Genomic DNA, 45281 nt, shown 5'->3' on the forward strand with positions numbered 1-45281 from the left:
CCGGGCACCTTGTCGGCGTTGTCCGTCAGGAACTTCTCGGTGGTGTAGACGAGCTGCTCGGCCTGGTTGCGGGTCTCGGCCGCCTCCCGGCGCCGGTGGTCCTCCTCCGCGTACTGCTCGGCCTCCCGCATCATCCGCTCGATGTCGTCCTTGGGCAGCGCCGAGCCGCCGGTGACGGTCATCCGCTGCTCCTTGCCGGTGCCCAGGTCCTTGGCCGACACGTGCATGATGCCGTTGGCGTCGATGTCGAAGGTGACCTCGATCTGCGGCACCCCGCGCGGCGCCGGCGGCAGCCCGGTCAGCTCGAACATGCCCAGCTTCTTGTTGTACGCGGCGATCTCCCGCTCGCCCTGGTACACCTGGATCTGCACGCTGGGCTGGTTGTCCTCGGCGGTGGTGAAGATCTCCGAGCGCTTGGTCGGGATCGTGGTGTTGCGCTCGATCAGCTTGGTCATGATGCCGCCCTTGGTCTCGATGCCCAGGGACAGCGGGGTGACGTCCAGCAGCAGGACGTCCTTGACCTCGCCCTTGAGGACACCGGCCTGCAGCGAGGCGCCGATGGCCACGACCTCGTCGGGGTTGACGCCCTTGTTCGCCTCCTTGCCGCCGGTCAGCTCCTTGACGAGCTCGGCGACGGCCGGCATACGGGTCGAGCCGCCGACGAGGACGACGTGGTCGATCTCGGAGAGCTGGATGCCCGCGTCCTTGATCACGTTGTGGAACGGGATCTTGCAGCGCTCCAGCAGGTCGGCGGTGAGCTGCTGGAACTGGGCCCGGGTGAGCTTCTCGTCCAGGTGCAGCGGGCCCTCGGCCGAGGCGGTGATGTAGGGCAGGTTGATGGTGGTCTCGGTCGAGCTGGAGAGCTCGATCTTCGCCTTCTCCGCCGCCTCGCGCAGCCGCTGGAGGGCCATCTTGTCCTTGGCCAGGTCCACGCCGTGGCCGGACTGGAACTGCTTGACCAGGTAGTCGACGATCCGCTGGTCCCAGTCGTCGCCGCCGAGCTGGTTGTCGCCGTTGGTGGCCTTCACCTCCACCACGCCGTCGCCGATCTCCAGCAGCGAGACGTCGAAGGTGCCGCCGCCGAGGTCGAAGACCAGGATCGTCTGGTCGTCCTTCTCCAGGCCGTAGGCCAGGGCGGCGGCCGTCGGCTCGTTGACGATGCGCAGGACGTTCAGGCCCGCGATCTCGCCGGCCTCCTTGGTGGCCTGGCGCTCGTGGTCGTTGAAGTAGGCGGGGACGGTGATCACCGCGTCGGTGACCTTCTCGCCCAGGTACGCCTCGGCGTCCCGCTTCAGCTTCTGCAGCACGAAGGCGCTGATCTGCTGGGGGTTGAAGTCCTTGCCGTCCAGGTTGATCTTCCAGTCGGTGCCCATGTGGCGCTTGACCGACCGGATCGTCCTGTCGACGTTGGTGACGGCCTGGCGCTTGGCGACCTCACCGACGAGGACCTCGCCGTTCTTGGCGAAGGCGACGACGGACGGCGTGGTCCTGGCGCCCTCGGCGTTGGTGATGACGGTGGGCTCACCGCCCTCGAGAACACTGACGACGGAGTTCGTCGTACCCAGGTCGATGCCGACCGCTCGTGCCATTTCGGGTTCCTCCAGCTCATGCCTTGAGTAGATCTGGCTCAAGAGTGCAGCAGGAGGGCGGGCAGCGTCAAGAGACATGAGTCGCGTCGACTCAAGTCTCCTCCGGCAACCGAGCTCATGGCCGGGGGTTCCCGCCTCAACTGCCCGCGGAAACTGCCCGCGGAACGCCGGTCGCAGGGGGAGCCGTCCGGAGAATCAGGACGCCCGCCGGGCCGCCATGACTCCCGGACGGGGCAGCCTTCCCCGTGCCGCCCGATCCATCCGGCCCTCACCGCCCCTCTTCCGCCCCCGTCTCCCCGGCCACCCCCGTGACCGCCTCCCCGACCGCCTCGCCGGCCGCCGAGAACTCGACGGCGACGACCGCCGCGTCGTCCCGCAGCCTCCCTCCGGTGTGCCGGGCGACCGCCGCCAGCAGCTCGTCCGGCAGCCGCTCGGTGGGCACCCCGCGCAGTTCCCGCAGCGTCTCGGCGAGCGGGAAGAAGCGCCCCCTGCCGTCGCGCGCCTCGTCGATGCCGTCGGTGTGGAGCAGCAGCCGGTCCCCGGGACGCCACCGGGTGTGGACGGTCAGACCGCGTTCGTCGTCCCACCCGGCCGTGAACCCGTGCACCAGCCCCAGCGGCGGCAGCGGATCGACCGCCAGCGGCTCGCAGCCCCCGGCGGTGAGCAGCAGCGGCGGGGGATGCCCCAGGTCGACGACGCGCAGCCGCCCGCCCTCGATCTCCACCAGCGCGGCGGTGACGAACAGCTCGTCCGCCTCCGCCTCCGCCTCCGCCTCCGCGTCCGGGCCGGCGCCGCCGGCCGCCTCCCGCGCGCACCGCTCCACCGCGCGCGAGCAGCGTCCGGCCACGGTCGTCAGAGCGGACTCGTACTGGGCCGCCTCCCGGAAGGCGCCCAGCACCGCGGCGGCCGTACGGATCGCGGGCAGACCCTTGCCGCGCACATCGCCGATGATCAGCCGGGTGCGGTCCGGGCGGACCACGACCTCGTACAGGTCACCGCCGATCAGCGTGTCGGACTCGGCGGCGCTGTACCTGGCCGCCAGGCGCAGCCCGTCCGTGCGGCGCGGCACCGGGGAGAGGAGGGCGAGCTGGGCCGCCTCGGCGACCTGCCGGATCCGGACGAGCTGACCCTCGCGCCGCCGCCGGACCGCCGCCGCCACCAGGCCGGCCGCACTCACCACCGCCAGTGAGACCAGTGCGGTCGTGGAGGTGTCCGTCTCGGCCGTGACCGGTTCGAAGGAGGTGGCCAGCCCGAGGGCCAGGGCGGCGGCGGAGACGGCGAGCACGTCGCGCGGGCGCCCGCGGACCGCGGCGAGCGCGGGTGCCGGGGTGAGCAGGGAGCCGGCGTGCGCGACGCGGCCGTGGAGCCCGTCGGTGACCTCGATGACGGCGACCGCGAGAACGAGCAGCCAGGGAAGGAGGAGCCAGACCCACAACCGCCCCCACAGGCTCTCCCAGAGCCTCGCGGAGACCCGCGCGAGCCCCGCGCGCGGAGTGCGCATAGGGACTTCCTTCCCGGCCACGGGAAACGAACGCATCCCTTTTTACCGCATTCGACACCGATTCGGAGGATGAGATACGGGAGGTCTATAGGATGGATCCACCCTTCCGTTCCCGGGCCCTCCCCGAGGCCCCGCGGCCACCTCCCGGGCAAGGGCCGCCTCAGCGACGCAGATCACCGTACGAGTGGCTACAGACGGCCTCTGTTCATGGGTAGTCTCGAACAGATCGGATAAGTTACCGCTTAGTAAGCTTGCAGCCGCAGGCACCGCCCCGCAGGTTCGAGGAGCCGCCATGCAACTCGCCGCGATCGTCGTCTCGCTGGTACTCACCGCGGTCGGCGTTGCGCTCTTGGCACGCGCCGTCGCGCAGATCTACCGCTTCGTGAGGCTCGGCCAGTCCGTACCGGCGGGCAGTCGGACCGACGACCCGAAGCAGCGCACGATCACCCTGGTCAAGGAGTTCCTCGGCCACACCCGGATGAACCGGTGGGGGATCGTCGGCTTCGCCCACTGGTTCGTCGCGATCGGCTTCCTGACCCTTCCGCCGACCCTGGCCCAGGCTTACGGGCAGCTCTTCCAGGCCGACTGGGTCCTCCCCGTCCTCGGCGGCTTCCTGCCGTTCGAGATGTACATCGAGTTCATCGGCCTGATGACGGTCGCCGGCATCCTGGTGCTGATCGCGATCCGGCTGCTGAACCTGCCCACCCGCCCCGGCCGCAAGTCCCGCTTCGCCGGTTCGACCGCCTGGCAGGCGTACTTCGTCGAGTACGTCATCCTCACCATCGGCCTGGCGATCCTGGTGCTGCGCGGCCTGGAGGGCGCGATCCACCACGTCGAGGGCTACGAGGCGGCGTACTTCGTCTCCTACCCGCTGGTCGAGGCCTTCGACGGGCTGGAGACCGGCACGCTGCAGAACCTGATCTACTTCACCGCGATGATCAAGATCAGCGTCTCGCTGATCTGGATGATCACGGTGTCGCTCAACATCACCATGGGCGTCGCCTGGCACCGCTTCCTGGCGTTCCCCAACATCTGGTTCAAGCGCGAGTCCAGCGGCGACGTGGCGCTCGGCGCCCTCCAGCCGATGACCTCGGGCGGCAAGCCGATCGACTTCGAGGACCCGGGCGAGGACGACACCTTCGGCGTCTCCCAGGTCGAGCAGTTCTCCTGGAAGGGCATCCTCGACTTCTCCACCTGCACCGAGTGCGGCCGCTGCCAGTCCCAGTGCCCCGCCTGGAACACCGGCAAGCCGCTGTCTCCCAAGCTGCTGATCATGTCGCTGCGCGACCACGCGCACGCCAAGGCCCCCTACCTGCTGGCCGGCGGCGGCAAGGACATGGAGGGCGAGGAGAAGGCCACCGAGGAGCAGCTGAAGGACGTTCCCGCCGCCGCCCTGGCCGAGGCCGAGCGCCCGCTGGTCGGGACGCTGGAGGAGAACGGCGTCATCGACCCGGACGTGCTGTGGTCCTGCACCACCTGCGGCGCCTGCGTCGAGCAGTGCCCCGTCGACATCGAGCACGTCGACCACATCGTCGACATGCGCCGCTACCAGGTGATGATCGAGTCCTCGTTCCCGTCCGAGGCGGGCACGATGCTCAAGAACCTGGAGAAGAAGGGCAACCCCTGGGGGCTGGCCAAGAAGCAGCGGCTGGAGTGGACCAAGGAGCTTCAGCGGGAGACAGGCTTCGAGGTCCCGGTCGTCGGCAAGGACATCGAGGACCTCACCGAGGTCGAGTACCTGTACTGGGTCGGCTGCGCCGGCGCCCTGGAGGACCGGGCCAAGAAGACCACCAAGGCCTTCGCCGAGCTGCTGCACATCGCGGGCGTGAAGTTCGCGATCATGGGCGGCGACGAGAAGTGCAGCGGTGACTCCCCCCGCCGCCTGGGCAACGAGTTCCTCTTCCAGCAGCTCGGCGCCGAGAACGTGGCCATGCTGAACATGGCCTTCGGCGAGGACGAGGACGAGGGCGTCACCGTCGAACGGTCCAAGAAGAAGATCGTCGCGACCTGCCCGCACTGCTTCAACACGATCGCCAACGAGTACCCGCAGCTCGGCGGGCACTACGAGGTCATCCACCACACCCAGCTGCTCCAGCACCTCATCGACGAGGGACGCCTGGTGCCGGTCACGCCGGTCGAGGGTCTGATCACCTACCACGACCCGTGCTACCTGGGCCGCCACAACAAGGTCTACACGCCGCCGCGCGAGATCATCGGCAAGGTGCCCGGCCTGCGCAACGAGGAGATGCACCGCCACAAGGAGCGGGGCTTCTGCTGCGGCGCCGGCGGCGCGCGGATGTGGATGGAGGAGCGCATCGGCAAGCGCATCAACACCGAGCGCGTGGACGAGGCGCTGTCGCTGAACCCGGACATCGTCTCCACCGCCTGCCCGTTCTGCCTGGTGATGCTGACCGACTCGGTCAACGGCAAGAAGAACGAGGGCAAGGCCAAGGAGAACGTCCAGGTCGTGGACGTCGCCCAGCTCCTGCTGGAGTCGGTCAAAACCCCGGCGGAGCCGGAGGGCCCGGCCGGCACGGAGCCGGCTCCCGAGCCCGAGCCCGCCTCCTAGCGGTCACGCTCCGGGCAGCACGCCGGGCAGTACGCAAGACGGCGGAGGCCGGTCCCGCGGGATGCGGGACCGGCCTCCGCCGTTCTGCGTCCTCCGGCCGTGCCGTCCCGGCCCGGCCCTTCTCCCGGCTCCTCAGTCCTCGCCGAACCACTCGTCCAGGACGGTGTCGAACTCCTCGTCCCACTCCTTCAGGACCTTCCGGGAGGGTGCGTCGACGTCGGCCTCGTACCAGCGGCGGGCGGTCGTGCAGACCGACACGGAGAACCGGCGCCCGAAGCGCGGAAGGTCCGTCTCGACCGCACCGATCTCGTCCCAGGGGAACCGGGCCTCCTCGCCGTCCAGCCGGAACACCACCCCGAAACGGCCGGCGGCTATCGAGCCGCGGCGGTCGGACGCCTCGAAGGCGGGTTCGCCGTCCTCGTCCCCGTCCTGCTCGCCGTCCCCCTCCTCCCGGTCGCCGGGCTCCTGCCCACCGGCGGGCTGCTGGTCACCGGCGGTCTCCTCGGCGGCCTCCTCCGAGGCGGCCTCCCCGGCAGGGGTCTCCTCCTGCTTCTGCTCCACCTCCTCGTCGGCGGCCTCCTCACCGGCCCGGTCGGGGCTCGGCGGAGCGAGGCCGGGGATGTAGGCCGGATCGGTGCCGGCTGCGGTTACGGGCGGGATGACCGGACCTCTGAGCTGTTCCACGGCGGGCAGTATGGCCGACGAACCCGTACCGGCGACAGACGGTCCCGTGCCCGGCCGGTGAAGAAACTTCCGCCTCCCGTACAACCCCGGCGCACCCCCGGAGGTCTCCTGTTGGCCACCTCCGCGTGAATTCCTGGCCAACGCCCGGCGAAGCGGGCGGATTTGGCCACATCAGTCCGGGATGCCTGGCGGCATCCTCCTCGTGCAGCAGGAGAGTTCCGAGTGCACAATCGTTTCCGTACGGCCCTCGCGGCCGCGACCGTTGCGGCCCTGACCGGCGGTCTGGTGGCCGCCACCGCCGGCACGGCCGCCGCCGAAGGCGACCGCCCGACCGCCGACTTCAACGGCGACGGCTACCGCGACCTCGCCGTCTCGGCCCCCCTCGCCACCGTCGACGGCCAGAAGAACGCGGGCCAGGTCGTGGTGCTCTACGGCTCCGCCGCGGGCATCACCACCACCTCCAAGCGCACCGTCATCAGCCAGGACAGCCCCGGGGTGCCCGGTGTCCCCGAGGCCGGCGACCGCTTCGGCCTCGACACCACCGCGGCCGACTTCAACAACGACGGCTTCACCGACCTCGCCGTCGGCGCCCCGTACGAGAAGGTCGGCGACGACGTCAACGGCGGCACGATCCAGATCATCTGGGGCTCCGCCTCGGGTCTGTACGGGGGCACCACCGTCCCCGACCCCTCGCCGAGCTCCCACGACCGCTTCGGCTACGTGCTGGACGCCGCCGACTACGACGGCGACGACAAGGCCGACCTGGCCGTCGGCACCAGCTCTTCCTACGTCCGCGTCTTCCGCGGCGGCTTCGGCAAGGGCAAGGGGGAGCACGGCGGCGCCTACGGTGTCCGTCCCGCCATCCTCAGCGGAGCCGACACCGGCCCGAAGAACCTCCACTCCGGCGACGTCAACGGCGACGACATCGCCGACCTGGTGGTGGACGGCTTCGAGCGGGACTCCAGTGACGGCGAGTACCACTGGAACGCCAACTACTACGTCCCCGGCTCCGCCTCCGGTCTGACCGCGAGCGGCCAGCAGAAGCTCCCCGCCGGCCTGATCACCGACATCGGCGACGTCAACAGCGACGGCTTCGGCGACATCGTCATCGGCATGCACTTCGACTCCGACTCCGGCGTCCCCGGCAGCCGCACCGGCGGTCTGGTCAACGTCCTCCACGGCTCCCCCTCCGGCCCCAACGGCAACCGCCAGTCCTTCACCCAGGACTCCCCCGGCATCCCCGGCGGCTCGGAGCGGTACGACAGCTTCGGCTCCGAACTGGACCTGGGCGACGTCAACGGCGACGGCCACCTCGACCTGGCCGTCGGCGCCCCCGGCGAGTCCCTGGGCGACGTGCAGTACACCGGTGCGGTCGTCGTCCTGTACGGCGCGGCGGACGGCTCCGGCCTCACCGGCTCCGGCTCGCAGTTCATCCACCAGGACACCCCCGGCATCCCCGGCGGCAACGAGACCGACGACCAGTTCGGCAGCGACGTCCACCTCGCCGACATGAACGGCGACGGCCTGGCGGACCTGACGGTCGGCGCCCTGGGCGAGAACAACGGCAACGGCGCTGTCACCGCGCTCCGTTCCGACGGGACGCAGATCGCCGGCGGCGGCTACTTCCTCTCCGTCAGCAGGGTGGGCGTCTCCACGGCCGGCACCCCGCTGTTCGGCGTCAACTTCGCCGGCTGACGCCCTCCGCGTCACCTCGGCCGCCACTCCGGCCGCCGCTTCGGCGGCGTTTCGGCGACACTTCGGCGGCCTTTCGGCGGCACTTCTGTGCACACGCGCCCCCGTGGGGCCCGGTCGACGGACCGGGCCCCACGGCCGTCCCCTACGGGCAACCCCACCCCCGCCCGGGGGCATCCCCCACGGGGTCCCCCTGGGGGATGTCACAGCTCGGCGGCAATGCGCGGCCCGCCGCCCGGCCCACGACACCCCGTACGGCCGGACACGGTACGTTCGAAGGCGTGGCTGGATTCAGGATGGGACACGGCCGGGATCCCCGGAACGCACGACAGCAAGGGCACCGCCCCCCGCAGCAGGCTCCCGGCACACCCGGGCAGCCGCCGTACGCGCCTCCCGCGCAGCCGGGGCAGCAACCCGTACAGCCCGGTCGGCCCGGGCACACCCTCTGGCGCCAGGGCGGCGGACGGCACGGCGAGCCGGAGTACTTCGGCGAGCCGGGCCACGGCGGCCACCACCCCGGACACGGCGGACAGGTGCGCCCGCCCGCGCACGACCCCGCCAACAACCCCGGGCACACCCAGATGTTCAGCTTCGGCGAGGCCCCCGACCACGGCCACCCCCCGCAGCCGGGCCACCCGGTCGGCGACGGCTACACCGACGGCGGCACCTACGCGGCGGGCCAGCCGCCCGTGGCGCCCTCCGGCCCGCGGCTGCACTGGAAGCAGCTGCTGAGCGGCATCGTGCTGCGCCCCGGCGCCACCTTCTGGCAGATGCGCGACCACTCGGTGTGGGGCCCGGCGCTCATCGTCACCTTCGTCTACGGCCTGCTCGCCGTCTTCGGCTTCGACCGGGCCCGCGAGGACGCGATCAACTCCACGCTCTCCAACGCGATCCCGTTCGTGCTGATCACCGGTGTGGCCGTCGTCGTCTCCGCCCTGCTGATGGGCGTGGTCACCCACACCCTGGCCCGCCAGCTCGGCGGTGAGGGACTGTGGGCGCCGACCGTCGGCCTGTCCATGCTGATCATGACGATCACGGACGCGCCGCGGCTGCTGCTGGCGATGTTCCTGGGCGGCAGCGCCACGGTGGTCCAGGTCGTCGGCTGGATCACCCTGCTCGCGGCGGGCGTGCTGCTCACCTCGATGGTCCGCCGCTCGCACGACCTGCCCTGGCCGAAGGCGCTGGGCGCCTGTGCGATCCAGCTGATCGCGCTGCTGGCGCTGTTCAAGCTCGGCACCCTGTAGGGCGCGGCGGGTACGGCCCGTACGCCCGCACACGCTGCCCGCACGTGAAGGGGGCCCGCGCACCGGCGCGGGCCCCCTTCACGTGTCAGGCATGTCAGGCATCTCAGGAGTCGAGAACCTGCCCCTCCCGCCGTACGACCGGCGGTTCCACACTCCACGGGAAGTCGATCCAGCGATCGGTGCGCTTCCACACGTACTCGCACTTCACCAGCGACCGCGGCTTCTCGTAGACCACCGCGGACCGCACCTCGGCCACATGCTCGGCGCAGAAGTCGTGCACCAGCTTGAGCGTCCTGCCGCTGTCGGCGACGTCGTCGGCGACCAGGACCCTCTTCTCGCTCAGGTCGACGACGTTGGGCACCGGCGGCAGCATGACGGGCATCTCCAGCGTCGTGCCGACGCCGGTGTAGAACTCCACGTTCATCACATGCAGGTTCTTCACGTCCAGCGCGTAGCCGAGCCCTCCGGCGACGAACAGCCCGCCGCGCGCGATGGACAGGATCATGTCCGGCTCGTAGCCGTCGTCCGCGACGGTCCGCGCCAGCTCCCGGATCGCCCGCCCGAACAGCTCGTAGGTCAGATTCTCCCGCTCGTCGCCCATGTGCCTCTCCTCGCTCCTCGCTCCTCGCTCCTGGCTCCTGGCTGCCCGCTGTCCGCTGTCCGCTCAGACCTGCGTGCGGTGGAAGTTCAGATAGGAGCGCGAGGGCGTCGGGCCGCGCTGCCCCTGGTAGCGGGAGCCGTAGCGGGCGGAGCCGTATGGGTGCTCGGCGGGCGAGGAGAGACGGAACATGCACAGCTGCCCGATCTTCATTCCGGGCCAGAGCTTGATCGGCAACGTCGCCACGTTCGACAGCTCCAGCGTCACATGTCCGGAGAAGCCGGGGTCGATGAAGCCGGCCGTGGAGTGCGTCAGCAGGCCCAGCCGCCCCAGCGAGCTCTTGCCCTCCAGCCGGGAGGCGATGTCGTCGGGCAGGGTGACGACCTCGTAGGTGGAGGCCAGCACGAACTCGCCCGGGTGGAGGATGAACGGCTCGTCCCCCTCCGGCTCGATCAGCCGCGTCAGGTCGGACTGCTCGACCGCGGGGTCGATGTGGGGGTAGCGGTGGTTCTCGAACACCCGGAAGAAGCGGTCCAGCCGCACGTCGATGCTGGACGGCTGCACCATCGCCGGGTCGTACGGATCGATCCTCACCCGCCCGGAGTCGACCTCGGCCCGGATGTCCTTGTCTGAGAGAAGCACGACGTCGAGCGTACAGACAGCGGGCCCGGCGCCTGCGCACCGGGCCCGCGTGCCCTCACCCGTCACGACCGCTCACCACGGCCGCCTCGACACCTCAGCGCCTCACGGCCTCCATGCCCGTCACGGCCTGCCGCGCCACCGGCACTGCCTGCCTCAGCCGCGCACACCGCGGACACCGCAGCAGTCGGCCCGGACCGATCCGGCCGCTTCCGAGGTTCTGCATCGGGAACGTCGAGGTGCTGAACACATGCCCATCGGCACACTGAACGACGGTGGACTCCATCGCCTACCTCTCCCCACTACGTGTACGACCAAAGCCACATTAGGGGATCAATCGGCCTGCCCCGCACCCGGCGCTCCGCACCCACCGTACGCCCCAACTCCCTTCCCCCGCTTCCCGGAAACCCGCCCGTCACACGCCCCGGGGACACGACGAAAAGGACCCCTCGGCTGTGCGCCGGGGGCCCGGTATGGGGTACAGTGTGCGTCGGTGAGCGACGTGATCGTCCGCTCCTCGCGGGTGTAGTTTAATGGTAGAACATGAGCTTCCCAAGCTCAGAGCGCGGGTTCGATTCCCGTCACCCGCTCCATGACGAAGGCCCAGGTCGGCGACCTGGGCCTTGCTCGTTGCACGGGCTCCTCAGCGCCGTTCCAGCGGTGCTGGGGGAGGGGGAGGACCGCGGTTCGGCGGCTGGAGTGCCTGCAGTAGCCTCTGCGAGGCTCTTCACGGCCTGTAGCTCACGGACTCCCGGCCCGTGCCGGCTCAGCGTCGGCCCCCCGTTCCGTCTCGTGCGCCGGCGTCCGGCAGGCACCGCCGGATGGCCCTGGACGTGGGCCACGGCTCCGGACGCTTCACTCGGCGGCACCCACAGGCCTTGAAAGCGTTTACCCTCGCTCGTTCTTGACGAGGGGTTGTGCACGGCCGGCGCAGGCAGGTCATCGCTTGGCCATCGACGTTGCCCGACCGTCGGTTGGGTCCTGGACTGCTTCCAGGCCGCCCCCGGACAGGCCGGGGATGCAACCATTCCCTTCGGAGCTGGAACCCCCGGAAGCCGACCGCGCGCCCGCGACCATAGCCGCGAGCACCGACAACCGGAGTGGTCAGTGCTGCTTGCGCCGGTGCGTTCGGCCGCCGTCGGCCGGGGCGTGCGCCACGACCGGTCGTCGCCGAGGCCGAGGAGTGCCGCGGTGGCGGCGGTCTGCAGCAGGCCGCCGGCGATCAGCGTCGACCGTGTGCCGATCCGCCCGACGACCCGCGGGGCGACGGACCCGCCGATGACCGTTCCGATGCCCAGCACACCGAACGACAGACCGGCGGAGAGCGGGGAGAAGTCCAGGACCTTCTGGAGGTAGAGGGTCATCAGGAAGACCAGTGAGGTCTCGGTGAGGAAGGCGATCAGGCCGGCGACGTTGCCCCAGGCCACGTTGCGCCGGCGCAGCACCCCCACCGGCACCAGCGGGGAGGCCGCCCTGCTCTCGATCGCGTGGAAGAGCAGCAGCAGCGCCACGCCCGCCGCGAGGGAGCCCAGTGCGACGGGCGAGGTCCAGCCGTGCTCACCGGCCTGGGTGAGGCCGAGGACGACGGCCAGCAGGCCGAGCGTGACGGTGACGGCGCCGGGCAGGTCCAGCCTCGGGCGGCCCTCCGGACGCGACTCCTTGATCACCACCACCGCGGCGGCCAGCACGACGGCGACGACCGGCACGTTGACGAAGAAGGCCCAGCGCCAGGAGAGCAGGTCGGTCAGCAGGCCGCCGAGGATGGCGCCGGTGGTGAACCCGGCCGACATGAGCGCCCCGTTGAGTCCCAGCGCCTTGTCCCGCAGCGTCCCCTCGGGGAAGGAGGTGGTCAGCAGCGACAGGCCCGCCGGCGTCACCGCGGCCGTCGCCAGACCCTGGAGGATCCGCGCCACGATGAGCAGTTCGGGCGAGGTCGCCAGACCGCCCAGCAGCGATGCCGCGCCCAGGACCAGCAGGCCGCCCAGGAACAGCCGCCTGCGGCCGAACAGGTCCGCGATACGCCCGAACAGCAGCGTGAAACCGGCCGCGCACAGCGCGAAGGACGTCGCGATCCACTGGAGGTTGGCCAGCTCGAAGCCCAGGCCCTCGCCGATGACCGGCAGGGCCACGTTCAGGATGGAGAAGTCCACGGCCAGCATGAACTGCGCGGCCAGCAGGATGACCAGCACCAGCCGCAGCCGCGGGGTGAGCCGGGTGGGGGGCGGCTCCTCGGCCGGTCTCGCACCGGCCGTGTCGATGACGCTCATCAGGGGGTTCCCTTCTCTTCTCTCACGCGCTCGTCGCGGAAGTCGCGAGAAGAGCCTCGCCGGGACGCGGCACCCCAGCCAGAACCCGCCTGAGACCGGCATCGCGCAGGGTGGTCACAACAGGACCACCCTGGGCCGCGGCGCGGGCCGTCCGGCGCGGGCATCATGGAGACCGCAGCCGCCGACCCGAGGGGTGCCGATGAGCGCGTCGTCCGAGCTGGGGAACTTCCTGAGGAACCGCCGCGGCGACCTCCGCCCGGAGGACGTCGGTCTGCTGCGACACACCGGCCGGCGCCGCGTGCCGGGGCTGCGCCGCGAGGAGCTGGCGATGCTCGCCGGCGTCAGCGTCACCCACTACACCCGCCTGGAACAGGGACGGGCGACGACCGCCTCGGACTCCGTCCTGGACGCGATCGCCCGGGCGCTGCGGCTGACCGACGACGAGACCGCCCACCTGAGGGACCTGGCCCGCCCCGCGTCCCCCCGGCGCACCCCCGCCGCACCGCGGGCGGAGTACGTGAGCGCGTCGGCCCGGCAGCTGCTGTCCGCCATGACGGCGGTGCCCGCCCTGGTGCTGGACCGCCGCAACGACATCCTCGCCTGGAACCGGCTGGGCCACGCGCTGCTGGCCGGGCACCTGGACGCCAGGGGGCCGGACGACCCGAGCGCCCGCCCCAACCTCACCCAACTGCTCTTCCTCGACGAGAACTTCCGCACCCTGTACGCCGACTGGCACGAGGAGGCCCGGCTCGCGGTCGCCTCACTGCGCCTGGTGGCCGGGCGCCACCCCGACGACCGCCGGCTGGCCGAACTCGTCGGGCAACTCGCGATGCGGAGCCCCGACTTCGCCTCCCGGTGGGCCGGGCACCCGGTGCGCACCTGCACCTCGGGCGTCAAGCACTTCCGCCACCCCGTGGTCGGCGCCATGGAACTCGCCTTCGAGAACCTCCACATCCCCGGCGACTCGGGGCAGCGCATGATCGCCTACAGCGCCGAGCCCGGCTCGCCGTCCGACGCGGCCCTGCGGCTCCTGGACAGTGCCACCGCGCCCGGGGAACGGGTGCCGGAGGGCCTGGTGGAGAACGAGTTCCGCGGCGCATGACGGCGCCCTGCCCGCAAGAAGCCCCGGCCCGCCGTTTCATTCCCTGTGCGGCGGGCCGGATTCGGAAGGTCGTGCCTTCCGCCTGCTGTCCGGCGATGTAGCCACCCTGCGGGCAGGACAGGCCGTCGAGACGGGCTCGCCGCCGCCCAAGAGGCGGAGTCGCCCATGGCGACCGCCCTTGCTCAGTTGCCTTCGGTCCAGTACCGCTGGAGCCGAGTCACTGCCTCGTCCATGGTCATCTCGGCCACTGTCTCCTCCGCGAGACCGACCCGGTGGATCAGTAGATACACCAGGTCCGCGGGCAGCGCCTCCTTCGGCACCGCCGGGACCCCCCGGTCCGGAAGCCGGCCGTCGAGCACGCAGTCCCAGAACTCGTCTTCGGTGACATCCAGTTGGTCACGCAGGATGTGTCCCCACAGCCCCGCGCCGTAGACCGTGCGGTCCACAGGGTGGGAGATCCGCGTACGCAGGACACGCCCGTCGTGCAGCCTCAGCTCGTAAGTGATGTGATGCGTGCCGGTGCGCCCGCGCGCGTCTCGCACCCTCACCCATTCTTCGACGACGCAGAACCGCTCATGGCGTTCGCGGTCCGGTTGCGGTCGGCTCACCGGCCGGTCCCGACCAGCCAGTCCGCCAGCTGCCGGTCATCGCTCAGGGCGATCAGCTGCACCAGGCCCCAGTTGTCCTGGTGGTTGGGGGCCGAACGCAGGCGGTCCTGCCAGTCCTCGGCGTACTCGCGCAGGGCGTCCACCATCTCGCTGACGGCCTCGTCGAAGGACGCCCCGTCCGCCGCCACCGGAAGTCCGGGGATGAAGATCGACCAACCCCCGGCCTCGGCGACGACCTGCGCCTTCGCCGAGCAAACCAGGGACAGGTAGTGACGCAGTCGCTCGACGTCCACGACTGCGGCACGGCCCGTGTCCCGGCGTACCGTCGCCACACGGCCCTCACCGGCCGCGTCGAGGAGATCCTTGAGGTGCGCACGCGCTTCGGTGTAGCTCTCGTAGTGCACTGCGGACATGGCGTCCTCCTCCGGTGTTCCGTTCAGGATGCCCTCCTCCCACAGGTACGTCAAGTACTTGAAGTACGTTACGTACCTGGCCTACTGCACCACGCTGTGCGGCATGAGCGTCCAGGCCGCCGACCTCGGCCACGGGCCTCAGGCCCTGCGCCTGGCCGACGCCGCTGCCGCCGCCTCCCCACAGGCCGGACCCCGTATGCGCGCCTTCCTCGCCGGCCGGCAGGCGTATGCCGCCGGCCGGACTGGCGACCGCCGCACCGCCCTGACCCATCTCAAGGACGCGGAGGTGGCGATGGAGAAGGCCGAGTCACCCGCCGGGCTCTCGGGCCGGTACGACCCGGCCGCGCTCGCGGATCATCGGAGCGGCCGTGCCGGTCGGCGGGGATCCGGTGGAACGCTGGGGGCGGTCAGGGCAGCTCGGGGCGTATGAGGGCCCGGGCGATCGGCTCTCCGGTGCGTGCCGCGTAGGACATCCGCTCCCGCACCTCGCGAAGGGTGCGGGGCCGGTAGCCGGGTCCGCCGCAGCAGCTCTTGTGGAAGTGGATTCCCGCGTTCACCAGCACCGTGAGCACCCGCCAGCCCTCGTCGTCCCGCCTCCGGGGCGTCGCGAAGGCCGACCCGACGTGGGCCAGCCCCTCGCCGCAGCGGGGACACCGCCGTTCGTGGTCACCGGGGTAGGGCTGCTTGTAGGAGGCCCGGCACGGCAGGCAGACGTACGAGGTCTTCGCGTGTCCCATGCGGTCAGCGTAGGTCCGCCGCCTTCCCGGCCCAACGGATTTACGGACCGGACGGAGTGGAACGGCGGGCGGTCACGCGGGGATGTCGCGGAGGTCCACGGGGGTGCAGTCGTGGAGGGCCAGGACCTGCCGGTGGGCCACCGTCCACCGGATCGCCGGGTGGTCGTGGGACACCTCCTCCAGGAAGGCGGTGACCGGCTCCAGGGTGGCCGGATGGCGGACGGTCCCGGCCACGCCCCACACCCGTGCCCGGCCCACCGGCGCGGCAGCTCCCGGCCGAAGTCGCTCCACCGCCCTCACGGTCCAGGGGGGCGGTGGCGTTCGTGGTACGTACGGAAGTCGAAGAAGCGCAGGCCTTCGACCGCGGTCTCCGCCTCGATCTCCCGCAAGGTCCAGGCATGTTCGGAGTAGTCGTCGAACGCGACACCGCCTCGCTCCAGCAACAGCGCGGCGAGATGGCGCACCTCAGCGGTTCCGTCGATGCGCCCGGATATGTCGGCCTGCACCGCCCAGGTGGGGTGATACCCGAGGGCCGCTTCGAGAAGGGCCACGTCATCAGGCTCCCAGTCTTGGAACAGGAAGCCGGTTTCCTCGTCGTCGATCACGACATGGACGCGTTCGGCGAACGTCCACGCCCCGTCGCCTCCCGCCATGTGCTGGTCCAGGCAGGCCACTGTGTCGGCACGATCGGCAGCGGGAAACAGGAACACGGTACGCATGGACGCAGCGTAGGAGCAGCGGCCGCGCCGCATCGCGGGAACGGCGACCGGACGAGCACCGCTTCCCGGGCTCGGGGCGTGGGTTCGAGTCCCGTCACCCGCTCCATGACGAGGACTCGGGTCGGCGCCCGGGCCGGCTCAGCCGTCGGCGGCGGGCGGGGGGCCGGACGGGTCGAGGTGGCGCAGGACGCGGCGCAGGAAGCGGGCGCGGTCACTGCCGTCGGGGACTTCGGCGAGACGGGTGCGCAGTCGGCGGACGAGGCCGACGGGGACGGAGTAGGTGTCCGCGGCCGTGCCGCTCAGCAGGCGGTCGGTGGTGTTGGCGCACCAGTACATGAGGAACGGCAACTCCTCGCGGGCGGTGGCGTCCAGCAGCGCCTCCAGCTTCGCCGGGTCCGGTTCGACGTAGAGGCGGGCGAGGGCGGCCAGGCGCTCGCCGGGCTCCTCGGAGGTCAGCATGGCGTCGGCGTCGAAGCCGGGCACGTGCGGCACCACCTTCAGCATCTCGCCGAAGATCCGCTCCTGGCGTGCGGTGCGCAGGGAACTGCTCGGCATCCGCTCGCGCACTGCCGCGTACTCGGTGACCAGTCGTTCGAGGGCGCCGACCGCCCAGGAGGCGTCACCTCCTGTCCCCTCCCAGCCTTCCGGATCGGGGCTGCCCGCCGCGGCGAGGGCCACGCGGGCGGTCGCCGCGGCCCCGTCCACCTGCTGGTCCAGGCGCGTGGCGCGCTCCTCCGCCACGCCGATGCGCTCCTCCAGCCGCCGGTACTCCAGCCGCGCGCCGCCCGGCAGTTCGATGCTGTGGAACAGGTCGCCCATCCACGGCACCAGCGCGATCACGAGCAGTGCGACCGCCGTGCTGTCGATGCTCAGATCCGGGCGCAGCACATGGACCAGCGCCAGCGCCGTCGCCACACAGGTGACGGCCGCCCCCGTCCAGCGCCGGCGGCGTACGAGACCGCGCTCGGTGTCCTCTCCGTCACTCCCCCTGGACATGAGGTCCAGGATGTCAGGGCGCCCCCGCCCCTGTCAGGCGTCCCGGGAACCCTCCGGGGAACGGTCCTGGGGGTACCAGCGCAGTTCGACGGTGTTGCCGTCCGGGTCGAGGATGTAGACGGACTCGGCGGTGCCGCGCGCACCGAAGCGAGGGCCGGGGCCGTCCACCACGGTGAGGGCGCCGGAGTCCACCACCTCCTGCCAGTCCAGCGGTTCGACGACCAGGCAGATGTGGTCCACGTTGGAGCCGTCGCGGGGGCCGGCGACCAGATCGATGATGGTCGTGTCGCTCACCCGCACCGACGGGAACGGCGCCTTCCCGGCGCGCCACTCCTCCACTCGGACCGGTTCCAGGCCCAGCGGGCCGCAGTAGAAGTCGAGGGACCTCTCGACGTCCTCGACGTTGAGCACCAGGTGGTCGAAGGCGATGACACGCATGACGGTCTCCTCAACGGGCTTCATCCGGGCGGTGGTTGACGGTCAGGAGCTTCCGTCACGCTATCGGCCGGGGGCGCGGCGGGCATCGGCCGCCGGTCCTGCGTCCCCGGAACGAGGAGCCCGGCGGGGCGCCGTGGGCCGGACGCCGTAGGCCGGACGGAACGGCGGCGAGACGGCGGACGGCGCGCGGTTCACGCCTCCGGCTCGGAGGGCGCCTGGCGGCGCAGCGCCGACTTGACCGTGTCGACCACGAGCCGGGCCGCGACGCCCACCAGCAGCAGACCGCCGGTCATCTGGACCATCACGATGATCCGGGCCGGCTGGGAGCGGGCGGTGATGTCGCCGTATCCGACGGTGGCGAACGTCGTGAGCGCGAAGTACAGGGCGTCGGTGCGGGTGAGGGGCTCGTTGAAGCTGCCCGGCTCGGCCCTCTCCAGCAGGTGGTAGACGGTCGCGAAGAGCAGCAGGAACAGCAGCAGCACGCTCACCAGCGCCTCGGCGGCCCGCAGGATCGGGCGGGGGGAGTGCTCGATCTCGCGGATCTCCCAGAGGAACAGGGCGAGGACGGCGAGCAGTCCCAGGACGAGGATGACGGCCGTGCCGCCGGTGAACTCCTTGTCCACGGGCAGCAGGTAGTACGCGGTCAGGAGTGCGGCGGTGATGAAGGCCAGCCGCACCGCCGCGATCACCGCGGGTACGCCGTGGGCGGAGCGGGCGTCGCGGACGCCCTCCCAGCTGTCCGGGGGCGGCCGGTGGGGCGGGTCGGGTGGCGGCATGCGCGTCTCCCGGTGGTTCGGTCGCGGCCCGCGAGGGCCCCGGCGGGCGTGAGGGCATCGGCGGGCGGGCGGCCCGGAGCGATCCGGGCCGCCCGGGGCATCAGGGGCATCAGGGGCGGAGCGACACCGTCCAGCCGCTCTTGTAGGTGTCCGGCACCGGGTGGCGCGGCCAGTCGCTTGCCCAGGGCGGCGGGTCCGCCCGGCGCATGACCACCGCGTCGGAGTGTTCGGGGGTGCGCGGGTCCGTTCTGATACAGCCCGCGGCGTGCGCGACGGGGATAGCCGAGTCGTTGCCCGTGACCGCGCACGGGGCGCGTACGCCGTGCGCGTGGAGCACCGCCGCGATGCGCCGCCAGTCCTCGCGCGCCTGCTCCTGGATGCCCGCGTGGGTGTGCGCCAGGCCGGCCTGGACGGACAGGTGGCCCGCCAGCACCACGGTGAGGACGACGGCCACCGGTACCGAGCGGCGGGCCCGGTCGGCGATGCGGAGCAGGCCGAGGGCGGCGGGTACGGCCAGCAGCGCGTAGCCGGGCAGCAGGAAGCGCGGAGCGGCGTAGGGCAGCAGGAAGAAGTACTGCGCCGTGAGCGAGCCGGCCGTGGCCGCGGCCAGCCACAGCGGTGCCGCGTCCCCCGTGCCCGCCATGCCCCACGGCGTACGGGTGCGGCGGGCCGCGAGCAGGCCCAGCGCGGCGAGCAGCGCCAGCAGCGGCCACCAGGCGGCGGCCGCCCACCCCACGCCGTCGCCCGTGCAGGGGCGGCACAGCAGCGGGCCGTCCAGCGAGGTGAGGTGGTCGGCCACCGACAGCACCGGCCGCATGCCGCCCTGGACCTCGCTCGCCTCGGCGAGCCGCTGTGCCACTCCGCCGAACCGCAGCCGCGCCTCCACCAGCCACGGCAGCGCGCCCGCCGCGACGCCCGCGGCGACGGCCCAGATCCTGCCCCGGCCGCGCCAGGCGGGCACCGCGACGGCGGCCAGCAGCAGGGGGGCGGCGAGGGCCGCGCCCTCGTTGGGCCGCATCAGGGTCGCCACGGCCAGCCCGGCGGCCAGCCCCGCGTACCGCGCGCCGCGGCCGGGTCCGTGTCCCGCGAAGCAGCCCGCCGCCGCGAGCGCGCCCATCGCCGTGTAGTGGTTGGGCATGGCGGCGCCCGCGTAGAACAGCGCCGTCCACAGCGAGCCGTACAGCGCCGCCGCCACCCACACCGCCGACGGCCGGGGCACCACCCGCAGCCAGGGGCGGAAGCCCAGGTAGAGCGCGGTGCTCGACAGCGCCAGCAGCCAGACGCGCAGCAGCACGACCGAGTCGCTCCAGGAGGCGACCGGGGACAGCAGCAGGGGCACGCCGCGGGTGCGCGGTGCGCTGAAGGGGGTCGGGGGGCCGTAGGGGGAGAAGCGACTGGCGTAGACCGTCTCGTCCCAGCCGAGCGGCAGGGTGAGCGGCACCAGGACGGCGGCGGACAGCGCCAGCAGGGCGCAGACGGCCGCCAGCTTGCGGGCCTCCCGCCGCAGGGCGCTCGGCGAGCCCGGCGCGGCGGCCGTGGCGCCGGTGCCGACGCCGCCGAGCCCTCTGATCCCTCCGGGGGCGAGGAGCCCGCCGGGGACGGGCACCGTACGGCCGAAGGCCGGTGCTCTGCCCGGCGTTCTGCCCGGCATGGCGTTCACGAGGCCTCCACCCGGTCGTCCTGCGGCCTGCGGTCTGCCCCCCGCCCGCCGTTGTACCAGCGCGCCGGCCGGGGCGGCGCGCGCCCGCGCGGCGGCCGCACCGATCGGACGACGGCCGTACGGCAGCCGGCCTACGGGCCGCGTCCGCACCGAAGACCGGTGAGGGCCGGTGGGGGCCGGTGGGGGCCGGTGGGGGCCGCCACGAGCGGAGGGAGGAAGGGGGGCGCGCGGGATGATCCGTGCGCTGTGACGCACGCCCCATACGCACGGCCCGCCACCGTCGGCGGAGGAGGACGGACCTGCCCGCGACCGGGCGCGAAGGAACCGGAAAACAGCCGTTGAGCTGGGATTTCGGCCGTCCTGACGCACCGGCGCCGCCTGCCGTGAGCAGGGCTCGGACGATTGCCGGCCGAGCCCGCCGGGCGGGGTGCCGGACGGGCCGCGAGGCGGGTCCGGGCCCGCCGGATTCCTGGCCTCCCGATCCGGAAGAGGTCTCAAGTAGGCTACGGCACCGTTGCCGTCCGGCAAGGATGCCGAAGACCGTGACGCCCGCCGATGCTGTCGACCGGGTTCGTACGAAGAAGCGGAGTACAGCGGTGGTGCGGATCGAACTGGGGGCCGCGGTGTCCGTCGCCCGGGAGATCGCCGAGGAGGTTCTGGCCCCGCGGGCGGCGGCGGTGGACGCGGAGCAGCGGTGGCCGAAGGAGGGCATGGCGGCCCTGCTGGCCCGGCTGGGCGGGCTGGTGGTGCCCGAGCACTCCGGCGGCATGGGGCACGGGCTGCTGGCCGTGGCACAGGTCGGCGAGGCGACGGGCCGGGCCTGCGCCTCGACGTCGATCTGCTTCGGCATGCACCTGGTCGGCTCGGCGGTGATCGCCGCGCAGGCCGACACCGTCCAGCGGGAGCGGTATCTGGAGCCCATCGCCGCCGGGGAGCACCTGACGACCCTGGCCCTGTCCGAGCCCGGGACGGGCGGCGAGTTCTGGCTGCCGCAGACGCACATGGAGCGCGTGGAGCACCCCGGCGGCGACCGGCTGCGGCTGACCGGCTCCAAGAGCTTCGTCACCAACGGCGGCCGCGCCGACTCCTACGTCCTGTCCACCATCGCCGTGGGGCCGCAAACGCCGCCCGGCCAGTTCTCCTGCACGGTCGTCGACGCCGGCGCCCCGGGCCTTCGGTGGGGGCCCGAGTGGCACGGGTTCGGCATGCGGGGCAACGCCTCGCGCGGCCTGGAGCTGCCCGGTGTGGAGATCCCCGCCGAGTGCCTGCTGGGGCAGGAGGGCGACGAGATCTGGTACATGTTCAACGTCGTCGCCCCCTACTTCCTGATGGCCATGTCCGGCGCCTACCTGGGCATCGCCGCGGCCGCCCTGGAGGAGACCCGCGCCCACCTGCTGCGCCGGCGCACGCGCGCCGGCCGCGCCCTGGCCGGCAACCCGGTCGTGCAGCACCGGCTGGGCACGATGTGGGCCCGGGTGGAGCGCACCCGGCGGCTGATCTACCACGCCGCCGCCGAGGCGGAGCTCGGCGGCCCCGAGGCCCTGCCGGGGCTGGCCTCGGCCAAGGCCGAGGTCGCCGACGCGGTCGAGGCGACCGTGAACGACGCCCTGACCCTGGTCGGCGGCATCGGCTACGGGACCGACTCACCGCTGCAGCGGATGCTGCGCGACGCCCGCGCCGCCCATGTGATGGCCCCGGTCACCGACGTGCTGCGGACGTGGGCCGGCAAGGCGCTGCTGGACGAACCGCTGCTGGAGGGCTGACGGCATGCTGACGATGCCCGGCGGGAGTACCCGCATCCTGCTGGTGGACGTCCTCCCCGAGACCGCGGAGGATTTCGAGGCCGCGTTCGGCGAGGGGGCCGCGTCCGGCGAGGAGGCCGAACTGGTCCACGTCACGGCCGCGAGCGTCCTGGAGCACACCGAGGGCAAGCCCGGCGAACGCCGGCCCGCCGTGGCGGTGGTGGGCCGGCGGGTACCGGCCCCGGTCGGCCTGATCCACGCGCTGCGTCCCCATCCGGCGGACCTGGCGGCGGTGGTGGTCGCCACCTCCGCGACCGACTCCCGGCTCACCACGCTGCCGATACTCTTCTCCACCGACCTCGTGCGCCGGATCCCGGAGGCACGGGCCGGCCTGCTGCCGCAGACGGCCCGCGAACTGCTGGAGGGCGTGACCCGGCGGCGCGCCGAGACCGCGGTGCGGGCCGCCGCCCAGCGGCAGCTCGTCACCGGCGCGGTGATGAACCGGCAGCTGGGGGAGCGGCTGCTGGGCGAGTTCCTCACCCAGGCCCCGATCGGCGCGCTCATGCTGGACGACGACGGGGCGGTGCTCGCCTGGAACCACCGGGCCGCGGACGTCCTGGAACTGGACGACCACGGCTCACTCCGCCGTCCGCTGGCCGGCCTGTTCCCGCCGGACGCCCGCGCCACGCTGCGGCAGCACCTGGCCACCGCCCGGGAGCAGTCCGCCCCCGGCCCCGACGTGGTCTTCGAGCGCACCCGGTCCGACGGCACCTCACAGGCCATGCGCATAGCCCCCCAGAGGGTGACGGACTCCGGGGGCCGCGAGCGCGTCCTGGTGCTCGCCGAGGACGTCACCGACCGCCTGCACGCGCAGCGCAAACTCGCCGAGCGCACCGGCCACGCCCTGCTCAGCGCGGAGGTCGCCGCCGCCATGACGGCCTCCGGGCCGCTGGCCGAGCGCCTGCACCGCTGCGTACGGGCCACCGCGGACCGGCTGGGCGCCGACCGTGCCTGCCTGTGGACCCTGACGCCGTCCGGCAGGCCCGAGCCCGCCGCCTGCGCCGACGTCGACCGCACCACCGCCGCCGACCTCCTCCACCCCGAGCACGCGGACGAGGAGCTGGTCGGGCGGATCGCCGCCCGGCAGCGCCCCCACCTGGACCTCACGCCCCCCGGCGGCCGGCGCGCCGGGTCCGGCCGGCCGGCCGGGTCCTTCGCCGGCTATCCGCTGGTCTCCGGCGGGGAGCTGATCGGCGTGCTGACCCTGAGCACCCGGCTGGCCCTGCCCGGCTCCACACTGTCCATCCTGGAGAACATCGCCGACCAGGTGGCCGTCGGCATCCAGCGGGACCGCCTGCTGCACCGGCTGCGCGCCACCACCCAGGCCCTGGAGCGCCCGCTGCTCCCGCCCCGCCTGCCCGAGCTGCCCGGTTTCGACCTCGCCGCCCGCTACCACCCCTTCGGCAGCGGCCTGCACATCGGCGGGGACTTCTACGACGCCTTCACCGCCCCCGACGGCCGGTACGTCCTGGCCCTGGGCGACGTCTGCGGCAAGGGGCCCGGCGCCGCGGCCATCACCGGCCTGGTGCGCCACACCCTGTGGGCGGCTGCCCAGCACACCACCGACCCCGAGCACGTCCTGGGGCTGGTCAACAACGCGCTGCGGCGTCAGAACACCCCCTTCTGCACCCTCGCCTACGCCGTTCTGGAGCCGCCCTCGGATCCGGCGGCCCCCGCCGAGGACCCCTCCGGTGCCGGCACCGCCCGTGTCCGCATCGCCTCCGCCGGGCACCCCGCCCCGCTGCTGCTCGGCGCCGACGGCCGTGCCGTGCCACTGGAGGTGCGCGGCCCGCTGCTGGGCGTCCTGGACGAACTGCACCACCCGGTGACCGAGGTGGAGCTGGGGCCGGGCGAGACCCTGGTGTTCTACACCGACGGCTTCACCGAGGGCGCCGGGGCGGAGGACCGCCGCGAGCCCGAGGACCTCGCCGCCCTGCTCGCCGGGCACCCGTCGGTGTCCGGTGACGGGCGCCCCGCCGACCGCGTGGTGGCGGCCCTGCTGGAGGACGCCCACTCCTGGTGGGGCGAGCGGCTCCGCGACGACCTCGCCGTCCTGGCGCTCACCCGCCTGGGCTGAGCGCCGCCGCCCGTCTGCGGGCGGCCCGCCCTCGGGGGCGGGCTCTCAGGGGCGGGCTCTCAGGGGCGGGCGCGGAGGGGCGGGCTCTCAGGGGCGGGCGCGGAGGGGCGGGCTCTCAGGGGCGGGCGCGGAGGTTGGTGCCGTTCAGGCACAGGGCGATGTTGCGGACCGCGGCGGTGAGCTCCTCGATCACCCGGGCGGCCTGCTCGGCGTCGTGGAAGGCGGGCCGGTCGGCGGACGCGGACAGGGAACTGCTGAGGTCCTCGGTGAGCCGGCGCATCGCGTCCAGCTCCTCGGCGGGCGGCACGGCGGGCGCGTCGGACGCCGCCGGCGGGGCTGAAGGGGTCGAAGGAGTCGAAGGGGTCGCCGGGACGAGGGGTACGGGCTCGGGGGCGGGTGCCGGTTCCGCGGGCTGAGAGGGCTGAGCGGACTGGGCCGGCCGCGCGGGCGCGGCCTGGGGTTCTGCCCGGGGCGCGGCGGGGGCGGCCGACGCGGCAGGCGCGGCCTCCGGAGCGGCAGGCGCGGCAGGCGCGGCAGGTGGAGCGGCAGGCGCGGCAGGCGCGGCCTCCGCCGCCCCCGCACCCGCGCCCGCACCGCTGCCGCCGGCCGCCGGGGCGCTCCACCCCCCGGCGGACCTCGACGCGTCCGGCGAGAGCCTGGTCTGCGGCGGCAGTACGTTCTCGGCGGTGCCCGGGGACCACAGCGGCGCCGTCGGCTGCGGCGCGGTGGGGACGTGCTCGGCCTTCCACTGCAGCCGGTAGCACTCGACCTGGTCGGCGCAGGCGGTGCGGGCGTGGAAGATCGCGCTGCCCTCGCCCAGGTCGGGGTACCAGAGGTTCGGGCCGGGGAAGCGCACCGTCCGCATCCGTGGCTTGATGGGTTCCGCGCAGCCGATGCAGCAGCCCGCCGGCACGCACAGCCCCGCGCCCTCCTTCTGCGCGGCGGCGCGGGGGCCGATCTCCCCGCGGTACTCCCCGTTGCCGCAGGGCGGCAGTTCGCCGCAGGTGCGGCAGACCGCGTAGTGCTCCGGCAGGACCTGCCAGCCGTGGCTGATGGGCGCGCACCAGTGCTTGGGCGCGGAGCGCGGGTAGTTCTCGTTGCGCAGGACCAGCACCACGGGCCGCTTGTAGAAGTCGGCCCGCTCGGGGGGCTGCGCGTTCAGCCGCCCGTTCATCCGGCGCAGGTCCTCCGAGTGCCGCCACAGTTCGAGGTGCTCGCGCCAGGCCTGCTCGTAGGAGAGCGGCCAGGGGTGGTCCCGGTACTCGTCGATCTCCAGGATCCGCCAGGGCTGCCGGTCGAAGACGACGACGTGCCCGCTCCTCAGGCGCAGGTGCGTACCGTTGTCGCCTTCCTTGGGCCAGTCGATGCGGCCGACGCGGGTGGGCTGGTCGGGGAGCCCTTCGCGAACATGCATGCCACGCTCCTCGGCAACGGGACAACTATGGTCAACATGGAGCACTTTCCACCATTCTGGATCATTTCGGACCTTTAGCCGTTCAGACACGCGCACGCCCCCGTCCCGCCCGCCTCTCCGCACGGCCGCCGTGACGTGCCGTCAGGCGGCTTCGGTACGGCACCGGCGCACGGCGCCGGACCGCGCCAACACCGGGCGCCCCCGTGAGTATTAACCTTTTGCCTGAGATTCCCCATGAATGGTTGGGTGCCCGCCATGAGACCCGTGACCGAGAAGGACATCCGCGCCTCGTTCGTCAACTGCTCCAAGGGCGAGGCCAGACGCATGGCGCTGCCTCGCGATCTGACCGAACAGCCCTGGGAGGACCTGGACTTCCTCGGCTGGCGCGACCCCGCCGCCCCCGGCCGCCGCTGCCTCGTCGTCGAACGCGGCGGCCTGCTCACGGGCGTGGCGCTCCGCTCCCCCGCCCGGCAGCCGGGCCGCACCCGCCGCGGCGGCGGCATGTGCTCGCTGTGCCTGACCACGCACCCGGCCGACGGCGTGGCCCTGATGGCCGCGCCCAAGGCCGGCCGGGCCGGGCGCGAGGGCGACTCGGTCGGGCTTTACATGTGCGCCGATCTGGCCTGCTCGCTGTACGTGCGCGGCAGGAAGGTCCCCGAGGGCGGCGGACGCCTGGAGGAGTCGCTGACGGTGGAGGAGCAGGCGGAGCGCACCAGGGCCAACCTCCTGGCCTTCCTCGACCGGCTCCACACGTGAGTCCGGGCCCGGAGCAGCTTGCGGCCGTCGCCCTCCTGGCCCTGGTCGCCCACGGTCTCAAGGGCCTCACCGGCTTCGGGCCCGCGACGCTTTTCGTACCGGTGGCGTCGCTGCTGTTCGGCCAGCCGGCCGCGGTGGCCGCCTCCGGAGTCCTGGACGCCACCTCCGGCGCGGCGCTCACCGCCGCGGACCGGCGCGTCCGCCGGGGCCGGGAGGGTCTGCTGACCGGCGTGTTCATGGCGGCGGGGACGGCCGCCGGGGTGGTGGCCCTGACCCGCGTGCCCGAGGCCGTGGCCGCCACCGCCCTGGTACTGGCGGTGCTCGCCGGCCTGGCGGCGGTGGTGGACGCCGGGCGGCGGGGCCCGGTGGGCGAGTCCCGGCCGCTGGACGCCCGCGACGGGGTGGCCGGCCTGCTGGCCGGGTTCGTCGGCGGCCTCACCGGGATCGGAGGCCCGCCGCTCGTCGTCCACCTCCAGCGCGTCCTGACCCCGCACGACCTCAGGGCGGTGGTGACGCGCGTCCTGCTGGTGGCGGCCGTGGTGCGGGTCGCCACGTTCCTCGCCGTCGGCGACGACGCGCAGGTCGCGGACGCGCTGCTGCTGGCGGCGGTGTGCCTGCCGCCGCAGCTCGCCGGGCTCCTGGCCGGCGCCCGGCTGGCCCGCCGCGTCTCCCCGGCCCGCCTGGCGGCGGTCAACGGCGCGGTCGTCGCCGCCTCCATCCTGCTCGCCGCCCTGGGCGCCCTGCTGTAGCACGCCCTGCGGTGGTCCCCGGCCCGGCACCGGGGCGGCGAACCGTTCCTCCGCCGCCCCGGCACCCGACGTGCCCGCTAGATCAGGCCCTGCGCCACCATGCCCTGCTCCACCAGCTCGAAGCCGGCGATGTTGGCGCCGGCCACGTAGTCGCCGGGGCGGCCGTAGCGCTCGGCGGTGGTGTGGCACAGGTTGTGGATGTGCCGCATGATCTCGGTCAGCCGGGCCTCGGTGTGCTCGAAGGTCCACGAGTCGCGCGAGGCGTTCTGCTGCATCTCCAGGGCACTGGTGGCCACACCGCCGGCGTTGGCCGCCTTGCCGGGGCCGAACAGCACGCCGGCCTCGCGCAGCACGCGCACGCCCCCCGGGGTGGTGGGCATGTTCGCGCCCTCTCCGACCGCCTGCACGCCGTTGCGCGCCAGCGTCGCGGCGTCCTTCTCGTCCAGCTCGTTCTGGGTGGCCGAGGGCAGCGCCACCTCGCACGGCACCTCCCAGACCCGGCCCCCGGGGACGAAACGCGCCCCGCCGCGCTCGGCGTACTCGGACAGCCGGCCGCGCTCGTCGAGCTTGACCTGCTTCAGCAGCTCCAGATCGATGCCCTTCTCCGCGACGACGTAGCCGCCGGAGTCGGAGCAGGCGATCGGGACGGCGCCGAGCTGCCGCGCCTTCTCCATGGCGTAGATGGCCACGTTGCCGGAGCCGGAGACGACCACGCGCTTGCCCTCCAGGGTCTCGCCGCGCGTCTTGAGCATCTCCTCGGTGAAGACGACCAGGCCGTAGCCGGTGGCCTCGGTACGGGCCTGCGACCCGCCCCACAGGACGCCCTTGCCGGTCAGGACGCCGGCCTCCCAGCGGTTGGTGATCCGGCGGTACTGGCCGAAGAGGTAGCCGATCTCGCGGCCGCCGACCCCGATGTCGCCCGCCGGGATGTCCGTGTACTCACCCAGGTGGCGGTACAGCTCGGTCATGAAGGACTGGCAGAAGCGCATGACCTCCGCGTCCGACCTGCCCTTGGGATCGAAGTCGCTGCCGCCCTTGCCGCCGCCGATCGGCATGCCGGTCAGGGCGTTCTTGAAGGTCTGCTCGAAGCCCAGGAACTTGATGACCCCCAGGTTGACGGAGGGGTGGAAGCGCAGGCCGCCCTTGTACGGGCCGAGGGCGCTGTTGAACTCCACCCGGAAGCCGCGGTTGACGTGGGTCCTCCCGGAGTCGTCGCTCCACGGGACGCGGAAGATGATCTGCCGCTCAGGCTCGCACAGGCGCTCGATGAGAGATTCGTCCAGCAGCTCGGGCCGCCGGGCGAAGACCGGTTCGAGGGATTCCAGGACCTCCCACACGGCCTGGTGGAACTCCTTCTCGCCGGGATTGCGGTGCAGTATCCGGTCGTAGATCTTCTCGATCACGCGTACTCCTAGAAGGTGCGGCTCCTGTTGTCCCGCCGGTTCCGCTGACCCCTGCGGAACCCGTGAAACGCATGACGCCGAGCACCCCCGTGGAGATCGGGTGCTCGGCGTCTTCGTCGACGTGGCGGACCTCAAGCGTGACACGCCTCGGCCACGAATTCCTCCCGGGGTGCCCCGGGTGCCCCGGCCCGGCGGCCGGAAACCGGGGCGGCACGCCTGCACGCCTGCACGCCTGCACGCCTGCACGCCTGCACGCCTGCACGAGACACAGGATCGCCTCAGATCGGAACGATATGCACATCATGGGCGTTCATCACCTGGAGATAGGCCTCGATATCGCCAGGGTCACTGGTGAAGACCACCGCACTGCCGTGCCGGACGGCCGACAGTGCCACCAGCGCGTCCACCGCGTCCGGACGCTTCCTCGGCGGGAGCTCCGCCTTCCCCAGGGCCACGCCGATACGCTGCCAGTCGGCGAGATCCGGTCCCGTCGCGCAGGTGATGCACGCCGTCTGGCCGACCTCGGTGGGACGCATGGCCGGCTCGGAGCCGCGCGCCTGCGGAACCGTACAGCCCTTCAGTGCCGAAGCCAGCGCGTGGACCGTCGCCGGACTGGGCCGCCACACCTGAGCCAGCACCGGGCCGGGTACCACGGCCCGGTGCTGCGCCTCCCCCATGGCGGCGTGAAGGCGTGCCGCCTTCGCCTTGCGGTCGGCCAGCGCGATGAGCATTCCGGTGTCGTACACCGGCACCCGTGCGGTCACGCCGCGTTCCCGGGGTGGGTGTCCGCCCCGGTGGTCGCGTCGCCCCCGAGAACGAGCTCCACGGCTTCACGCACCTCCTGCCGCTCCGCCTCGGTGAGATCGTCGTCGCCGGGCTCGGGAAGCGCGGGCAGTTCGGCGGCCTCCGCCTCGGCCGCGGCGATCACCGCGTCGATGTGGGAGAACTGGGCCTCTATGGCCTCGGTCTCCGCCATCTGCCGCGTGGCGGCGTTGACCAGGTAGGCGGAGACGTCCATGCCCGCACGCTCGGCATGGGCCCTGATGCGCTCGGCGTGCTCGCTGTCCAGGCTGATGCTGATCCTCGTCTTGGCCATGAATGCATTGTATGACGCGTATTACGCCTGCTTCGCATTCTTCCCCGCAGTCGTCCGACAACTTGCCGCCCAGGACTACAAACGGCCTCACTGGTAAGGGATGTGGCATCCCCGGCGCGCGTGCGCGGGCGCCCGCGCGGGAAGCGGGGTACGAGCGCCGTGCGCCGTGCGCCGTGCACCGCGCGCCGCGTGGCGCTCTTGGCCGAGGAGAGAGAAGTCGTTAGGTTAGCCTCGCCTAATTTGACGGCCGTTCAGGCGGCCCGGGCACACACCCGGAGGGAGGGGACGTGAGCGCTTCCGACGGCGGCTGACGCCGCGCACCGGACGACCGCACCGCCCTCCCCGACCGCACCGCCTCCCCGACCGTGCCGCACCAGCGAGGTAGAGCCCGTGTCCATCGTTCTCCCGCCCTCCGCCGCCCCGCGTTCCGCCTACCCCGCCGAGATCCTGCCCGAGCCGGTCCGCCGGCGCCTGCTGGAACTGGCGGAGGGCGAGGTGCCCGTCTCCGCCTACCTCTACGACGGGGAGGCCGCCGCCGCGCGCGCCCGCGAGCTGCGCGCCGCGCTGCCGGGGTGGGCGGCCGTCCACTACGCGGTGAAGGCCAATTCCTTCCCCGGCGTCGTACGGGCGCTGGCCCCCTACGTGGACGGCTTCGAGGTCGCCTCCCGCACCGAGCTGGAGCTGGCCCTGGCCGCCCTGCGGGAGCGGAACGGTCCGGGAGGCGCGCCGGGCTCCCCCGCCTCCCCCGCCTCCCCGGTCCCCGTCGTCGCCGCCGGACCCGCCAAGTCCGTGCCCGTGCTGGCCTCCCTGGTGCGCGCCGGGGTCGAGGCGATCAACGCCGAGAGCCTGCTGGAGCTGCACCGCGTCAGCCGTATCGCCGTCGCCGAGGGCACCACCGCCCGGGTGGCGCTGCGCGTCAACCCCGCCGACGCCCCCACTGCCGGTACCACCACCGGGCCGGCCTCGGGGTCGCTGCGCATGGGCGGGCGGCCGTCGCAGTTCGGGGTGCCCGAGCCCGACGTGCCCGGGGTGCTGGAGCAGGCGCTGCGGCTGCCGGGCCTGGACGTCACCGGCTTCCACATCCACGCCGCCTCCAACAACCTCGACGCCGATTCCCAGGCCGCCCACCTGCGCCGGTGCGTGGAGTGGAGCGCGGCGACCGCCCGAAGTCACGGCGTGGACCTGCGCATGGTCGACGTCGGCGGCGGCATAGGCGTGGCCTTCGAGGAGCTCGCGGGCGAGCGGCCCTTCGACGTCTCCCGCTTCGGCGAGCTGGTCGCGGAGTGCGAGCCGCCGCCGGGGGTGCGGGTGGTCCTGGAGCCGGGCCGCTTCCTGGTGGCCGACTGCGGCTGGTACGCGGCCGAGGTCACCGACGTCAAGCACAGCTACGGCACCGCCTTCGCCGTGCTGCGCGGCGGCATCAACCACTTCCAGCTCCCCACCTCCTGGGACCTGGTGCACAACATCGCCGTCCTGCCCGTCGACCGCTGGCCCGGCGGCCTGCCGCGCCCGGAGGCGGCCGGTGAGCGCGTCACCGTCGTCGGCGAGCTGTGCACCCCGGAGGACACCCTGCTGCGCGATGTCCGGGTGGACCGAGTCCGAGCGGGGGATCTGGTCGTTTTCCCCTATGCGGGCTCCTACGGCTGGGAGTTCGCGATGCACGGCTTCCTCGGCCACCCCGTCGCGGAACGCCACCTGCTGTGACCACCGACCGCCCCCGGAGACGGCCGCCTGGCCGTACCGCCGACGCCTTCCTCCCGACGGAGCGACCCCGACGGAGCGACGGAGTAACGGAGCGAGAACGCCATGACCGTGCCCACCGCACCTCCGACACCGGCCGCCGCCGAGGCCACCGGCCCCGCTGCCACCGGCCCCGCTGCCGCGCCCACCGGGCGGGCGGCGTGACGGGCCGCGTCCGCGCGGCGGAGGCGGGCTCCCCGGCGCCGGGCGTCGCCGCCGTCCCGGGCGCCCGGGACGGCGGCGGCCGGGCCGAGGCGCTGCGCGCCCTCGTCGACGGGCTGCCGGCGTCCGCCGCCCCCTCCGGTACGGAACCTCCCACCACGGAGCCGCACACCACCATCCCGCCGCCCGGCACCGCCCTGTCCGGCTCCGTGGACGGCCCCGGCGCCCTGGAGCCGCTGCTGCGCGCCGCGCTCGCGGCGCTGGAGGAGGGGGCGGCCCTGCGCGGCGGCCCCGTACCGGCGCTCGAACCCGGCGAGCTGGCCGCGCGCGTCGCCGGGGAGTACGCGGCGGCCCGCGGCGCGGCGGCCCTGCCCCGGCTGACCTCGCTGCTGGCGTACGGCAGCGCCGATCCGGCCGACCCGCTGTGCGCGGCCCATCTGCACTGCCCGCCGCTGGCCGTCGCCGTCGCCGCCGATCTGGCCGTCTCCGCTCTCAATCCCTCGCAGGACTCCTGGGACCAGGCGCCGGCCGCCACCACCCTGGAGACGCTGCTGCTGGCGGAGCTGGCCGGGCTGGTGGGGTACGGCGAGGAGGCCGCCGGGGTGCTGACCTCCGGCGGCACCGAGTCCAACCTGATGGGCCTGATGCTGGCCCGCGACCGGGTGATGGGGCGCGCGTCGGAGCGGCAGGTCGAGCTGGAGGGCGTGCCGCGCACCGGCCCGCGCCCCCGCGTGTTCACCTCCGCCGCCGCGCACTTCTCCGTACAGCGCGCCGCCGCCCTGCTGGGTCTGGGCGAGGAGTCGGTGGTGCCCGTCGGCATCGACCACGCCCAGCGCATGGACCCCGGCGCGCTGGCCGGCGCCCTGGAGCGGTGCGCGGACGCCGGCGAGCTGCCCGTGGCCGTCGTCGCCACCGCCGGGACGACCGACACCGGCACGGTCGACCCGCTGCCCGAGTGCGCGCGCCTGGCCGCCGAGTACGGCGCCTGGTTCCACGTGGACGCGGCCTACGGCGGCGGCGCGCTGCTGTCGGACCGCCTGGCCCCGCTGCTGGACGGCGTCGAGCTGGCCGACTCGGTCTCCCTGGACTGGCACAAGCTGGGCTGGCAGCCGGTCGCGGCGGGCGTCTTCCTCGTCCGTCGCGCGCAGACGTACGCCTCGCTCGCCCGCCACGCGGCCTACCTCAACCCGCGCGACGACGAGGAGGCCGGCTATCCCAGCCTGCTCGGCCTGTCGCTGCGCACCACCCGCCGCGCGGACGGCTTCTCCATCGCCGTCACCCTGCGCACCCTGGGCCGCGAGGGCCTGGGACGGCTGGTGGACGCCTGCCACGACCTCGCGCTGGCCGGGGCGGCGGCGGTGCGCGCCCACCCCCGGCTGGAGCTGCACGCCGATCCGGTGCTGACGGCGTTCCTCTTCCGCTACGTGCCGCGCGGGCACAGCGATCCCGGGCACAGCGATCCCGGGCGGGCGGACCGGATCAACGCCGCCCTGCGGCGCAGGCTGCTGCGCGAGGGCCGCGCGGTCGTCGGCCGCACCGAGCTGCCGGGCGAGGGGCCGGGCCGGGTGCGGCTGAAGCTCACCCTGCTCAACCCGCACGCGACACCCTCCGACGTCGAACGGCTGCTGGACACGGTCGCCGAGGCGGGCCTGGCTGAGGAGCGGGCCGATGAGCGGGCCGATGAGCGGGCCAGGAGCCGGGCCGGGGAGGACCGCGGGTGACCCCGGACCCACTGGGCGCAAACCCGTCCGCGCACGGCGGCCCCGACCCGCTCGACCACCCCGACCCGCAGCGCGCCGCCGCCACCGCCGCGGCCGAGCGGCTGCTGCGCGCGTACGTCCGCGAGACCGGCACCGAGGTACCGGCCGCCGGGCAGTCGCTGCACCTGGTGCTGCCGCTGAGCAGGATGACGCTGCGCGTCCCGGTGCGGTACCGGTCCGCGACCGGCTGGCACCGCTTCGGCGAGGTGCGCGTGGTCACCTCCGAGCGGGGCGGCAGCCTGCCGGCGGACATCGCGCTGGCGGCGGCGGGGCTGGTCCGGGAGCACACGCTGCGGCGCGGCCGCTCCCTCCTCGACGGAGGCGACGCGGTGGCCCGGGTGCTGGACTCGGCCCGCCGTACCGCCGTCCACCTGGCCCGGCGCCGCGCGGAGCCCCCGGGCACGGCCGGCCCGACACCGTTCCTGGACGCCGAGCAGGCGCTGCTGCTGGGCCACCCCCTCCACCCCGCGCCCAAGAGCCGGGGGGAGGCGTCGGACGCCGAACTGGATTCGTATTCCCCGGAGTTGCGCGGCTCCTTCCCACTGCACTGGTTCGCCGCGCACCCGGACGCGGTGGTCGGCGAGAGCGCGGACGGCCGCCCTGTCCCCGAGCTGCTGCGGTCCCTGGCGGCGGATGTGGAGGTGCCCGCCGGCATGGTGCCGGTGCCCGCCCACCCCTGGCAGGCCCGCGAGGCCGTACGCCGCCCGGAGACCGCCGCGCTGCTGGAGGCCGGGCTGCTGCGCCCGCTGGGGCCGGCCGGTCCCGCCTGGTATCCCACCTCCTCGCTGCGGACGGTGCACCGGCCGGACGCGGAGGCGATGCTGAAGCTGTCGCTCGGCATGCGGATCACCAACTCCCGCCGCAACAACCTCCGCGGCGAGCTGCGGCTGGGGGTGCGGGCCACGCGGCTGCTGGCCGCCGGATCACCGGACCGCCCCGGGCCGGGCGGGTGGCTGCGCGCCGAGCACCCGGAGTTCGGCATCCTGCGCGACTTCGCCTGGGTGTCGGTGGGCCGCGGCGAGGGTGACCCGGAGACGGGGCTGGAGACGGGGCTGGAGACGGCGATACGCGACAACCCCTTCCGCGGCGGGAGCGGAACGGGGAGCGGCGGAACCGGCGAGGCGCTGTGCGTGGCCGGTCTGCTGGCCGAGCGCACCGGCCCCGGCGACGGCTCCCCGCCGCCGTACCGCGCCGCGCTGTGCGAGGCGGTGGCGCGCACCGCCCGCGCCCACGGCGTCTCCGCCGCCGAGGCCTCGGAGCACTGGCTGCTGCGCTACCTGGAGGTGCTGGCCGTCCCCCTGATCCGCCTCCACGCCCACCACGGGATCGCCCTGGAGCCGCACCACCAGAACACCCTGGTGGCACTGGACGCCGACGGGCTGCCGGTGGCGGGCCGCTACCGCGACAGCCAGGGCTACTACGTCTCCGCCTCCCGCGCCGCCTCGCTGGAGCGGCTGGTGCCGGGCCTGTACGAGGGGGTGGAGCTGGTCTTCGAGGACTCCTTCGTCGACGAGCGCGTCGCCTACTACCTGGGGATCAGCAACCTGCTGGGCCTGGTGGGCGCGTTCGGCTCGTTCGGCCTGGCCCGCGAGGAGCGCCTGCTGGGCGTGCTGCGCGGCGCGCTGGAGCGGCTGCGCGCCGCCGAACCCGGCGCCAAGGACCTGCTGGAGCTGCTGCTGGACGCGCCCACGCTGCGCTGCAAGGCCAACTTCCTGACCTGCGTGGACGGGCTCGACGAACTGGTCGGCGACGTCCACACCCAGTCCGTCTACACCGACCTTCCCAACCCCCTCGCGGAGGCACAGCGTTGACCGACCACTCCACCCCGCCGCACGGCGTGCACGACCTCGTCGGCGTCGGCATCGGCCCGTTCAACCTCTCCCTGGCCGCGCTCTGCGACGGCGTGCCGGGGCTGGACACCCTCTTCCTGGACCGCCGTCCCGCCTTCTCCTGGCACCCCGGCCTGCTGCTGGAGGGCACCGTCCTGCAGGTGCCCTTCATGGCCGACCTGGTGACGATGGCCGACCCCACCAGCCGCTGGTCGTACCTGAACTACCTGCGCGAGCACGGGCGGCTGTTCCCGTTCTTCTTCTCCGAGCGCTTCCACATCCCGCGCCGCGAGTACGACCACTACTGCCGCTGGGTCGCCGAGCGCCTGCCCTCGTGCCGCTTCGGCGCGGAGGTGACGGCGGTGGAGTGGGACGCCTCGGCCGAGGCGTTCGCCGTCACCCACCGGCCCTCCGGAGCGCCTTCCGGCGGGGACCGGGACGGCGGCCGGGAGGAGCGCGTACTGGCCCGGCGGGTCGTGCTCGGCGTCGGCACCACCCCGGTCGTGCCCGAGCCGCTGCGCCCCCTGCTCACGCCCGCGCACGCCGGGCGCGTACTGCACAGCGCCGACTACCGCACCCACCGCGCCGCCCTCGCCGGGAGGGACGACGTGACGGTGGTCGGGGCGGGGCAGTCCGGCGCCGAGGTCGTGCTCGACCTGCTGCGGCACCAGGACGGCGAGGGGCGCGGCGGCCCGTACGTGCGCTGGCTGGCGCGCACCCCGGCGTTCGCGCCCATGGAGTACTCCAAGATCGGCCTGGAGCACTTCACCCCGGACTACGTGCGCTACTTCCGCGCTCTGCCCGAGTCCGTCCGCGACCGGCTGGTGCGCGAGCAGTGGCAGCTCTACAAGGGTGTCAGCGAGCAGACCCTCGGCGAGATCCACGACGAGCTGTACGAGCGGACCATCGGCGGCGGCCGGCCGCGCGCCGGCCTCCACCCGGGCGTGGAGATCACCGCCGTGCGCCCCGTGGAGGACTCCGGGGGGCGCGGCTACGTGCTGGGCTGCCGCCACACCGGGCAGGGCACGGAGTTCGAGGTGCGCACCTCGGCGGTCGTCGCGGCCACCGGCTACGCCGCCGTGCGCCCGGCCTGCCTGGACCCGCTGGACAAGCTCGTCGACTGGGACGCGCGCGGCCGCTACCGCGTCGGCGGCGACTACCGCGTCGCGCTCGACGAGAGCGTCACCGGCGCGCTGTACGTGCAGAACGCCGAGATGCACACCCACGGCGTGGGCGCGCCCGACCTCACCCTCGGCGCCTGGCGGGCGGCGGTGATCCTCAACTCCGCCGCCGGGCGCACCGTACTGCCCGTGCCCGACCGGGCGGCCTGGACGACCTTCGGCGCACCCGGGGCCGGGGCGCCCGAGGCCGAGGGCGAACCCGGGACCGAGGCCGGTGCCGGGGCGCGCGAGTCCGGGGCGCGCGAGTCCGGGGCGCGCGCCGGGGAGGCGGCCCGGTGAGCGCCGTCCCCCGCGACGCCTGGCGGGAGGCCGGGCGCAGACTCCTGACCAGGGCCGTCGAGGAGTTCGCCTACGAGGAGCTGCTCGTCCCCACACCCGATCCCGCCGCCTCCCCCGACACGTACCGGCTGGACCTGGGCGGCGGGGTGTCCTGGACGTTCCGCGCCGCCCGCGGCTCCTTCGGCTCCTGGCGCCTGGTCCCCGGCACCCTGCGCCGCCGGCCCGCGCCCGGCGGCGGCACGGGAGAGGGGGTGGTGGAGGATGCGGGGCCGGAGCGGCTGCTGCTCGACGCCCGCGAAGTGCTGGGCTGGGACGGCCCCACCACCGCCGAGGTGCTGCGCGAGCTGACCGCGACCCGCCTCGCCGAGGCCCACGTCATATCCCGCGACCTGCCCGCCGCCGAGCTGGCCGGCCTGGACCACCTGGAGCTGGAATCCCACCAGGACGGCCACCCCTGCATGCTGCTCAACAAGGGCCGCCTGGGCTTCTCCGCCTCCGACGCCGCCGCCTACGCCCCCGAGGCGGCCGGCGAGGTGCGGCTGCGCTGGGCGGCCGTGCACACCACCCTGGCCTCGTATTCGGGGTATCCGGGCACACCGGGCCTGGACGCGGACGCGCTGCTGGAGCAGGAGCTGGACGCGGCCGTGCGCGAACGTTTCGCCGCCGCCCTCGCCGAGGCCTGCGCCCAAGGCCCTTACTCCCCGGGTGACTTCGTCTGGCTGCCGGTCCACCCCTTCCACTGGGACGAGGCCGTGGCCCCCCTCTTCGCCCCCTACCTCGCCGACGGCCGGATCGTCCCCCTCGGCGAGGGCCCGGACCGCTACCGGCCCCTGCAGTCGATCCGCACCCTCGCCAACCTCGACCGCCCCGGCCGCCGCAACGTCAAGGTGCCCCTGCTCATCCGCAACACCCTGGTGTGGCGCGGGCTGTCCACCGAACCGACCGAGGCCGCGCCCGACATCAGCGCCTGGCTGCACGCGGTACGCGAGGGCGACCCCTACCTCCGCGACGAGCTGCGCTTCCACCCCCTGGGCGAGGTGGCCTCCGTCGCCGTGCACCACCCGCTGTACGAGTCGGTGACCGACGCCCCCTACCGCTACCACGAGCTGCTGGGCGCGGTGTGGCGCGAACCGGTGACCGCCCTGCTGCGCGACGGCGAGAAGGCCCGCACGATGGCCGCCCTGCTCAAAACCGGCTCGGACGGCAGGGCGCTGGTCGCCGAACTGGTGGAACGTTCCGGCCTGCCCCCGCGCGCCTGGCTGGCCCGCTTCCTGGCCGCCCTGCTGCCGGGACTGCTGCACTGCCTGTACCGCCACGGCATCGCCTTCTGCCCGCACGGCGAGAACACCGTGCTCCTCCACGACGCCCGCGAGGTGCCCGTCGGCATCGCGCTCAAGGACTTCGCCGAGGACGTCAACCTGCTCCCCGGCCGCCGCCCCGAGTACGCCGGGCTGCCGCCGCGCGCCGACGCCGTACTGCTGCGCTGGCCGGCGCACGAGCTGGCGCACTCGCTGCTGAGCGCCGTCTTCGCGGGCCACTTCCGCTTCCTGGCGCCCCTGGTGGAGGAGCATCTGGGCGTACCCGAGGCGGACTTCTGGTCCCTGGTGCGTACCGAGACCGTCCGCTACCACGCCCGCTTCCCCGAACTCGCCGACCGGTTCGAGGAGTTCGACCTGCTCACGCCGTCCTTCGACCGGGTCGCCCTCAACCGCGAGCAGTTGCTGGGCGGCGGCTTCCACGACCGCGCCGAACGCGACGAGGGCTTCGACGTCGTCCACGGCACCGTCCCCAACCCCCTGGCCGACGCGAAGCCCCTCACCGCACCCACCGAGGAGTCCAGGTGACCGACCCGTACGAGCGGCTGCGCGCCGAGGCCGAGGCGGGGCGCGTGGAGGAGGTGGTCGTCGCCGTACCCGACCTCCAGGGGCGGCTGATGGGCAGCCGCCTGTCCGTGCCCTACTTCCTCCAGGAGGTCGCCCACGGCGGTTTCGGCGCCTGCGCCTACCTGCTCGCCACCGACGTGGAGATGGACACCGGCTCCGGCTACGCCATCGACGCCTGGGACAGCGGCTTCGGCGACTTCGTCCTGCGCCCCGACCCGGCCACCCTGCGCACCGTCCTGCCCTGGGACGAGGGCACCGCCCTCGTACTGGCCGACGCGGTGTGGCCCGGCGGCCCCGGCGGCGAACACGGCCCCGAGCACGATCCCGGCCTCGACCCCGAGCCCGTCGCCGTCGCCCCCCGCCACGTCCTGCGCACCCAGCTCGACCGGCTGGCCGCCCGCGGCCTGACCGCGTACGCCGGCACCGAGCTGGAGTTCCTCGTCTTCACCGCCTCCTACCGCCAGGCCTGGGAGCGCCGCTACACCGGCCTGCGCCCCGCCGCCCGCTACAACACCGACTACTCCCTCCAGGGCCTGGAGGAGGTCGAGCCGGTCGCCCGCCGCATCCGCCGCGCGATGACGCGCGCCGGGCTGCGGATGGAGACCGCGCGCGGGGAGTGCCACCCGGGCCAGTACGAGATCGTCTTCCGCTACGACGAGGCGATGGCCACCTGCGACAACCACGTCCTGTTCAAGGACGGCGCCAAGCGGATGGCCGCCGCCGAGGGCGCCTCGCTCACCTTCATGCCGAAGTTCGACGAGGGCGAGGGCAACTCCTGCCACGTCCACCTCTCCCTGCGCGGCGCCGACGGCACACCCGTGCTGGCCGACCCGTCCGCCGGCGACGGCATGTCGGAGCTGATGCGGCACTTCGTCGCCGGGCAGCTCGCCTGCCTGCCCGACCTGGCCCTGCTGATGGCGCCCAACGTCAACTCCTACAAGCGCCTCCAGCCCGGCGCGTTCGCCCCGACGGGCGTCGCCTGGGGCCGCGACAACCGCACCTGCCCGATACGGGTGGTGGGCTCGGGGCCCTCCCTGCGCATCGAGCACCGCGTCCCCGGCGGCGACGCCAACCCGTACCTGGCCGTCGCCGCCGCCGTCGCCGCCGGGCTGTACGGCATCGACAACCGCCTCCCCCTGCCGCCGGAGCACACCGCCAACGCCCTGGCCGACCCGTCCGTCCCCCGTCTGCCCGCCACCCTCACCGAGGCCCTGCACCGCTGGGAGAACAGCGGCATCGCGGCCGGACTCTTCGGCAAGGAGACCGTCGCCCACTACGCGCGGGCCGCCCGCGCCGAACTCTCCGCCTTCGAACGCGCGGTCACCGACTGGGAGCGCGTCCGCGGCTTCGAGCGGCTGTGAGCCGGCCTGTGCGTCCGCACACTGGAGGCATGACCGCCACCTACTCCCTCGCCGAGGCGCGCCGCGTCCTCCGCGCCGAACACGTCAGCCGGTAGCTCACGACCGGAGCCGGGCCCGCCAGGGGCGGGTGACGGTCCGGGTGTAGGCGCGGTGGGCGGGGTGGCGGGCGGCGTGGCGGAGCTGCCAGTCCATGACGGTGCCGAACTCCACGCCGGTGTGCGACGCGGCGCCGCACACGTCGCAGCTCATGCGGTACGTGGCCGGGGGCGCGTCGGGCGCGGTGTCCGGTTCGCCGGTCCAGCCTGCCGTGTCCGGCTCGGCGCGCAGGCGGCGGAACATCACGGGACGCCGCCTCCCGGCCCCTGTCCCGGCCCTCGCCCCGGCACGGGGTTCTGCGGCACGGGCCGCAGGGAGATCTCCCACAGGCACTCGGCGCCCGTGTGGCTGTAGACCACCGCCCGTCCGGCGCGCAGCAGCCGGTGGGTGCGGTCGGCCGCCACCTCGTGCCCCCAGGCCAGGAACCGGGCGGTGGCCCCGGGGTCGTCGGGGCCCAGACTCGCCGCGATCCGCACCGCGCGCTCCCCCGCCCACCACTGGACCTCCCCGGCGTGCGCCGAGAAGCAGTCCCCGAGGTGGAACATGTGCGGCCGGGGTGTGTGCAGGTAGGCGACGGCCTCGGCCCGGTACGCGGCGGGCCACCGGCCGCTCATCCGCCCTCCCCCGCAGGTGAGCCGAGCAGCACGGTGAACCACACCCACTTGCCGCCGGGCACGCAGGTGTAGCCGATGGCGTCGGCCGTCTCCCGCAGCAGCCACAGCCCGCGTCCGCGTTCGGCGTCCCAGTCCGGCACCTGTACGGCGGGGGCCCGGCGGGAGCGGTCGTACAGCCGGACCAGGGCCGTGCCCCGCCCCTGCCGCACCTCCAGCCTGCACCGCCGGTCGGCCACGTGCCGGCACACGTTCGACAGCAGCTCCGAGATCCCCAGCCGCGCCGTCTCCACCGCCGCCCGGTCCCCGCCCATCGCCCGCACCGCCGCCGCGACCTCGCGCCGCCACACCTCGATCTCCCGCGCCTCGACGGTTATCTCCCAGGCGAAGCTGTGCCGTTCCTCAGCGACTCGTGCGGGGATGGCCATGGGGAGCCTCCAGTGGCAGAAGGAACGTGCCTGTTCCGGCACGCGGTTCGAACGATCCGTCGCATATCGGTTACGGAACGTCGTGGAATCCAGAGTGATCCACCATCTCGCTCAACCGCAAGCCAGTCATTCGCAAGTTTTCACTTATTCACCCTGCGAACCGTCGTTCTATTTCTCTTTCGCTCCGCGAAGCGAAGGAGTGCGGCACACTGAGCCCGACTTCATCCGAGACAGGGAGATGCTTGTGGGACGGCCGGTCACGACGGTCCGCCGGATGCGCCTGGGCATGGAACTGCGCCGTCTGCGGGAGCAAGCGCGCGTCTCGCAGAACGCCGCAGCGGAGGCCATCGACGGCAGCGACACCAAGATCAGCCGGGTCGAAGCAGGCAAGACCGGCCTGAACCGGCTGGAGTTGACCGCGCTGCTCGACCTCTACGGAGTCGCCGACGAGCGGTTCCGGTCCGGCCTGGTGGAACTCAACCGCACCAGCCGCCAACGCGGTTGGTGGCAGCAGCGCAGCGACATCCTGGCACCGAAACTCCAGGAGCTGATCGAGTTGGAGTCCACCGCGTCGCAGATCTTCGAGTACGAGGCCATCGTCATCCCCGGTCTGTTCCAGACCGAGGAGTACGCACAGGCCATCATCAGCGGTTTCCCACCGCCGCACAGCGTGCCCGTCGAGCAGGCCGTCCAGATCCGCCTGGAACGGCAGAAGCTCATCGAGCGTGACGACGCGCCCCGCATCATCTGCGTACTCGACGAGGCGGTGTTGCACCGCCAGGTGGGAACACCGGAGGTGATGGCCGACCAACTGCGGAAACTCATCGCCATCAACAACCCACCGCATCTGTCGATCCAGGTCATCCCGTACAGCGCAGGAGCACACGCGGGGGCGGACGGCAGCTTCCGGCTGTTCAGCTACCCGACCCCGGCCGATATGGACATCTGCTTCCTGGAGCAGAAGGAGAGTAGGGTCTTCATCGAGGAAGAGGCCGGCCTGGAGCCCTACCGCACGGCGGCGGAACACCTCCGCACCCAGGCGTTGTCATCGCCCGACTCGATGAAGCTGATCGCCGGCCTCGCAGCGGAGTTCGACAGTAGAGGCTGAACACCATGCGACATGACCTGCCGATCGAGCGGTGGCGGAAGTCCAGTTACTCCAACGCACAGAGTGGCAACTGCGTGGAGGTGGCGGAGATACCCGGCGCCGCCGGCATCGCCGTACGCGACTCCAAGAACCTGAGCGTCCCCCCGGCCCGCGTCTCCCGCCCCGCCTGGGCGGCGTTCCTCTCGGCGGTGGCACAGAGCGCGCCTCCCACCGCGTGAAGGGCGGGATCGCCCTGGCGGGATCACCACAGCTCCGCACGCCATAGGTCCTACAGACCGCCGACCGACTGGGAGTTGAGGAAAGCGTGCTGTGGCCCAACGCCGTGAAGGCCGTCATGAAGACCGGCCCCGACCGCGAGGTCGTCTCGGTCTACCCGTACCGCTCGGCCTGCCCGTCGTCCGTCTGGCGCTCGCTGATCACGGACGCCCGCGAGGAGCTGACGTTCGCCGGATACACCAACTACTTCCTCTGGCTCGACCACCCGAACCTCGCCACCGTGCTCAGGAAGAAGGCCCGCGCCGGTGTCGCAGTGCGGTTCCTGCTGGGCGAGCCCGACTCAGAGACGACTCGGCGCCGCGAGACGGTGGAACAGACCGCACTGACCGTCTCCACCCGCATCCGCATCACACTGGAGCACTTGGAACGGCTCGGGGACACCGAGAACATCGAGGCCCGCTACAGCCGTCACGAGGGCCACATCAGCCTGTCGGTATTCCGATTCGACGACCAGATGCTCGTCACCCCCCACCTGTCCAACCTGGTCGGTCACGACTCGCCCATGCTCCATCTGCGGCGGCTGCAGGACGACGGCATGTTCGACCGTTTCGCCTCGCATGTCGAGGCACTGTGGAAGGAAGGGGCTCTGATCAACGGATGACTGGGGGCAGCGTTCGACACGACCTGCCGATCGAGCAGTGGCGGAAGTCCAGTCACACCGCCGGCGACGGCAACTGCGTGGAGGTGGCGGAGATACCCGGCGCCGCCGGTATCGCCGTACGCGACTCCAAGAACCTGGGCGTCCCCCCGGCCCGCGTCTCCCGCCCCGCCTGGGCGGCGTTCCTCTCGGCGGTGGCGCGGGGCACGGCTCCCACCGGCTAAAGGGCAAGCGAACCCCGGAAAGAGCACTGTCGGAGGCTCCGCGCGGCCCCGGAGGAGTCGTCACCACCGTCGGCGGACGGTCGCCTTGCCGCCGGTCACCAGGCTCGCCGGCGGAACGTCGTCGGCCACGACCGCGCCGGCGGCGACCACGGCGTCACGGCCGATGCTGACGCCGGGCAGGATCGTGGCACCGGCGCCGATCCACACGTTCTCCGCGACGTCGATGGGCGCACCGGTGAGGTACAACTTGCGCTCCCCGGGATCGACCGGGTGGCCGCTGGTGATGAACGTGGCCTTCGGGCCGATCATCACGCGCTCGCCGAGCCGGATGCCGGCGTAGTCCAGGAACGTGCAGTTCTGGTTGATGAACACGCGCTCGGCGAGGTCGAGGTTGAGGCCGTGGTCCGTGTAGAAGGGCGGGTAGATCGTGACTCTCGGCGGCAGCGGCTTGCCGAGGATCCGCTCGAACAGTTTCGCCTTGCCGGCCTCGTCCTCGAAAGGCAGGGCGTTGAGGCGGGAGGTGAGTTCGGTGACCCGCAGGACCCTCTCGGCCATGGCCTGGAACTCGGCGCTGTGGATGCGCATCAGACGATCGCTGGACATGTCACGGTCCCTTCCGGTGTGACGGCGGCCGGGATTCGCCGGGTGATCAATAAGGTTCGCGCCACGGTCGGCTTACCGGCGTTCGACGTCCCACCGATCAGCACCACCCGCGCACCCCCGCATGCCGGTGACCCTACTGACCGGCGGAATGCGGCACCCGTGCCCGCCGCCGGAGCGTCCGGGCGCCGCCGCACGTGCCGCGGCGCTCCGGCACCGGACCGGGTCCGTGCCCCGGCGCCCGCACGCGGCGGTGCCCTACGCTCTGGGCCATGGCCGTTCGATGGGGGACGTTCGTCCTGTTCGCACTCGGTGTGGCGGGGCTGTGAGCTGTACTGATCTTCGTGGAGTCCCTCAAGCCTGGGTTACGCTTCCAGGCGTAAGGAGAACCACGAGCAATGCCAGCACCCCGTAAGTACCCCGATGAGCTGCGTGAGCGGGCGGTGCGCGAGGTCCGCGCGACCGGCCGCCCTGTGGCCCACGTCGCCCGCGACCTCGGCATCCACAAGGAAGCCCTGCGGTCCTGGGTCCGCCAGGCCGAGGCGGACGCCGGCGAGCGTGACGACCGGCTGACGACCGCCGAGCGCGACGAGTTGAAGGAACTCCGCAAGGAGAACGCCGAGTTGAGGCGGGCCAACGAGATCCTGAAGGCCGCCTCGGTGTTTTTTGCCCAGGAGATCGACCGTCCCCGGACGAGGCCGAGCAGGTGATCGACCACCTGCGCGACAAGGGCCTCGGGGTCGATCCCGTCTGCCGGGTGCTGGATGTGTCGCCGTCGACGTACTTCGCGCGCAAGACGCGGCCGAAGTCGGCCCGACGCCTGCGCGACGAAGAACTGATCCCGCTGGTCACAGCCGCGTGGGAGGACTCCGGGCGCACCTACGGCGCACGCCGCGTCACCCGCGCCCTGGTCCGCGCCGGACACACGGTGGCCCGCTGCACGGTCGAGCGGCTGATGGGCGAGCTCGGCATCGAGGGCGTCATCCGCGGGCAGCGCCGCCGCACCACGGTCCCCGAGCCGGCCGCGCCGCGCCCGCCGGACCTGGTCAACCGCCGTTTCACCGCCGAGCGGCCCAACCAGCTGTGGCTGGCGGACCTGACCTACATCCGCACCTGGTCGGGGTGGGTCTACGTCGCGTTCGTCCTGGACGCGTACTCACGCCGGATCGTGGGCTGGCAGGCCGCCACGCACCTGCGCACGGACCTGCCGCTGGACGCACTGGAGATGGCGCTGTGGCGGCAGAGGATCAAGAAGGACGCCGATCTCATCCATCACAGCGACCGCGGGTCGCAGTACGTATCCATTCGGTACACGGAACGTCTCGCCGAGGTCGGTGCCTCGGCGTCGGTCGGGTCCGTCGCGGACAGTTATGACAACGCGATGGCCGAGGCCCTCAACGGCACGTTCAAAGCCGAACTGATCGAACATCAGGGGCCATGGCGGGACTTCGACCAGGTCGAGCGGGCCGTCTTCCAGTGGGTCGCGTGGTACAACGGTGAACGACTCCACTCCGCCCTGGGCTACGTGCCGCCCGACGAGTACGAGCAGACGTACTGGGCGTACCTGGAGGAAGTCCCGCAGACCGCTTGATCACACGATCGCGGACTCTACGAAA

At 73.1% G+C, this 45281-nt stretch carries 44 protein-coding genes and 1 tRNA gene; 21 read left to right on the forward strand and 24 right to left on the reverse strand.

The genetic code is table 11. From position 1 onward, the window contains the following. A partial coding sequence (dnaK, locus tag CUT83_RS13555) for a molecular chaperone DnaK (protein ID WP_101256094.1) occupies positions 1-1589 on the reverse strand: 1589 nt, incomplete at its 3' end. A 268-nt stretch (positions 1590-1857) separates the two neighbouring features. Further along, positions 1858-3090 (reverse strand): PP2C family protein-serine/threonine phosphatase, encoded by a 1233-nt coding sequence (locus tag CUT83_RS13560; RefSeq protein WP_101256095.1) that lies wholly within the window; start codon positions 3088-3090, stop codon positions 1858-1860. A 292-nt stretch (positions 3091-3382) separates the two neighbouring features. On the opposite strand from CUT83_RS13560, the gene CUT83_RS13565 reads away from it, so the two are divergent. After that, a complete protein-coding gene (locus tag CUT83_RS13565; RefSeq protein ID WP_101256096.1) occupies positions 3383-5659 on the forward strand; it encodes a (Fe-S)-binding protein in 2277 nt (758 codons plus the stop codon). Positions 5660-5791: 132 nt separating this feature from the next. Here CUT83_RS13565 and CUT83_RS13570 read toward each other — a convergent pair whose 3' ends face one another. Further along, positions 5792-6343, reverse strand: a complete 552-nt coding sequence (locus CUT83_RS13570) for a hypothetical protein (RefSeq protein ID WP_240957595.1) — start codon at positions 6341-6343, stop codon at positions 5792-5794. Positions 6344-6565: 222 nt separating this feature from the next. Between CUT83_RS13570 and CUT83_RS13575 the strand changes: the two genes are divergently transcribed. Both CUT83_RS13575 and CUT83_RS13580 read left to right on the forward strand, forming a co-directional pair. Further along, positions 6566-8038, forward strand: coding sequence for an FG-GAP-like repeat-containing protein (locus CUT83_RS13575; protein ID WP_101256097.1), 1473 nt, complete (start codon positions 6566-6568; stop codon positions 8036-8038). A 197-nt stretch (positions 8039-8235) separates the two neighbouring features. Then, positions 8236-9279, forward strand: a complete 1044-nt coding sequence (locus tag CUT83_RS13580) for a Yip1 family protein (protein ID WP_101256098.1) — start codon at positions 8236-8238, stop codon at positions 9277-9279. Positions 9280-9382: 103 nt separating this feature from the next. On the opposite strand, the gene CUT83_RS13585 is transcribed toward CUT83_RS13580, so the two are convergent. From CUT83_RS13585 to CUT83_RS30955, 3 genes are all read right to left on the reverse strand, one after another. Then, positions 9383-9880 (reverse strand): phosphoribosyltransferase, encoded by a 498-nt coding sequence (locus CUT83_RS13585; protein ID WP_101256099.1) that lies wholly within the window; start codon positions 9878-9880, stop codon positions 9383-9385. A 63-nt stretch (positions 9881-9943) separates the two neighbouring features. Further along, positions 9944-10519, reverse strand: a complete 576-nt coding sequence (dcd, locus tag CUT83_RS13590) for a dCTP deaminase (RefSeq protein WP_093657735.1) — start codon at positions 10517-10519, stop codon at positions 9944-9946. 94 nt (positions 10520-10613) lie between these two features. Continuing rightward, positions 10614-10802: a hypothetical protein gene (locus CUT83_RS30955; protein ID WP_101256100.1), complete on the reverse strand. Its 189-nt coding sequence runs from the start codon at positions 10800-10802 to the stop codon at positions 10614-10616. A 233-nt stretch (positions 10803-11035) separates the two neighbouring features. Here CUT83_RS30955 and CUT83_RS13600 point away from each other — a divergent pair. Further along, positions 11036-11109: transfer RNA gene (locus CUT83_RS13600), tRNA-Gly, on the forward strand. Here CUT83_RS13600 and CUT83_RS13605 read toward each other — a convergent pair. Continuing rightward, positions 11098-12783 (reverse strand): MFS transporter, encoded by a 1686-nt coding sequence (locus tag CUT83_RS13605; protein WP_240957597.1) that lies wholly within the window; start codon positions 12781-12783, stop codon positions 11098-11100. The two genes, CUT83_RS13600 and CUT83_RS13605, sit on opposite strands and share 12 nt — an antisense overlap. A 199-nt stretch (positions 12784-12982) precedes the next feature. Between CUT83_RS13605 and CUT83_RS13610 the strand changes: the two genes are divergently transcribed. Further along, entirely contained in the window at positions 12983-13885 is a 903-nt protein-coding gene (locus CUT83_RS13610; protein WP_101256101.1) for a helix-turn-helix domain-containing protein, read from the forward strand. A gap of 182 nt (positions 13886-14067) precedes the next feature. On the opposite strand, the gene CUT83_RS13615 is transcribed toward CUT83_RS13610, so the two are convergent. After that, the gene (locus tag CUT83_RS13615; protein WP_101256102.1) at positions 14068-14493 is read right to left on the reverse strand and encodes a cytotoxic translational repressor of toxin-antitoxin stability system; all 426 of its coding nucleotides are present in this window, start codon (positions 14491-14493) and stop codon (positions 14068-14070) included. Further along, a complete protein-coding gene (locus CUT83_RS13620; RefSeq protein WP_101256103.1) occupies positions 14490-14906 on the reverse strand; it encodes a RelB antitoxin-like protein in 417 nt (138 codons plus the stop codon). The genes CUT83_RS13615 and CUT83_RS13620 overlap by 4 nt, the downstream gene beginning before the upstream one ends. Positions 14907-14964: 58 nt before the next feature. Here CUT83_RS13620 and CUT83_RS13625 point away from each other — a divergent pair, with 58 nt between their 5' ends. Beyond that, positions 14965-15336, forward strand: coding sequence for an NsdA family TPR-like regulatory protein (locus CUT83_RS13625; protein WP_420882382.1), 372 nt, complete (start codon positions 14965-14967; stop codon positions 15334-15336). Here the strand turns inward: CUT83_RS13625 and CUT83_RS13630 are convergent. The 7 genes from CUT83_RS13630 to CUT83_RS13660 all read right to left on the reverse strand — a co-directional run bounded on the left by CUT83_RS13630 (position 15314) and on the right by CUT83_RS13660 (position 20223). Next, positions 15314-15643 carry a deoxyxylulose-5-phosphate synthase gene (locus tag CUT83_RS13630; protein ID WP_101256104.1) on the reverse strand — a complete coding sequence of 110 codons (330 nt, stop codon included), beginning with the start codon at positions 15641-15643 and terminating at the stop codon, positions 15314-15316. The genes CUT83_RS13625 and CUT83_RS13630 overlap by 23 nt on opposite strands. A 72-nt stretch (positions 15644-15715) precedes the next feature. Beyond that, a complete protein-coding gene (locus CUT83_RS13635; protein ID WP_143688549.1) occupies positions 15716-15934 on the reverse strand; it encodes a hypothetical protein in 219 nt (72 codons plus the stop codon). A 5-nt stretch (positions 15935-15939) separates the two neighbouring features. Next, positions 15940-16362, reverse strand: coding sequence for a hypothetical protein (locus CUT83_RS13640; protein ID WP_143688550.1), 423 nt, complete (start codon positions 16360-16362; stop codon positions 15940-15942). A 138-nt stretch (positions 16363-16500) separates the two neighbouring features. After that, positions 16501-17358, reverse strand: a complete 858-nt coding sequence (locus CUT83_RS13645) for a hypothetical protein (RefSeq protein ID WP_101256107.1) — start codon at positions 17356-17358, stop codon at positions 16501-16503. Positions 17359-17391: 33 nt separating this feature from the next. Beyond that, positions 17392-17796 (reverse strand): VOC family protein, encoded by a 405-nt coding sequence (locus CUT83_RS13650; protein ID WP_101256127.1) that lies wholly within the window; start codon positions 17794-17796, stop codon positions 17392-17394. A gap of 191 nt (positions 17797-17987) precedes the next feature. Further along, the gene (locus CUT83_RS13655) at positions 17988-18572 is read right to left on the reverse strand and encodes a potassium channel family protein (protein ID WP_101256108.1); all 585 of its coding nucleotides are present in this window, start codon (positions 18570-18572) and stop codon (positions 17988-17990) included. A 109-nt stretch (positions 18573-18681) separates the two neighbouring features. Beyond that, complete coding sequence (locus CUT83_RS13660) at positions 18682-20223, reverse strand: hypothetical protein (RefSeq protein WP_277347703.1); 1542 nt, start codon at positions 20221-20223, stop codon at positions 18682-18684. 551 nt (positions 20224-20774) lie between these two features. Between CUT83_RS13660 and CUT83_RS13665 the strand changes: the two genes are divergently transcribed. Both CUT83_RS13665 and CUT83_RS13670 read left to right on the forward strand, forming a co-directional pair. Beyond that, complete coding sequence (locus tag CUT83_RS13665; RefSeq protein ID WP_206282564.1) at positions 20775-21995, forward strand: acyl-CoA dehydrogenase family protein; 1221 nt, start codon at positions 20775-20777, stop codon at positions 21993-21995. 4 nt (positions 21996-21999) lie between these two features. Continuing rightward, positions 22000-24111, forward strand: coding sequence for a SpoIIE family protein phosphatase (locus tag CUT83_RS13670; RefSeq protein ID WP_101256110.1), 2112 nt, complete (start codon positions 22000-22002; stop codon positions 24109-24111). Between the two features lie 115 nt (positions 24112-24226). Here the strand turns inward: CUT83_RS13670 and CUT83_RS13675 are convergent, their stop codons facing one another. Further along, on the reverse strand, positions 24227-25525 hold the full coding sequence (locus tag CUT83_RS13675) for a hypothetical protein (RefSeq protein WP_101256111.1): 1299 nt from the start codon (positions 25523-25525) through the stop codon (positions 24227-24229). 255 nt (positions 25526-25780) lie between these two features. On the opposite strand from CUT83_RS13675, the gene CUT83_RS13680 reads away from it, so the two are divergent. Together CUT83_RS13680 and CUT83_RS13685 are read left to right on the forward strand one after the other, a co-directional pair. Further along, entirely contained in the window at positions 25781-26281 is a 501-nt protein-coding gene (locus CUT83_RS13680; protein ID WP_101256112.1) for an FBP domain-containing protein, read from the forward strand. Further along, a complete protein-coding gene (locus tag CUT83_RS13685) occupies positions 26278-27030 on the forward strand; it encodes a TSUP family transporter (RefSeq protein ID WP_101256113.1) in 753 nt (250 codons plus the stop codon). Before CUT83_RS13680 ends, CUT83_RS13685 begins: the two co-directional genes overlap by 4 nt. Positions 27031-27107: 77 nt before the next feature. Here the strand turns inward: CUT83_RS13685 and gdhA are convergent, their stop codons facing one another. The 3 genes from gdhA to CUT83_RS13700 all read right to left on the reverse strand — a co-directional run bounded on the left by gdhA (position 27108) and on the right by CUT83_RS13700 (position 29529). Next, entirely contained in the window at positions 27108-28433 is a 1326-nt protein-coding gene (gene gdhA, locus CUT83_RS13690) for an NADP-specific glutamate dehydrogenase (RefSeq protein ID WP_101256114.1), read from the reverse strand. Between the two features lie 278 nt (positions 28434-28711). Further along, positions 28712-29197: a hypothetical protein gene (locus tag CUT83_RS13695; RefSeq protein ID WP_173915071.1), complete on the reverse strand. Its 486-nt coding sequence runs from the start codon at positions 29195-29197 to the stop codon at positions 28712-28714. Then, positions 29194-29529: a ribbon-helix-helix protein, CopG family gene (locus CUT83_RS13700; RefSeq protein ID WP_101256115.1), complete on the reverse strand. Its 336-nt coding sequence runs from the start codon at positions 29527-29529 to the stop codon at positions 29194-29196. The genes CUT83_RS13695 and CUT83_RS13700 overlap by 4 nt, the downstream gene beginning before the upstream one ends. 390 nt (positions 29530-29919) lie before the next feature. On the opposite strand from CUT83_RS13700, the gene CUT83_RS13705 reads away from it, so the two are divergent. From CUT83_RS13705 to CUT83_RS13730, 6 genes are all read left to right on the forward strand, one after another. Further along, positions 29920-31233 (forward strand): type III PLP-dependent enzyme domain-containing protein, encoded by a 1314-nt coding sequence (locus CUT83_RS13705; RefSeq protein ID WP_206282566.1) that lies wholly within the window; start codon positions 29920-29922, stop codon positions 31231-31233. A gap of 374 nt (positions 31234-31607) precedes the next feature. Continuing rightward, entirely contained in the window at positions 31608-33152 is a 1545-nt protein-coding gene (locus tag CUT83_RS13710; RefSeq protein WP_206282567.1) for a pyridoxal phosphate-dependent decarboxylase family protein, read from the forward strand. Beyond that, positions 33149-35002, forward strand: coding sequence for an IucA/IucC family protein (locus tag CUT83_RS13715; protein WP_101256116.1), 1854 nt, complete (start codon positions 33149-33151; stop codon positions 35000-35002). The genes CUT83_RS13710 and CUT83_RS13715 overlap by 4 nt, the downstream gene beginning before the upstream one ends. Then, positions 34999-36480, forward strand: coding sequence for a lysine N(6)-hydroxylase/L-ornithine N(5)-oxygenase family protein (locus CUT83_RS13720; protein WP_101256117.1), 1482 nt, complete (start codon positions 34999-35001; stop codon positions 36478-36480). Before CUT83_RS13715 ends, CUT83_RS13720 begins: the two co-directional genes overlap by 4 nt. Continuing rightward, on the forward strand, positions 36477-38324 hold the full coding sequence (locus tag CUT83_RS13725) for an IucA/IucC family protein (protein ID WP_101256118.1): 1848 nt from the start codon (positions 36477-36479) through the stop codon (positions 38322-38324). The genes CUT83_RS13720 and CUT83_RS13725 overlap by 4 nt, the downstream gene beginning before the upstream one ends. Beyond that, positions 38321-39724, forward strand: a complete 1404-nt coding sequence (locus CUT83_RS13730) for a glutamine synthetase family protein (RefSeq protein WP_240957602.1) — start codon at positions 38321-38323, stop codon at positions 39722-39724. The genes CUT83_RS13725 and CUT83_RS13730 overlap by 4 nt, the downstream gene beginning before the upstream one ends. 96 nt (positions 39725-39820) lie before the next feature. Here CUT83_RS13730 and CUT83_RS13735 read toward each other — a convergent pair whose 3' ends face one another. The 3 genes from CUT83_RS13735 to CUT83_RS13745 are packed head-to-tail and all read right to left on the reverse strand — an operon-like array spanning position 39821 to position 40859. Further along, complete coding sequence (locus CUT83_RS13735; protein ID WP_101256119.1) at positions 39821-40063, reverse strand: DUF7848 domain-containing protein; 243 nt, start codon at positions 40061-40063, stop codon at positions 39821-39823. After that, positions 40063-40434 carry a hypothetical protein gene (locus tag CUT83_RS13740; RefSeq protein WP_101256120.1) on the reverse strand — a complete coding sequence of 124 codons (372 nt, stop codon included), beginning with the start codon at positions 40432-40434 and terminating at the stop codon, positions 40063-40065. The genes CUT83_RS13735 and CUT83_RS13740 overlap by 1 nt, the downstream gene beginning before the upstream one ends. Next, positions 40431-40859, reverse strand: a complete 429-nt coding sequence (locus CUT83_RS13745; RefSeq protein WP_101256121.1) for an ATP-binding protein — start codon at positions 40857-40859, stop codon at positions 40431-40433. Before CUT83_RS13745 ends, CUT83_RS13740 begins: the two co-directional genes overlap by 4 nt. Before the next feature lie 244 nt (positions 40860-41103). On the opposite strand from CUT83_RS13745, the gene CUT83_RS13750 reads away from it, so the two are divergent. The 4 genes from CUT83_RS13750 to CUT83_RS13765 all read left to right on the forward strand — a co-directional run bounded on the left by CUT83_RS13750 (position 41104) and on the right by CUT83_RS13765 (position 43065). After that, positions 41104-41967, forward strand: coding sequence for a helix-turn-helix domain-containing protein (locus tag CUT83_RS13750; RefSeq protein WP_158239008.1), 864 nt, complete (start codon positions 41104-41106; stop codon positions 41965-41967). 5 nt (positions 41968-41972) lie between these two features. Then, positions 41973-42185, forward strand: coding sequence for a DUF397 domain-containing protein (locus tag CUT83_RS13755; RefSeq protein WP_101256123.1), 213 nt, complete (start codon positions 41973-41975; stop codon positions 42183-42185). Between the two features lie 86 nt (positions 42186-42271). After that, the gene (locus CUT83_RS13760; RefSeq protein ID WP_240957603.1) at positions 42272-42844 is read left to right on the forward strand and encodes a phospholipase D-like domain-containing protein; all 573 of its coding nucleotides are present in this window, start codon (positions 42272-42274) and stop codon (positions 42842-42844) included. Then, on the forward strand, positions 42841-43065 hold the full coding sequence (locus CUT83_RS13765; protein WP_101256124.1) for a DUF397 domain-containing protein: 225 nt from the start codon (positions 42841-42843) through the stop codon (positions 43063-43065). The genes CUT83_RS13760 and CUT83_RS13765 overlap by 4 nt, the downstream gene beginning before the upstream one ends. A 60-nt stretch (positions 43066-43125) precedes the next feature. Here CUT83_RS13765 and CUT83_RS13770 read toward each other — a convergent pair whose 3' ends face one another. Continuing rightward, entirely contained in the window at positions 43126-43668 is a 543-nt protein-coding gene (locus CUT83_RS13770; RefSeq protein ID WP_101256125.1) for a DapH/DapD/GlmU-related protein, read from the reverse strand. Between the two features lie 395 nt (positions 43669-44063). On the opposite strand from CUT83_RS13770, the gene CUT83_RS13775 reads away from it, so the two are divergent. Then, positions 44064-45256, forward strand: a protein-coding gene (locus tag CUT83_RS13775; protein WP_101253822.1) for an IS3 family transposase whose coding sequence is annotated in 2 segments (ribosomal slippage) — positions 44064-44328 and positions 44328-45256 — 1194 coding nt in all. Because the reading frame shifts where the segments join, the coding sequence is not laid out codon by codon here. Positions 45257-45281 lie beyond the last annotated feature (25 nt).

The organism is Streptomyces barkulensis (assembly GCF_002843305.1).
Taxonomy (GTDB): Bacteria; Actinomycetota; Actinomycetes; order Streptomycetales; family Streptomycetaceae; genus Streptomyces; species Streptomyces barkulensis.

Excerpts from the sequence above, each read along its gene's own strand:
- CUT83_RS13560 (WP_101256095.1), bottom strand. The coding sequence starts at position 3,090 with ATGCGCACTCCGCGCGCGGGGCTCGCGCGGGTCTCCGCGAGGCTCTGG.
- CUT83_RS13565 (WP_101256096.1), top strand. The coding sequence starts at position 3,383 with ATGCAACTCGCCGCGATCGTCGTCTCGCTGGTACTCACCGCGGTCGGC.
- CUT83_RS13580 (WP_101256098.1), top strand. The coding sequence starts at position 8,236 with ATGTCACAGCTCGGCGGCAATGCGCGGCCCGCCGCCCGGCCCACGACA.
- CUT83_RS13585 (WP_101256099.1), bottom strand. The coding sequence starts at position 9,880 with ATGGGCGACGAGCGGGAGAATCTGACCTACGAGCTGTTCGGGCGGGCG.
- CUT83_RS30955 (WP_101256100.1), bottom strand. The coding sequence starts at position 10,802 with ATGGAGTCCACCGTCGTTCAGTGTGCCGATGGGCATGTGTTCAGCACC.
- CUT83_RS13605 (WP_240957597.1), bottom strand. The coding sequence starts at position 12,783 with ATGAGCGTCATCGACACGGCCGGTGCGAGACCGGCCGAGGAGCCGCCC.
- CUT83_RS13610 (WP_101256101.1), top strand. The coding sequence starts at position 12,983 with ATGAGCGCGTCGTCCGAGCTGGGGAACTTCCTGAGGAACCGCCGCGGC.
- CUT83_RS13620 (WP_101256103.1), bottom strand. The coding sequence starts at position 14,906 with ATGTCCGCAGTGCACTACGAGAGCTACACCGAAGCGCGTGCGCACCTC.
- CUT83_RS13630 (WP_101256104.1), bottom strand. The coding sequence starts at position 15,643 with ATGGGACACGCGAAGACCTCGTACGTCTGCCTGCCGTGCCGGGCCTCC.
- CUT83_RS13640 (WP_143688550.1), bottom strand. The coding sequence starts at position 16,362 with ATGCGTACCGTGTTCCTGTTTCCCGCTGCCGATCGTGCCGACACAGTG.
- CUT83_RS13645 (WP_101256107.1), bottom strand. The coding sequence starts at position 17,358 with ATGTCCAGGGGGAGTGACGGAGAGGACACCGAGCGCGGTCTCGTACGC.
- CUT83_RS13650 (WP_101256127.1), bottom strand. The coding sequence starts at position 17,796 with ATGCGTGTCATCGCCTTCGACCACCTGGTGCTCAACGTCGAGGACGTC.
- CUT83_RS13655 (WP_101256108.1), bottom strand. The coding sequence starts at position 18,572 with ATGCCGCCACCCGACCCGCCCCACCGGCCGCCCCCGGACAGCTGGGAG.
- CUT83_RS13660 (WP_277347703.1), bottom strand. The coding sequence starts at position 20,223 with ATGCCGGGCAGAACGCCGGGCAGAGCACCGGCCTTCGGCCGTACGGTG.
- CUT83_RS13670 (WP_101256110.1), top strand. The coding sequence starts at position 22,000 with ATGCTGACGATGCCCGGCGGGAGTACCCGCATCCTGCTGGTGGACGTC.
- CUT83_RS13675 (WP_101256111.1), bottom strand. The coding sequence starts at position 25,525 with ATGCATGTTCGCGAAGGGCTCCCCGACCAGCCCACCCGCGTCGGCCGC.
- CUT83_RS13680 (WP_101256112.1), top strand. The coding sequence starts at position 25,781 with ATGAGACCCGTGACCGAGAAGGACATCCGCGCCTCGTTCGTCAACTGC.
- CUT83_RS13700 (WP_101256115.1), bottom strand. The coding sequence starts at position 29,529 with ATGGCCAAGACGAGGATCAGCATCAGCCTGGACAGCGAGCACGCCGAG.
- CUT83_RS13735 (WP_101256119.1), bottom strand. The coding sequence starts at position 40,063 with ATGTTCCGCCGCCTGCGCGCCGAGCCGGACACGGCAGGCTGGACCGGC.
- CUT83_RS13740 (WP_101256120.1), bottom strand. The coding sequence starts at position 40,434 with ATGAGCGGCCGGTGGCCCGCCGCGTACCGGGCCGAGGCCGTCGCCTAC.
- CUT83_RS13745 (WP_101256121.1), bottom strand. The coding sequence starts at position 40,859 with ATGGCCATCCCCGCACGAGTCGCTGAGGAACGGCACAGCTTCGCCTGG.
- CUT83_RS13755 (WP_101256123.1), top strand. The coding sequence starts at position 41,973 with ATGCGACATGACCTGCCGATCGAGCGGTGGCGGAAGTCCAGTTACTCC.
- CUT83_RS13765 (WP_101256124.1), top strand. The coding sequence starts at position 42,841 with ATGACTGGGGGCAGCGTTCGACACGACCTGCCGATCGAGCAGTGGCGG.
- CUT83_RS13770 (WP_101256125.1), bottom strand. The coding sequence starts at position 43,668 with ATGTCCAGCGATCGTCTGATGCGCATCCACAGCGCCGAGTTCCAGGCC.